We start from the raw sequence: 55,419 nt of genomic DNA, 5'->3' as shown, positions 1-55,419 counted from the left end.
TTGCTATGGAAGCTCTGGTGGCGATGCGGTGCACGGCCGCGGTGATGCGGACGCGTCGCAGGACGGCGCCTTCGGACGCGGCTACGTCGCCGTCGACCGCCGTGACGTATCGGAGCAGCACGCAGATACCGGCGATCGTGATGACGTGCTTGAGCAGGGTCGCGAGGTCGACGACACCGAGACGGTCGATGACGGCCCTGCCCAGGCCGGTGCGCAGCAGCCACGCGACGGCGAGCGCCGCGAACGCGCCCCACAGCGACCGTTCCCGGGACTGCCCGCGCAGTGCGGCCGGTACCCGCCACACCGCCTGGAAGAGCAGCAGAGCGATGATTACGTAAGCGATGACGTCAGTCATGAGGCAGCACCTTCTTGCGGCGCGGGCCCGCGATGGGCCGCGACAGGCTTTCGTCGAGATTTCGCAGGGTCACGTCACCGGTGATCCGGGCGTGCCGGGTCTCGTGATGCAGCAGATCGGCCAGCGTTTCGGCCCGGGCCTCGGCGTGCGTGGCATAGCCGCTGCGGGCCATGACCTGACCGGTGGACAGCAGCCTGTCGATCATTTCCGGGGGCATGCCGGGGAAGAGCAGCGTGAGCTGTTCCCGCTCCGCGCCGGAGCCGTCCTCGCACCACAGATGGCACAGCTCATGGAAGATGATCTTTTTTCGGTGGAACTTCGTCGTCCCCTGCACGTGCAGAATCAGGTCCAGCGGACGCTGACGGTGCTTCACCCACAGGCCGCAGGCTCCGGTCTGGCCCGGCACATCGGCGGGCAACTCGACCAGGCGGATCTCACGGCCGCGCTCCGCCTCGATGTTCTTGATGAACCCGGCCACGGTGAAGGGGTCCGGCACCGGCATCTCCCGCAGGATGCGACGGCACTCCCGGCGCAGCGCGCCCGGCGCCATGGGATCGCGGCGATGCCACCGCATGGCTGCTCCTCCTCGCATGTGCCGTGGGCAGGAGTGGTCGGATCCTGTCGGCGGGCACGCTCAGGTCGCAGCGGCCGTTCGGTTCGCCTGTTCGAGCAGTAACGGTACGCCACCCCACGGACACCCCACGCACCGGCCGCCCTTGCGGCGGCTCGGGGATGCGACCCGTCGCGTTCAGATCTTCGGGAAGGCCGGTGCGATCCCCAGCGCGGCGGCGATCGCCCGCCAGACGGCGTCCAGCGCGCTGTCGGAGGTGACCTTCGGATCGCTGAGCATGAGGCGGATGCCGTAGCCGTCGCACAGGGCGAGGATGTGGGTGCTGAGCGCGGCGACGTCGGTGTCGGTGAATTCGCCCGCCTGGATTCCCCGGTTCAACGCGCCGGAGACCCACTCCTGGAGCTGGTCGTACAGGTCGACGGCGAACCGCTGCGTCTCCTCGTCGCGCAGCGCCCGCACCCACAGTTCCTGCCACAGGCGCCAGTCCTGGCGCAGCTCGGGGTCCATGGGGAGCAGACTCCGTACGATGCGGGCCAGGATGACCGACGGTGCCACCGAGTCCGCGTCACGCTCGAGGTCCACGGTGGTGTTGGCGAACGAATGGGTCATCGCCTCGGTGAAGAGCTTGTCGCGGGTCTTGTAGTGGTAGTGCAACAGCGCGGTCGACACACCCGCCCGTTCCGCCACCATCCACATCCGGATCTTTTCGAACCCGGTCTCGGCGATCACTTCGCAGGCGGCGGACAGAATCCGCTCGCGGGTCTCCGTCGTGCGCCCGTTCGTGGCCACGGTTGTGCTCCCCAGTTGTCGTCGGCGCGGTGACCCGACCATCCTCTCCCATGATCCGGACCACCGGGACCGGGGGCGCGCCTCACGGCCGCGGTGCGGCGGCCCCGATGCCCGGGAACCGGGCCAGGTCAGACGTAGGTGTGGAACCCGCGTCCCGTCTTGCGCCCGAGCAGGCCCGCCTCGACCATCCGGGACAGCAGCGGCGGCGGTGAGTACAGGGGCTCCTTGAACTCCGCGTACATCGATTCGGCGATGGCGCGGGTGGTGTCCAGGCCGATCAGGTCGGTCAGTGCGAGCGGGCCGAGCGGGTGGGCGCAGCCCAGGACCATCCCCCGGTCGATGTCCTCGATCGAGGCGGTACCGGACTCGACCATGCGCACGGCGGCCAGCAGGTAGGGAACGAGGAGCGCGTTGACCACGAAGCCCGCCCGGTCCTGGGCACGCACGATCTCCTTGCCGAGGGTGTCGCGGGCGAACGCCTCCGCCCGCTGGATCGTCGTTGCGGAGGTGAGGAGCGAGGGCACGAGCTCCACCAGTCGCAGCACGGGGACCGGATTGAAGAAGTGCACGCCGATCACCTGCCCCGGCCGGGAGGTGGCAGCAGCCAGCCGGATCACCGGGATGGAGGAGGTGTTGGTGGCCAGGATCGCGTCCGGCCGGGTGACCACGGCGTCGAGCCGGGTGAACACCGCGACCTTCGTCCGCTCGTCCTCGGCGACCGCCTCGACGACCAGGTCCCGGTCGTGCAGGACGTCGAGATCCGCGACGACGGTGATACGTGCCAGTGCCGCGTCGCGGTCCGCGGCGTCGAGCTTGCCGTGGGCCGTGGCGCGCTCCAGGGACCGCGCGATCCGGTCCCGGCCGGCCCGGGCCGCCGCCGCGCCCGTCTCCGCGACCACCACATCGATTCCGGCTCGCGCGCAGACCTCGGCGATGCCGGAGCCCATGAGTCCGCACCCTACGATGCCCACCCGTGCGATGTCGGCCATCGGTTCTCCTTCATGGTGTGTCGGGGTGTGGTGTGCCGAGGGGCCGGGAGCGGTCCCGTACGGGACCGCTCCCGGGCGTTGCGCGGCGTTACGCCGAACCGGGTCGGCTCCCGGCGGACGTCACCGCGTCGCGGGAAGGTCCAGGACTCCGGTGCCGCGCTTGATGAGCTCGTTGGCGATGATGAGCCGCTGGATCTCGGAGGTGCCCTCCCAGATCCGGTCCACCCGCACCTCGCGGTACATGCGCTCCACCGGGTACGAGCGGTCGTAACCACGGCCGCCGAAGATCTGCAGGCACCGGTCGATCACCCGGCCCGACGCCTCGCTCGCCGACAGCTTGGCGGTAGCCGCCTTGGCGTGCAGGATCTTGCGGTCGGTGTGCGGCTGGTCGGCCTCCCACGCGACCTGGTGGGTGTAGGCGCGGTTGACCGCGATGTCCACGGCGCAGTCGGCCAGCATCCCCTGGATCAGCTGGAAATCGGCGATACGGGACCCGAACTGCTCACGGCCCAGCGCCCATTCCCTGGCCAGCTCCAGCCCGCGCTCGGCGGCGCCGATGGTGCGGGCGGCGATCATCAGCCGCTCCTCGGTGAACCAGGAGCGGGTGATGTCGTAGCCCTCGCCGATGCCACCGAGGATGGCGTCGTCGTCCAGCTGGACATCGGTGAAGGTGAACTCGGGGTGCTCGTACACGAAGGTGTGCATGAAGCGGGGCACCCGGGTCATCTCGATGCCGGGCGTGTCCTTGTCGACGAGGAAGAGGGTGGGCGCGCGGTCGGGCCCCGCCGCCGCCAGCACGATCATGAAGTCGGCGTGGTCCCCGACGGTGACGAACCACTTCTCACCGTTGAGCACCCAACCGGACGCGGTCCTGGTGGCCGTGGTGGCCAGATTCTGCGGATCGGACCCGGCGTTGGGCTCGGTGACCGCGTAGCAATCCCGGCGCTGCCCCTTGATGACCGGGATGAGGTACCGCTCGCGCTGCTCCGGTGTGCAGAAGCGCAGCGCGTTGGCCGGGCGCCAGACCATGTCCCACAGCGCTCCGGTGAGCCGGCCCAGCTCCTCCTGGACGGTGGCCTGCTCGGCGATGGTGAGTCCGGCACCGCCCCACTCGATGGGCATGTTGATCGCCTGGAGGCCGGAGTCGAGAACGGCGTCGCGCACGGCGGCATGAGCCTCGGGTGAAAGGCCGTTGTCCGTCTCGCAGTCGGTCTCGTACTGCGTGATGAACTCCGTGAGGGAGCGCGCGGCGGTCTTGAGCTGTATCTGACGTTCGGTGAGCCGGAAGTCCATGGGGTTCCTCGCGAGGGTGATGAGCCGGGGTGATGAGCCGGGATGATGACCCGGTGGTGTGCGGTGGACGGTGACGGCGGGGTCAGGGCGTGGGAACGGCCAGGAATCCGGTGCCGCGCTTGATGAGTTCGTTGGCGATGATGAGCCGCTGGATCTCGGAGGTGCCCTCCCAGATGCGGTCCACCCGGACCTCGCGGTACATGCGCTCCACCGGGTACGAGCGGTCGTAACCACGGCCGCCGAAGATCTGCAGGCACCGGTCGATGACCCGGCCCGCGGCCTCGCTCGCCGAGAGTTTGGCGGTGGCCGCCTTGGCGTGCAGGATCTTGCGGTCGGTGTGCGGCTGGTCGGCCTCCCACGCGACCTGGTGGGTGTAGGCGCGGTTGACCGCGATGTCCACGGCGCAGTCGGCCAGCATCCCCTGGATCAGCTGGAAGTCGGCGATGCGGGACCCGAACTGCTCGCGGCCCAGCGCCCATTCCCTGGCCAGCTCCAGAGCGCGCTGTGCGGCGCCGACCGTCCGGGCCGCGATCATCAGCCGCTCGTCGGTGAACCACTCCTTGGTGAGCTCATAGCCCCCGCCGACGCCGCCGAGCACGTCCTCGTCGCCGACGTGGACATCGGTGAACGTGAACTCGGGGTGCCCGTTCACCGCGCTGTGCATGAACTGCGGGACCCGCGTCATCGTCACTCCCGCCGCGGCCTTGTCGACGAAGAACAACGTCGGCGCGCGCTCGGGTCCGGCGTCCGCCTGGACCAGCAGGAAGTCGGCGATGTCGCCGCAGGTGACGAACCACTTCTCGCCGTTGAGCAGCCAGCCGCCCTCGGTACGGGTGGCGGTGCTGGTCCCCGAGGACGGGTCGGATCCGGCACCGGGCTCGGTCACCGCGAAGGCGTCGAACCGCTCCGCGCGGATGACCGGCAGCAGGTACTTCTCCCGCTGGCGCTCGTCACCGTGGGCCAGGACGTTCGCGGGGCGCCAGGGGATGTCCCACAGGCAGTTGGTCACCTTGCCGAACTCCTCCTCGACGATGACCTGGTCGAGCAGGCTCAGCCCGGCTCCGCCCCACTCGGCGGGCATGTTGATGGCGTAGACCCCGGCGTCCATGGCCGCGCGGGTCAACTCGACGATCGTCTCCTTCGGCAGCGGGCCGCCGGCCTTCTCCGACTGATCCTCGTAGCCCATCAGGAGCCGGGCGTATGCGGCGGCGCGCTCTTTGAGGTCGGCCTGTTCGGTGGTGTAGCGCATATCCATGAGGGCCTCTTCGGGGGCTCGAGGGATGGCTTGGGCGGGGCTGCGGATCAGGCGGACCCGAGGTGTCCGGCTGGGTCCGGCTGATTCCTGTGAGGTGGTCCGGGGGTCCGCTACGGGTGCGCCGGGCCACGGGCCACGGACTGCGGGCGCCCGTCAGGCGAGTACGGCTCGTGAGTCCAGGGCGAGCACGCCGTCGGGGCGTACCAGCAGCGGATTGATCTCCAGTTCGGCGATCTCGGGGTGGGCGGCCGCGAAAGCCGTGATCCGTTCGATGGCCTCGGCCGCGGCGGACACGTCCACAGCGGGCCTGCCGCGTACGCCGTCGAGCAGGGAGGCCGTGCGGAGACTTCGCAGGAGCGTCCGGGCACGCTCGGCGGAGACGGGGGCGAGGGCGAACGCGACGTCCCGCAGCGCTTCGGCGAGGACGCCGCCGAGGCCCACCATGGCGACCGGCCCGAATCGGGGATCGTGGTTGACGCCGACGATGAGTTCGATCCCGTCCGAGAGATCAGCCATGGCCTCCACCGAGTACGCGGGTGCACCGAGCCGGGTGTGCATGTCGCCGAAGGCGGCGAGCAGGGCGTCACGATCGGACAGGTTCAGTGCCACGCCGCCGGAATCCGATTTGTGCAGCAGGTGCAGGGCCTTGAGGACGTAGGGGCCGGTGATCTCGTCGGCGGCGGCGAGCAACTCCTCCTCGTCACGCATCTCGCGCACCGCCGGGAAGGGAATTCCTGCGGCCTCCAGCGCGCGGCGGGTCGCCAGGTAGCCGGTCTCGCGCAGTGGCTCGGCGGCCGGTGGCAGCGGGAGGATGCCCGACGACGCGGGGTGCGGCGGCGCGGTGAGGGCGGCCAGCGCACGGGCGGCGTCCTCGGTCGCGCCGAAGACGGCGATTCCCGCCGATGCCAGGGTCCGGCAGCTGGACGACCGGGGGTACATCGACTGCACGACCAGCGGTGTGGCGACCGTGCGCTGATGGGCGACGATCGCCCGCGCCGCCGCCGTCTCACCGGCCGCCAGTGCCGTCCCGCCTGCGCCGAGACCGTTGGCGCCGGCCGCGTAGCCGCCGAAGTACCCGGTCATCAGTACGGCGTCGGTCTCCTCGGCGTCCAGCAGCGCGGCCACCGCGGCGGCGTACGACGCGGGGTTCTGCTCGCCCATACCGGCCAGGTCGACCGGGTTCACGACCGATGACTGCTCCCACAGCGCGGCCCGCAGGCTCTCCTGGGTGGCCGGGCCGAGTTCGGGCACCGTCAGCCCGGACGCTTCCACGGCGTCGGCGGCGATGACTCCGTGGCCGCCGCCGTCGGTGACGATCGCTACCCGGTGGCACCGGGATCGCCGGCCGCTGTTCAGGGCGGCCAGGACGACGGTCAGTTCGCGCGGTGTGGCGACCAGTTCGATGCCGGCGTCACGGCAGGCCGCGGTGACGACATCCGCGGATGTCGTCAGTGCTCCGGTGTGCGACTGGGCGCTGCGGGCCGAGGCGTCGCCGCGGCCACCGGTCATCAGGACGACCGGTTTCCCGGCCGCGGCGGCCGCTTCGGCGAAGGCGCGGCCGTCCGCGAAGTCCTCCGCGTAGACCGCGATCGCCCGGGTGCCTTCGTGCAGGGCGCAGTCGGCGAGGAGGTCGACGAGGGTGACGTCGGCCTGGTTGCCCAGTGACACGAACCTGGAGAAGCCCAGATCGTGCGCCCCGAAACGGAGCTGGAGCTCCAGGGCGAGGTTGCCGCTCTGGCTCAGCAGCGCCACACCGCCGGGGGTGAAGTGGTCGGAGGCGAGATGGAGGTCCGTGGTGTTGTCCGCGATGCCGAGGCAGTTGGGTCCGACCATGACCGCACCGGCCGCGCGCACCTGTTCGGCGATGGCCCGCTGACGCTCGCGTCCGGCTGGTCCGGTCTCGGCGAAGCCCGCGGTGATGGCCACGATCGAGCGGGCGCCGCAGGCCAGCGCCTCGTCCACGGCCGCTTCGAAGCCCGCGGCCGGGACCGAGATCACCACCAGGTCGACGGGTTCGCCGATCGCGGTGAGGCTGGTGGCCGCGGTCCGGCCCAGGACCGTTCCACCGCGGCGATTGACCAGGTGGACGGGGCGGCGGTGCGGGGCGCGCACTGCTTGGGCCGCTATGGCGTGGCCGTACTTGGCCGGGTCGTCACTGGCTCCGACAATGGCCACCGACATGGGGTCGAACAGGGCCGACAGGTCACGTCCCATGGTCACTTCACCAGTCGCAGCGCGGCGTTGGGGCAGGAGGTGACCGCTTCGGCGGCCTCTTCGGCGGCAGCTCCGGGGACGGCTGCGGCGATCAGGTGCGCGTAGCCCCACTCGTCGATCCCGACCAGTTCCGGGGCCCGTTCGTGGCACAGGCCGTAGCCCTGGCAGAGCGTGGAGTCCAGCTGGAGTTTCATGGGTGCTCCTCAAGAAATCGGGACGGTCCGGGTGGGGTCGGGCGGTTTCGGGCGGCGTTGAGGCGGCGGGGTCCGCTCAGGGGACGGCGACCGTCAAGCGGTTCCCGCCGTCGGGCGGAGCGGCGGCACAGTCCGGGCAGGGCACCCCCAGATGCGCCCGGACCAGGTCCGGGAAGTGGCGCAGCAGGGTTCCGGCGGTGCGTGCTGCGGCGTCGAGCAGGCCGCACGCGCCGCGGCCGGGCAGGCCGGCGGACCAACGCAGCAGGTTCTCGGTGTCCTGGGCGGACGCCTTTCCGAGCGCGAGTGCGGCCAGGGCGCCGGCGAGCGCCTGCGTACCGGAGACGCAGACGCCGCACTGGCGCGTGCTCTGCGCGGCGAGGAAACCGGCGGCGTCCGCCGCCGCTCCAACCGGGCAGTCCTCCGGGAACAGGAACCGGATCGCCCCGCAGCCGAGCGCCGTGCCCGCTGCCGCGAGTTCGTCGTGGTCCAGCCGCAGGTCCTGCCAGCCGTCGCCGTACAGCCCGCCGAACAGGCCGCCCATGAGCACCGCCGTGGCCCCGTCGGAGGTGTGGGTGTCGGCCAGTGACCGCAAGCTGGTGCCTCTCGGCACCTCGACCAGTACGGGTTCGGTCCGGCCGCCGGAGAGGGTCACCAGGTAGGAGTCGGCCGCGGCAGCGGTGCCCGGTCCGGCGGCCAGCAGAGCGAGCCGGGCCAGGGTCTCCACGTTGGCCACCAGCGTCGGCGCACCACCGACGCCTCGTTCGAACGGGCGCGGGGGCTTGGCGGTGGGCAGTGCGGGGCCGCCGTCGATGCGGCGCACCACGGCGGTCTCCTCACCCGCGACGTAGGTGTGCTCGGTCAGGACGACCTCGACGGGGGTGTCCGGCGGCCGCTCGGCCAGGGCCCGTCGGATGCTGTCGGCCGAAGCGGCGTCGGAGAGGTAGACGTAGCCGCGCTCGGCTCCGGTCACGGATGCGGCGTGGCGGAGTCCGTCGAGGACGAGGTGGGGGCGTGAGCGCAGCAGCCAGCGGTCCTTCGCCGAGCCGGGCTCGCCTTCTTCGCCGTTGGCCACCACGACCGCCTGGCCTGGCGCGTCACGGACCGCCCGGAGTTTGTCGGCGGTGGGGAATCCCGCCCCGCCCCGTCCGCGCAGGCCGCGGGAGGCGACGCGGTCGAGCAGCCGCCGGGGGTCGGGCGCGGGCGGGTAGCCGCCGGTCGCCAGGTAGGCGCTGAGGTCCTCTCCCCCGGGCGGTTGTGCGGTGAGCAGGCGGCGCCGGCCCGGGGGCATCAGGGAACGGATCTCGGTCATGCGGCGCCTTCGTTCCGGGTGCGGTTCCTGAGGCGCCGCAACGCCTCTTCGAGTGCCTGCCGCTGTGCGGCGGTGCGTTCGTACCCGGGCCCGGGCAGGCCGATGAGCATCCGGTGGTGGTCGAGGACGACGTCGCCGGCGGTCAGCGCGGCCTCCGGGTCGCCGTGGGCCGGCGTGTCGGCGGCGTCGACCACCAGGGCGGTGACCTCGCCGAGGTAGCGGAGCCAGCTGTGCCGGGTGCCGTGCAGGATCAGCTCCTGTACCCGCAGCCGTTCGGCTTCGGCCAGGCCGGACGGTGTGCCGGTGGGTGTGCGGGAGCCGTGTGGACGGGAGCCGTGTGTGCCGGACCCGTGGGTGCGGAAGCGCAGGGCTGCCACCACGGTAGGCAGTTCCCGCTCGGGCTCGGGGGTGAGGCCGAGCCAGACCAGATTCCGACGACAGCTCATGCGTGCCTCCGGGTACGAAGGGCCGGTCTCGGTGGGACCGAGGCGGGCGGATGGTTCGCGGTGGGTGGTTCGCGGTGGGTGGTTCGGGGTGGATGCGACAGGGTGCGTGCCGGTGGCGGCGGGCCCGGTGCGGGCTGCTGCTCGCCGAGACCCTGCGGCCTTGGATGGCTGTAGCCCTGAGTGGCTGTGGCCTTGGGTGGCTGTTGCCTGGGCCGGCTGTGGCCTGGGTTTGCTCCGGTCCGGGATGCCGGCATCTCCCGGGGCACCCGGCCGGTGTATTCGCGGGGGCACCGGCCGGATGCCGGTCCGGGGGCCGGTAACGGCCCCGTACACACCGGACGGTCGCAACGGGGCCGGTACGGGCTACGGGGTCGTCGGCGGTCCGACAGCGCAGAGACTAACTAACTAGTTAGCCAGTCCGCAATGCTTGACATCGCCGGGGAATGGATTCAATCTGACTGACCAGTTAGTCAGTGTGGTTACGGCCCGGCCGATCCCATGCCGGCAGTCACCCCTGCGCAGCCTCACCACCCATCGCCGCCGCTGCGGCGTGGAGGAGGATCCGATGCAGCCCCCGACCACCCAGGTGCCCGTCGCCGACGGCGCTCCGCGCACCGCCGAGAACTCACCCGGGGAAGCGCTCCCCGCGCGTTATTACACCGACCCGGCCATCGCCACGGCCGAGACCGAACTCGTCTTCGCCAAGTCCTGGCAGCTGGTCTGCCACGAGACCGACCTTCCCGGGCCGGGCGCCCGCCTGGCCGCCACGGTGGCCGGCCGGAGCGTACTGGTGGTCCGCACCGAGGACGGCGGCCTGGCCGCACACCTCAATGTCTGCCGGCACCGCGGCACCCAGCTGGTCGGCTCACCGGAACCGTCCGGGAAGGCCATCCGCTGCCCGTACCACGGCTGGACCTACCGGCTGGACGGATCCCTGGTCGGCGCCCCCGAGGCCCGGCAGATCCCGTGCCTGGACAAGCCGCGCCTGGGCCTGCATTCTGTCCGCGTCGAGTCCTTCCTCGGCTTCGTGTTCGCCAACCTCGACCCCGGCGCGGTGCCGCTCGCGGAACAGTGCGCCGGCCTGGCCGAGGCCATCGGGCACTACGCCGGCCCGGATCTCGTACCGGTGGGCCGCGGCCGCATCCACGACGTCGCCGGAGCCGAGGTGCAGAAAGCCAACTGGAAGGTGGTCGTCGACAACTATCTGGAGGGCTACCACGTGCCCGTCGCCCATCCGGGACTGATGCGACTGCTCGACTATCAGGGGTACACCGTCGACATCACGGAGTCGTACGCATTGTTCGAGTCCCCACTCCGCGACAAGCCCTCATCGAACTGGGCCGAGCGCCTCTACCAGCGGGTCGCCGCCCCCATGCCCGGCCTGGCCGAGGCGGACCGGCGGGTATGGCGCTACGCGGTGATCTATCCGAACACCCTGATCGACCTCTACCCCGATCACGTGATCGCCTGGACCGCCCTGCCCACCGCGCACGACCGGACGGCGCTGCCGGGAGCCTTCTACACCCGGCGCGGCACGAGTGCCCGCACCCGGCTCGCCAGGCGGCTGAACATCCACATCGGCTGGATCACCAACGACGAGGACGCCGAACTGGTCGCCCGCGTCCAGGCAGGACTCAGCACACCGGGATACGAACCCGGGCCGCTGTCGCGCCGCGAGGCCGCCGTCGGCTGGTTCGCCCGCCGGTTCCGCGACGACATCGAGGGGACCCGGCCGTGAGCGGGGCCCCGGCCCGGCGCCGGAAGTCAGCTCCCCTCGACGGCGCGCCTCCGTCCCGCGCCGCGTTACCGGGCACCCGCTGACATCGCCGGGCCCCCGGCGCTGCACGCACTTCCCCAGACCGGCTTTCCTTACCGCGGAGACAGGGCCTCCGTGACCCTCATGCCGGTCCAGCCCTGGAGCTGTGCCGTTCCACTACGGAGAGGACGATCCGTGTCCCCCGAGGTACCTCCACCATCACGACGCTCCCTGCTCCGCGCGGCCGCCTTCGGCGCCCTCGGCGCCGCAGGTGCCGCCGCACTGGGCGGCTGCGGGTTCGCACCCGCGAAGATCTCCGACGACCAGGCCGGTGCCCCGATCGATGTGCGCGTCGACGGCGACCTCGTCTACTTCAACTGGGCCGACTACGTGGACCCGGCCGTCTTCGACGGGTTCCGCAAGGAGTACGGCGTCAAGATCATCCAGTCGAACTTCGACTCGATGGAAGGCATGGTCGCCAAACTCAACGCCGGCAACCACTACGACGTCATCTTCCCCACGGCCAAGTGGGCCCAACGGCTGGCCAGAGGCGGCAAACTGCGCCGGATCGACCACGCCAAACTCGCCCACAGCGAGTCCGTCCTCGGCAGGCACGCCTACTTCGCCGACCCCTGGTACGACCCGGGATCCGCGCACACGGTGCCGTTCACCGTCTACAAGACCGGCATCGGCTGGCGACGCGACCAGATCGGGGACCTCACCGGTTCCTGGGACGACCTGTGGAACAGGAAAGCCAAGGGCAGGACGTTCCTGCTCGACGACCGTGACGAGGTCCTCGGCATGGCGGCCCTCAAACTCGGCCTCGGCATCACCACCGGCGACACCGGCGACCTGGACCGCATCACGTCGCTGCTCAAGACACTGCGCCCCAGCCTGCGCGGCTTCTCCAGCGACAGCTACAACAACCTGCTCAACGGCAACGCGGCGATATCGCAGGCCTGGAGCGGGGACATGGCCGCGATGCTCAACCAGGCCAAGGACCCCACCGTGTTCGGCTTCCAGGCCCCGAGGGAGGGCACGCCGATCAACTCCGACTGCTACGCCATCCCCTCCAACGCCCGCCACCCCGGTACCGCGATGCTCTTCATCGACTACATGCTCCGACCGGAGAACGTGAAGAAGAACATCGAGTACATCGGCTACCCCATGCCGGTGGCCGGCACCGAGGACGTCTACGCCGCGCTCGTCAAACCCTTCCCCGAGTGCATCGTCACCGACGACGACCTCAAGGCGGACCTGTTCTTCCGGAACGGCACCCGCGCACAGGAAGACGCGCGGGACACCGCCTGGACCCATGTGAAGGCCGGCTGAGATGCTGCGACTCAAGCGCGCACGGCGCCCGCTTCCCGGCCCCTCCGCCTCCGGCGCCCGGCTGTGGACCTGGCTCATGGTCCCCGGCACCCTGTGGATGACCGGCTTCCTGATCGCCTCCCTGCTCCTGGTGGCCACTCTCGCCGTGGGCACCACCGATGACCTCGGCAACCCCCGGTTCGGTTTCGACCTCAGCAGCATCCGGGCCCTGGCCGACCCCGCCTACGCGGACGTCATGCTGCGCTCCCTCGGCTACGCCCTGCTGACCTGCGTCATCTGTCTGCTGGTGGCCTACCCGGTCGCGTACACGATCGCCCTGCACGGCAAACGGTTCAAGAACGCGCTCATCTCGGCGATCGTCGTGCCGTTCTTCGCCAACTACCTGGTGCGCATGTACGGCTGGTCGGTGGTGCTCTCCGACGACGGGCCCGTCCTGACCACCCTGCGCAAGCTCGGTCTGGCCGACTCCGGGACGAAAATCCTCAACACCGGCTTCGGCGTCGTGGCCGGACTGGTCTACGGATTCATCGTTTTCATGATCATTCCGCTGTACGCGGCACTGGAACGCATGGACGTCTCACTCATCGAGGCGGGCCGCGATCTGTACGGCGGCCCGGTCCGCACGTTCTTCCACGTCACGCTCCCGGCGACCCGCCAGGGCGCGGCGGCCGGCCTGGTCCTGGTCTTCCTTCCGGCCATGGGCGACTTCGTCAGCGCCCAACTCCTGGGAGGACCGGACCAGATCATGATCGGCAATCTCATCCAGGACAAGTTCTTCCAGGGCCAGAACTGGCCGCTGGGCTCGGCTCTCACCATGATGCTGATGCTGGTGCTGCTGATCGGCATGCTCGGCTACCTGCGGCGCACCCGCAAGGACGAGGCGGAGGCCCGCCAATGACCGTAGACAGTCCCTCCACCGCCACCCGGCCGTCCCCGGCCCTGCCTCCACCGGCCCGGCGCCCGCGCGCCCGGCGGCACGGCGCCGAGCGCAAACCCCGCTTCGCCATCGCGGTCACGGCGCTGTTCTTCGCGCTGCTCTACCTGCCCATCGTCGTCGTGGTGCTGTACTCGTTCAACTCCAAGAAATCGCTGACCGTCTTCGGCGGCTTCAGCCTGCGCTGGTACCGCGCCTTTCTCCACGACGACGTGCTGCTCGGCTCGCTCGGCGCCAGCCTGCAGATCTCGCTGGTGGCCATGGCCGGATCCATCGTGCTCGGTGGGGCGCTGGCCCTGGGGCTGGTCCGCTGCCGCAGCCGACTGGGCTCCTTGGCGGGCCTGGTCCTGCTGGTCCCGCTGATCACACCGGAGATCGTCACCGGGGTGGCGTCGATGCTGCTGTTCAAGGGGCTGGGCATCACCCTGTCCACCGGCACGGTGATGATCTCCGAGATCACCTTCTCCATCTCCTACGTGACCGTGATCCTGCGCTCACGCGTCGCCGCCCTCAACGGGGAGGTGGAGGAAGCCGCGATGGACCTGGGCGCCACCCGGTGGCAGGCGCTGCGGCTGGTGACCCTGCCGGCTCTGCTGCCCGCGGTCCTGGCCTGCGCGGTGCTCATCTTCGCGCTGGTCTTCGACGACTTCGTCCTCGCCTACTTCACCACCGGCGTCGATCCCCAGCCGGTGTCCGTGCGGATCTACTCGGCCATCCGCTTCGGGGTACAGCCCACCATCAACGCCCTGGGCACGCTGATGCTCGCCGGATCCATCGGGCTGATCGCGCTGGCCCTGGCCATACCCCGCCTGTTCGGCCGTCGCGGCGGCCTCGATCTCCTCTCAGGGAAGTGACAGCCATGGACACGACTCCCGCAGTCCGGCTCGACGGCGTCTCCAAGCAGTTCGCGGACTCCTACGCCGTCCGTGACGTCACCCTCGACATCGCGGCAGGCCAGTTCTTCTCCCTGCTCGGCCCCTCGGGCTGCGGCAAGACCACCTCCCTGCGCATGATCGGCGGATTCGCCGACCCCACCGAGGGCGCCGTGCTGCTCGCAGGGGAGGACGTGACCGCGCTGCCGCCGAACAAGCGCAACGTCAACACCGTCTTCCAGAGTTACGCGCTGTTCGACCATCTCAGCCTCACCGACAACATCGCCTTCGGCCTCAAGCGCAAGCGCGTGCCCAAGGCGGAGATCAAGCAACGGGTCGGCGACATGCTGGACCTGGTCCAGCTCGGCGGGCTCGCCAAACGCAAGCCCGCGACCCTGTCCGGAGGCCAGCGGCAGCGGGTGGCCCTGGCCCGGGCACTCGTCAACCGGCCGGCGGTACTGCTGCTCGACGAACCGCTGGCCGCTCTGGACCTGAAACTGCGCCGGCAGATGCAGGTGGAGCTCAAGCAGATCCAGCGCGAGGTGGGCATCACCTTCGTCTTCGTCACCCACGACCAGGACGAGGCGCTGACCATGTCCGACCGGGTGGCCGTGATGAACGCGGGCCACGTCGAACAGTGCGGCACACCCGAGGACGTCTACGAGCACCCCGCCAGCCGCTTCGTCGCCGCCTTCATGGGCACCTCCAACCTGATGACCGGGACCTATCGCGGCGGCGAGATCATGCTCGAACAGGGGCTTTCGCTACCGGTGGGCCGCCGCGACGGCGTTGCCGAGGGCAGTGCGGTGAGCGTGTCCATCCGGCCGGAGAAGATCTGGCTGTCCGACTTCGAGCCCGGCATGTCGGTGATGCGCGGAGCGATCAGGGAAACGGTGTACTCCGGTCCGACGACGACCTATCTGATCGAACTCGCGCCGGGGGTCACGCTGTCGGCGCTCGAACAGAACACCGCGCGGTCCCGTATGGAGGACCGGTGGAGCGGTGGCGAGAGCGTGGAACTCGGCTGGAAACCCGAGCACTGCCTCGTCCTGAGCTGAGCCCCCCGCTCCGGGCACCATCGCCCCACCCCCGGCGAACCGCCCCGCCACACGCACACCGCTCCGCCACTCCCGTGCACCCGGCCCCAGGTCCCCCTGGGCTCCGAGCCATGGGCTCCGCCGGGCCGGCGGAGCGGTGTGCCCCGGCGCGGTCGACGGCGCCGGACACCAAGACAAAGGACTGAACGAGATGAACCATGACGTCATCGTGCTCGGCGCCGGCCTGGCCGGACTCGCCGCGGCCCGGGACCTGGCGGCAGGCGGCGCCGACGTGCTGATCCTGGAAGCCCGGGACCGGGTGGGCGGAAGGGTCGAGCAGGCGGCGCTGCCGGACGGACGCCGGGTCCAGCTCGGCGGGGAGGTCGTGGGCCGCGCACACACCTCGTACCTGGGCCTGGCCGCGGATCTCGGCCTGGAGCTGGTGCCCAGTTACGTGGCGGAGCCGGGACTCATCACCCGATCCACGCCGGAGGCCGACTCCGCCGGCGACCCGCCCCACTGGTTCGGGCCCGGGGACCAGGCGCAGCACGAGCGGCTCACCGCCGAATTCGTGGCCATGGCCGCGACCGTCGACCCCGACGACCCGTGGTCCCATCAGGAGGCGGCCGTCCTGGACCGGCTCTCGGTGGGCGGCTGGCTGCGCTCGCGCCATGCCTCACCCGCGGTGGTAAGGCTGTGGGAGATCGGCCAGCTCAGCCTGGCCAGCGGATCCTACGAGCGGACCTCACTGCTCGCCGCGCTGCGCAAGAACGCGGCGGTGCCCAGCGCCGGGCACTACGACTACGAGGACTGGGAGGGCCTGCGGCTGGCCGCGGGATCGGCGACGATGGCCGAGGTGATGGGGCGCGAACTGCGCTCCCGCGTCCGCCTGGGGTCGCCGGTGGCGGCCGTGGACATCCGGCCCGGCCGATGCGCGGTCCGCCTCACCACCGGCGAGATCCTGACCGCGGGCGCGGTGGTCAGCGCCCTGCCGGTCGGTCCGCTGCGCTCGGTCGCCGTCACCGGTGTCAGTGACGAGCGGCTCGCCTCGCTGCACCGTCAGCGCAACGCCGTGGCGGCGAAGTTCGCGGCCGTGTACAGCGAGCCGTTCTGGCAGGCCGGCGGACGCAACGGCCTGTCCGAATGCGAGGGAACGCTCGGCTCCACCTGGCCGCAGGAGGACGGAATCCTGTCGGCTCTCGTCCCGCCCGAGCGGTACGGCGTCCTGCTCGGCACCCCCGCCCATCTGCGCACCCCGGAACTGCTCGGCGAGATCGCGGGACTGTTCGGGGACCGGGCCTTGCACCCCCAGTCCTGCTACCTGCGGCTGTGGGGCACCGATCCCTGGACCCAGGGGTACGTCACCCAGTGGACGCCGGGCGAGGTGATGGCGGTGGGCCCGCTGCACGGCACGCACGAGCCGCCGTTCTACGTGTGCGGCTCCGACCAGTGGGTCGCCGGATACATGGAAGGTGCGGTCCGTACCGGCCGCGCCACCGCACAGGAGGCGCTGACCCGTGGCTGACATCCCCGCGCTCACCAGCGTGACCAACCACATCGGCGGAGCCGACGTGCCGGCCGCGTCCGGAGCCACCACCCGGATCGTCGATCCCGCCACCGGGCAGGTCAACGCCCGCGCTCCGCTCTCGGACACCGTCGACGTCGATGCGGCGTGCACAGCGGCCCAGGCCGCCTTCGGGCACTGGTCGCTGACCACACCCGCCGAGCGCCAGCGGGCGCTGCTGCGGATCGCTGATGCCATGGAACGGCACGCGGAGGACTTCGAGGCCGCGGAGGTGGCCGACACCGGCAAGCCGCCGGAGCTGTTCCGTACGGACGAACTGCCCGCGATCATCGACACCGTACGGTTCTTCGCCGGCGCGGCGCGCGGCCTTCCCGGCAGCGCCGCCGCCGAGTACACACCGGGCCGCACATCGGTCCTGCGCCGGGAACCGGTCGGCGTGTGCGCGCAGATCACCCCGTGGAACTACCCGCTGATGATGGCGGTCTGGAAGCTCGCCCCGGCCCTGGCCGCGGGCAACACCACCGTCCTCAAGCCCGCCGACACCACACCGTCCTCCACCGCGCTGCTCGCGCGGATCGCGGCCGAGTTCCTGCCCCCTGGCGTACTCAACGTCGTCTGCGGCGACCGCGACACCGGGCGCGCGCTGGTCGGCCACCCGGCGATCCGGCTCATCGCCGTCACCGGCAGCGTACGGGCGGGCCAGGAGATCGCCGCGGCGGCCGCCGCGGACCTCAAGCGGGTCCATCTGGAACTCGGCGGCAACGCACCGGTCCTGGTGTACGACGACGCCGACATCGACGACGCCGTCAGCCAACTGGCCTCCCTCGCCTTCTACAACGCCGGCCAGGACTGCACGGCCGCCACCCGGATCCTGGTCCACCACCGGGTGTACGACGCGTTCCTGGCCGCCTTCGCCGAACAGGCCGGGCGACAGCTTCCCGGTGCCCCCGGGGACCCGGACGCCGCCTTCGGCCCGCTCAACAGCGCCGCGCAGCTCAGCTCCGTACGCGATCTGCTGAACCGGCTGCCGGACCACGCCCGGATCGTCGCGGGTGGTTCCGCCCTGTCCCGGCCCGGCTTCTTCCATCAGGCCACGGTCGTCGCGGGGGTACGCCAGGACGACGAGATCGTGCAGCGGGAAGTCTTCGGCCCGGTCGTCACAGTGCAGTCCTTCGCCGACGAGACCGAAGCGATACGACTCGCCAACGGCGTGCCGCAGGGCCTGGCGGCCAGCGTATGGACTGGTGACCACCAGCGGGCGATGCGCGCCACCCGGGCGCTGGACACCGGCATCGTGTGGATCAACACCCACGGCACGACGGTGTCCGAGATGCCGCACGGCGGCGTCAAGCACTCGGGGTACGGAAGCGACCTGTCCCTCGCCGGACTGCTCGACTACACCCGGGTCAAGCACGTGATGCTGTAAGGACCCGGCCCGGGCCGCCAGGTCACCGCCCCTCCGGCCCGGGGAGCGCGCGGGCCGCTGAGCCCTGACTCGCCTTCTGAGCGCCGGGTGAACGGGAAACGAACGTTCGTCGCTCAAGGGCGGGTATCCCGCGCGGATGTCGTTCCCGGGCCGTCATCGGCTCCTAAGCTCACGCATGGCCGGCGCCGAAAGCCGCCCTCCACCCACGCCAGGAAAAGGTCACTCCCCATGCAACTGCGAAGCGCCGTCGCCACTTCGCCCGTGGGGCTGCAGCCGGAATCGCAGAGAGCGCCGTCGGCCAGCGGGACCGCCGACCGGCTCGCGCGACTGGTGCGGGCGAGCTGGTTCTGGCCGGTCGCCGTCGCGGCCGGCTACGTCGGGCAGGTGGTCTTCCGGCTGGCACTCGTCACCGGCCAGAACTATCCGACGGTGGGCCCCGACGAGCACATGTACCTCGTTCTGGCGCGGCTCCTGGCGGGCGGCTCCGCGACCGAGATCCCCAGCGACATGGTGATCCCCGGCGGCTACCCGCTGTTGATCTCGCCGGCCCTGCGGATCACCCACGATCCCGTCCACGCGTACCACCTCGTCCTGGGGATCAACGCGCTGCTGAGCTGCCTGGTACTGCCGCTTGCCTACGTCGCGCTGCGAAAGCTGGACGTACCGAGTCCGGTGTCGTACGTGCTGGCGACCGTGGTGGTGATGCTGCCTCCGGTGGTCTTCTACTCGCAGTTCGCACTGGCCGACACACCGCTCCCGGCGCTGGTCCTGGCCTGGCTGATCGGTGTTCACGGGCTGCTCTCGGAGGGTCCGTTCCGCCGCAGGTGCGGCTCGGGGATCCTCGCCGGAAGCGCGGCCGGATTCAGCATGATGGTCCACGACCGTGGTGGTGTGGTCGTCGCGCTGACGTGCCTGGTGCTGCTGGTGGCCTTCGTGCGGAACTGGGCGCCGCGCCCGGCGACCGCCGCGGCGCTGTCGGCCCTCGCGCTCATGTACGCCACACAGCGGGAGTTGGACCGGTGGCTGCTGTCCCGCCTCGACGGCACCCACCCCAGCCAGGTGGGAAACGCCGTATGGCAGACGCTGCGCACCCCGGAGCTGTACCAGCGCACCGTCATGCGGTGGATCGGTCACACCTGGTACTTCGTCACCTCGACCTGGGGCATGGGCGCCCTGGGCCTGGTGGCCTGCTGCGCCTGCCTGGCCGGCACCAAGGCACCGCGCGCGGACCGCGTGGTCGCCTTCCTGACCGTGGCACTGCTGCTCGGTGTATCGCTGGCCGCCGCGGCCGCCCTGCCCACGGACCGCCGTATCGACACGATCGTCAACGCCCGCTATCTGTCACCCCTGGTTCCGGCACTGTTCCTGGCCGGCACCGTTGCTCTCCACCGGATCAAGGGCCGCAGAGCGCTCGTTCGGGCCACGGTGGCGGCGATCGCGCTGACCGTGGCGCTCACCGCGGCGCTGACCGTCCTCGCGGGAGATCGCTTCCACAAGCTGAACTTCATTCTGTGGGCCCTTCCGGACACCACGTTCCTGTCCAGTCGCTGGTCCGGCGACTGGGGTGTCTTCTCGGTGCCGCTGACCACCGCGACAGCCCTGGCGGTCTTCACCGCCACCGCCCTGCTGAGAGGGTTGCTGAGCACTCGGCGTCCCGCTGTGGCGATGATCGCGGTCGGCATGGCGCTGACGCTGTTCGCCGGATGGGCGACGGTGACGATCGCCCAGCAGGTCTCCCGGCCGACTGCCGCACACGGGTACCCGGACGCCACCGGCTTCATGGAACAGGCACGGATCCGGCCGGGCGACCGGCTGGTGATGGATCTGGGCCTGGGATGGCGCACCCGGTTCACGATGGCGTACATGGTTCTCGACGGCCGGGTCTGGACGCGCGACCTGACCGGCCCCGACACCCCGCCGGACGGCGCGAACGTCGCCGTGACGACCGTTCGCACGGCGTCCGCCCCCGCTACGGACAGCTGGCCGAAGGCTCCATCGGGCTGGCATGTCGCGGTGGTGATCCCTCAGCGCGACCTGGTCATCTGGCGCCGCGACGGCTGACCCTCCACTCGTCCGCTCCCCGATGGCCGTTCAGCTCCGGGGGTAACCGGGTAGTCAGCCGTCCATGAGACGTTTCGAGGGATACGGAGCACTGATCACGGGTGCGGGCCGCGGCATCGGCGCGGCCACCGCCCGCCGGCTGGCCGATGAGGGCGCACAGGTGCTGGTCACCGATCTGGAGGGGGACCGTGCCGAGAAGGTGGCGGCCGGGATCCGGGAGTCCGCAGGCGCGGCCGAGGCGCTGCCCTGCGACGTGGCCGACCGCGCCTCGGTCGAGGCGGCCGTCGCCTACGCGGTCCGGCGCTTCGGCACGCTGGACGTGCTGGTCAACAACGCCTGCGCCTGCCATCCGGATGCCCCGTTCTTCGAGGACGAGACGGACGAGGCCTGGCACCAGGACCTCGACATCACCCTCACCGGCGCCTATCGCTGCGCCCGCGCGGCCCTCCCCCACCTCGCGGCCGCCCCCGACCGCCGGGGCGCGATCGTCAGCATCGGATCGGTCAACGGCGAGCAGGATTTCGGCAACCACGCCTACAGCGCGGCCAAGGCGGGCCTGGCCAGCCTGACCCGCACCCTCGCCGGTCACGCGGCACCCCGTGGCGTCCGTGTGAACCTGGTCGTCCCCGGCACGGTCCACACCGAGGCCTGGGCGGGGCGCGAGTCCGCCTTGCAGGCCGTCGCCCCCCACTACCCGCTCGGCAGGGTCGGTCTGCCCGATGACATCGCGGCCGCTGTAGCGTTCCTGGCGTCCTCGGACGCCGCCTGGATCACGGGCGTGACGCTCCCGGTCGACGGGGGCATCCTCATCGGCCAAGTGGGCCTGCGCCGCGCGCTGAGCGGGGAATGACAGATCCGCGAGATGGACGTGGCCGGCCGAAATCCAGTTTCGTTGAACGGGTGTGGTGATGATTGACGTGATCGTGGTCGGTGCCGGGCCGACCGGTTTGATGCTGGCCTGCGAGTTGCGGCTGCACGGCGTGCATGTGGTCGTGCTGGAGAAGTTGACCGAGCCGACCAAGGAGTCCCGCGGACAGGGCCTGCACACGCGCAGCGTCGAGATCATGGACCAGCGCGGCCTTCTGGACCGGTTTCGCGCCGTCAGTGAGACGTTCCAGGCCGGTGGTCTCTTCGGCGGCATCATGAAGCCGTGGCCGCACGGGCTGGACACGGCACACCCGTACGGCCTGGCTACTCCGCAGCCGGTCAGCGAGCGGCTGCTCAGCGAGCGTGCCGTCGAACTCGGCACCGACATCCGACGCGGTTGCGAAGTGGTCGGGCTGAGCCAGGACGAGGACGGCGTGACCGTCGAGATGGCCGGTCGGGGCGCGCACCTTCGCTCGCGCTACGTCGTCGGGTGCGACGGCGGCCGCAGCGCGGTGCGCAAGCTGCTCGGCGTCGGTTTCCCCGGCGAGCCCGCCACGATCGAGACGCTGATCGGTCAAATGGAGGTGACCGAGGATCCGGCCACGATCGCCGCCGCCGTCGAGGAGGTCCGCAGGACCCAACTGCGATTCGGTGTCAGCGCCCCCGACGAGGACGGAGTGTGCCGCATTGTCGTGCCCGCCGACGGAGTGTCCGAGGACCGTGCGACCGGTCCGACCCTCGACGAGTTCCAGCAGCAGCTGCGGGCCATCGCCGGCACCGACTTCGGCGTGCACTCGCCGCGTTGGCTCTCCCGGTTCGGCAACGCCACCCGGCAGGCCGAGCGCTACCGGGTCGGCCGGGTGCTGCTGGCCGGCGACGCGGCGCACATCCACCCGCCGGCCGGCGGGCAGGGGATGAATCTCGGCGTGCAGGACGCGTTCAACCTGGGCTGGAAACTGGCTGCCGCGGCCAACGGCTGGGCTCCGGAGGATCTGTTGGACAGCTATCACACCGAACGGCACCCGGTGGGCGCCCGCGTGCTGAACAACACCCGCGCGGGGATCACGCTCCTGGGGACCGATCCGGGTACGACCGCGTTGCGGGAGCTGTTCGGGAAGCTGATGGACTTCGAGGAGGTGAACCGGTACGTGACCGGGCTCATCACCGCCGTCGACATCCGCTACGACTTCGGCGAGGGCCACGAACTGCTCGGCCGCCGGATGCGGGACGTCGAGCTGAAGCAGGGGCGCCTGTACGAGCTGATGCACGACGGCCGCGGGCTGCTGCTCGACCGGACCGGCCGGCTCTCGGTGGCGGGCTGGGCGGATCGGGTCGACCACGTGGTCGACGTCAGCGAGGAACTGGACGTGCCTGCGGTGCTGTTGCGACCCGATGGCCATGTGGCGTGGGTCGGAGACGATCAGCAGGCTCTGCTCGGTCCGCTGGCCGAATGGTTCGGCGCCGCCGCCGACTGAGTGACCGGTTGCGGCTCGATGGAAAGTGGGCCGGCCGCTCGACGAGCGGCCGCTGAACGCCGTCGGCCGGAGGCGCGTGGGGCATCCTCCGCCCGAAGTCCAGCGCGGCCCTGGCCAACACCCGGTGGGCGAAACGGTAGTGGTGCGCCCGTCACCCGATGCGCAGCGTCGCGGCGGCCTTGTAGGTGCGCAGGACCGGCGCGGTCTCGATCCGTGCGATCGCCCGTTGTCGGCGATGCCCTGGGCTCAGGACACGTCGATGTCGGTGGCGACGACCGTTCCGCCGGGCCCGGCCCGCCCGGCAAGCCCGGCGGCAACGGAGGGGCCACCGGCACCGATTCCTCATCGCCTTTTCGCTGGTGCCGGCGCGTGCCGCCTGGTCGTCAGCATGCCGACCGCACCACGGTCAGCGGTTGTCGCCGCCCTCGGCCACCCAGCGTCCCAAGGAGACCAGCGTGGTCTCCACGCTGTCCGCCATACGCGCGAGCAGCGTCTCGAGGTCTGCGCGATTGCTGCCCAGCACCGGGTCCAGGCCCAGCAATTGCCAGGTCTGCTCCGCCACGGTGCCGGTGCCGAGCGGACGGAACGTCCAGCACCACCGAACGAGCCCGTCCACGACGAAGGCGAACGTGTCGCCGGGCTCGGCCCGCACCACCTGCGAGCGGCTGGTCCACTCCCGATCGCCGCGCCGGTTGCGTCCCGTGAACCAGGCGCCGGCCTGTGGGCCGGCGCCGTCGTCATAGCGCACGTCGCTCACGTTCGGACTCCAGGCGCTGATCATCGACACGTCGCTCACCAGGTCGTAGACCTCCGGTGCGGTGGCCGCGATCCAGGCCTTCCTGCTGAAGTGGAAGTCCTCGGGGTTGAGGTGTTCGAGGGTGTTCTGGTTCGGGGTGGTCATGGAATCTCCCTTGGCGCTGGGGGCCCGGCGACTGCCGGACCCCCAGCTGTGACGGATCGTCAGCAGTGCGGCTGAATGCGCGCGGTGAGCAGGTTGGGGTCCTGCTGAGTGAGGTAAGCGGCCGAGGTCACGTACACGGTGTCACCGCGTACGGCGACGGCCGTGGGGTTCTGCAGGCCGTCCTGAGCACTGAGCACGATGGTGTGAGCACCGTCGGGCTCCACCAGGGCGACCTGGTCGGACTGGTCGAGGGCGGCGAGAATCCGGTCGCTGCGCCCGATGAAGGCGAAGTCGTCGATTCCGGGCAGCTGATCGGCCATGATCTCGGCAGGACCCGCCGTGCCGTTCTTCTTCAGCGGGAAGCGGAGCACGGTGCCCTTGTCCATGTTGGACGCCCAGACGGCGCCGTTGTGCACCTTCAGGCCGTTGGCGCCGAGGAAGCCGGTCGAGGCCAGCTCATTGCCGCTCGCCCAGACCGTCGCGTCACCACCGCTGGTCGGTACGCGCCAGATGACGCCACGGACCGAGTCGGTGACGTAGAGCCTGCGGTCGTCCAGAGCCAGCCCGTTGGGCAGGCCGTCGGCCGGCAACACGGCGATCCGCTCAGGGGTGCCGCCCGGGGTGAGCCGCCAGACACCGGTGAGATCGCTGGTGCCGGTGGCGTACAGGAAGTACAGCGTGCCGTGTGCGTCCCTGACCAGGCCGGTGACCAGCGGAAAGCCAAGAACCGGAGTGTGCACGCCGCCGTCGGCCGGTGCGGGCAGGGTTGCCAGCACGCGGACCGCGCCGTGGCGGGTGACCTGGGCTATCTGACGAGCGGCGGAGAACGACACGTCGACGCTGCCGTTCGGTTCCCAGGCGATGTTCTCCGGCATCTGGCCGCCGGCCAGATCGAAGTGCTGAGCGATCCGGGCGTGGGACAACGGCGCTGTGGCCGCTGTCGCCGAGCCGGGCCAGCCGACGGAGAGGGAGGCCACCGCGATGGCGGCGACCAGGATGTTCCTTGCGAACTTCTTCGACACGTTCTTCCCTGCGTCGTGGGTGGTGTTGCAGGTCTGCCCTGCACGAGGCCCCACTGTGGGTGCGGTCGGCAGTGGGTAACCAGCCCCGGCTCTGCCTATCCCTGGCTGGGGCAGGCTGCTTGTGGCGTAGGCGCCGCATACTCGGGGCCATGGACGCACACGGACAGCTCGGCACCTTCCTGCAGGCGCGTCGGGCCCAGCTGCAACCGCAGGACGTCGGCCTGCCGACCTACGGCGACCGCCGCCGGGTTCCGGGCCTGCGACGTGAGGAACTGGCGCTTCTGGCGGGCGTGAGCTCCTCCTACTACACGCGTCTGGAGCAAGGGGCCTCCTGCCACGCCTCCGTGGAGGTGCTGGACGCCATCGCCCGCGCGCTGCGCCTGGAGGAGACGGAGCGGCTTCACCTGCGTGACCTGGCCACTGCCTGCCGACACCGGCGCACGGTCCGCCGCCCTCCCGCCGAGCGGCTCGCCCCGGCCGTCCGCGACCTGGTGAGTGCCCTGGACGAAGTACCCGTCGTCGTCACCGGGCGCCGCAGTGACGTGCTGGCCTGGAACACGCTGGGACACGCACTGCTGGCCGGGCATGTGGACCCGACCGGCCCCGAGCGCCCGGCGGACCGTCCGAACATGGCGCGGCTGGTCTTCCTGGACGCTCACATCCGCGAGCTGTACGTCGACTGGCCGGCGAAGGCCCGAGCCGTGGTCGGCAATCTCCGGCTGGTGGCGGGACGGCATCCGCAGGACACCCGGCTCACCTCGCTCATCGGTGAGCTGACCACGCGGAGCACCGATTTCGCGGGCATGTGGGCCGACCACCGGGTGCGCGCCTGCGACACCGCCGAGTACGAGCTACGGCATCCGCTGGTCGGCACCCTGACGGTCAGACAGCAGACCCTGACCGGGGCATCCGAACCCGAGCAGTCCGTGGTCATGGTCACCACCGCCCCCGGCTCGGCCTCCCAGGCCGCCCTGAAGCTCCTCGCCCAGGCCACCGCGGCCCAAGCCAGGGAACTACCCTCACGGCGAAGCGCCCTCGCGAGCTACCGGCCGGATCCGGACGCCAACAGGTTGGACCCGTAGCCGATTCCGAACTCCCGAAACCAGGCCCACCACCTGGGTCCGGCTCAGCCGTCCGAGGCCAGGCGGTCCAGCCACTCGCTCAGCAGATGCTGCTCCCCGCTGCTGAGGATCGTCTGTTCGGGGAGCGCGGCGCGCAGGGCGCGGGCGGCGCCGGCTGGGCCGGCGTCCTGCACGGCCGGCTCCTGGTTGGTCACGGCGGCGACCATGGACTCCCGCAGGGTGGTCAACAGAGCGGGATTGCGCCGGTCTTCGGACAGGGAGAGCCACGTCAGAACAGCTCCGCGTGCCGTGGCGTGGATGAGTGTGGCCGCGAGTTCCTCGTCGACGCGCAGCCAGCCGCCGGCGGCGAGCCGGCGGATCCGGCCCATGAGGATCTCCATACCGGCCTTGAAGGCGGCCGACGTGGCTCTGGTGGGCTCGCTGTACATCAGCGTGTACAGCGCGGGATTGTCCAGACCGAACTCCACCGCCAGGTCCCAGCCGGACCGCAGGTCCTCGATGAGGTCCGGCGGATCGGGGTCGACGTGCTTGGTCGCGAGGAACGCGGCGAAGCCGTGCTCGGCCACCGCCTCGAGCAGCCCGTCCTTGTCGCCGAACAGCCGATAGATGGCCGGTGGCTGCAGGCCTGCCGCGACCGCGACCGCGCGGGTGGTGACCGCGTCGCGGCCCTCGCGCGCCAGCAGGTCGGCGGCGGCCTCGATGACCCGCTGCCGGGGCTCCGCTGCGGCTGCGGTGTCGGGTTCGACGGCGGGAGCGCTGTTCCGGGCGCGTGGAGGCGGTGGCATATATCAACGATACAACACTGATGGTTCCGTCGTTATTATCAGTGATACGCTCAGTGTGATTCCACTGGAAACACATCACACTGGGAGTGCATCATGATCATCGTGACCGGAGCCACCGGACAGCTCGGCCGTCAGATCGTCGAGAGGCTGTTGACGCGCGTGCCGGCGGCCCGGATCGGCGTCAGCGTCCGCGATCCGCAGAAGGCACAGACGTTCGCCGACCAAGGGGTACGGGTACGGCACGGCAGCTTCACCGACGCCGACAGCCTCGCCCACGCCTTCGAGGGCGCCACCCAGGTACTGATCGTCTCCGTCGACAAGATGGGCGAGGAGGCCGTGCGGCAGCACCGCGCCGCGATAGACGGGGCCGTCGCGGCCGGTGCCCGCCGCATCCTCTACACCAGCCACATGGGCGCCGGCGCCGGATCGCAGTTCCAGCCCTGCCGCGACCACGCCGCCACCGAGGAAGCACTGCGCGCCTCCGGCGTGCCGTTCACCTCGCTGCGCAACGGCTTCTACACCGCCAGTGCGTTGCAGTTCCTCGGCCATGCGCTGGAATCCGGCCGCGTCGAACTCCCGGCGGACGGGCCGGTCAGCTGGACCGCGCACGCCGACCTCGCCGACGCGGCCGCCGCGATCCTGGCTGACGAAGGCTGCTTCGACGGCCCGACGCCGCCGCTCACCGCGGCCCAGGCGCTCACCTTCGACGACATCGCCGGCATCGCCACCGATGACACGGGCCGCACCTTCACCAGGATCACCGCGACCGATGACCAGTTCCGGGAGCAGTTGTCGGGGCACGGCGTCCCCGCCGAGGCGGCAGACCAACTCCTGGGCGTCTTCACCGCCAGCCGCGCCGGCGAATTCGCCGCCGTCGACCCCACACTGGCCACCTTGCTCGGCCGCGAACCCGTCGCCCTGAGCACGGTCCTGCACGAGCAACTGGCCGCCGCCGCGCGCTGAGCGCTTCGACGGGCAACGCGAGCCCCTCCGGGTCAGCTCGTGGCCGGGATGGATCCGTCCAGGCCGCCAACGTTGATCGTTCAACCTCGACCGGAAATCTTGTGGCTCATCGCGAGCACCGGGGCATGTCGGTCGGTGACCCCGCCACCGCGCTCTCGCCGCCCGAGCCCTCCTCGGGGCCCGACGTCGTACTCTGCGCTATGAACCCGACTCCCCAGGTTCGCTCTTGGTCCGATCGTCTGAGGGGACACCATGGGACCGCTCCTCCCCCGGCTTCCGGCCCACTTCTGGACGGTTCCGTACGTGGGCTCCCGCTTCCCGGGATCGACGGCCGTCGCCCGCGAGCCCGGCCTCGCGGCGGGCGCCAACTGCCAGTTGTTCGCCTACGAGGTACTCCGGCACTTCGGCCTGACCCCGCCTGCGCTGCGCTCCAGCGACCTCTGGGACGACACGGAATCCACCGTGCGCGCCCCGGTCGTCAAACCGCTCGACCTGCTCCTCTTCAACGGGACCGACGATCCCTACGGCGCCCACGTCGGCGTCTGGATGGACGAGGACGCGGTCCTGCACCTCTGCGCGGAGGTCGGCCGTCCGGCCGTTTGGAGCCTGGCCGACTTCGCGGCACGGGAGCGCTACCGAATCCTCATCGGGGCCAAGTCGGTGACCACCCCGCACCGCGCTTGAGACCGCTGCACGGCGTTCTTGATGCGACGCGCCGGCAATCGTCGTCGAGTCGGCAAGACACCGTCACCAAGCTGTGAAGGTTCTGCGGGAGGGTTGTTCTCAGCCAAGCGCACACTCGCGCTTCTCATCGGGGGGAACACCACATGAGCACCGTTCGCAGAGTCGCCGTCGTCCTCGTCGCCGTATCCGCGCTGGCTCTGACCGCCTGTGGGCCCAGCGACGACGACGCGGCGGGTGGAGCCGACGGGCCCAGCGCGAGCCCGACGAAGCCCGCGACGCCGTCCAAGCCGGCGAAGCCCGTTGCGTCCCCGAGCAAGGGCTCGACCGGCGGCGGCTCGTCGTCCGACCCCGACTACGACGTCTTCCCGTGCAGCACGCACGACCTCAAGTTCACCGCGACCCTGGCGGAGCCCACGACCAGCAGCTACCTGCTGAAGATCACCAACAAGGGCACCAAGGCCTGCAAGGCACTCGGTCATCCCAGCGTGACCTTCGGCGAGCTGGACGGGCAGGCCAACCAGCGCGGCACGGCCCCCGCCATCGAGAAGGCGATCCGGCTCGAGCCGGGCAAGTCCGCCTACGCCGGGCTCATGGGCGGCGCGAACGACGGCAAGGGCAAGACCGTCAACTCGATCGCGATGACCATGGACACCGAGTCGGATGTGGCACAGACGCCGCTCAAGGCAGCGACTCCCAAGCTGTACGTCTCACCCAAGAACTCCGTGACCGCGTGGATGGACAACGCGGAGGACGCGCTCAGTCTGTAAGCACGCCGCGCTCAGGGAAACTCTGTGCGGCGGTGGATTCCACGAGCGGCCGCACCCAACAGCACACGGCCGGAGCCCCCCGTTGGGGCTCCGGCCGTCGGCCTTCGCGCTGACCGGTCCCGGCCGGGCAGTCCCGACTATCCGAACTGGCCGGGCAGGTCGTCGCGGGCGGGCTGCTGGACGAGCACGTTCACGCGGTTGTAGGCGTTGATGAGGGCGATGAGGCACACCAGTGCGGCGAGCTGGTCCTCGTCGAAGTGCTTGGCGGCATTCGCCCACGCGTCGTCCGGCACGCCTCCGGCCGCGTCGGCGATGCGGGTGCCCTGCTCCGTCAGCTCCAGGGCGGCGCGCTCGGCATCAGTGAACACCTTCGCCTCCCTCCAGGCCGCGACCAGGTTGAGACGGGTCGAGGTCTCCCCGGCGTGCGTGGCGTCCTTGGTGTGCATGTCGGTGCAGAAACCGCAGCCATTGATCTGACTGGCACGGATCTTCACCAGTTCCTGCGTCGCGCCCGGCAGCTTCGAGTCCGAGATCGCCTTGCCGGCCGAGTTGATGTACTTGAAGAACTTGGCCGCGCCCGGGTTGCCGTAAAGGTTCAAGCGAGCATCCATGATGCACTCCTATGCCGTTCCTGCTGGTGACAACTACTTGACGGATCAGCTCGGCCGGATGTGACAGGACCGAACGTGACGTGCGTCACTTACCTTGTGCGCGGCGAGGGGGCGGCGATGACAGGGGGCCGGCGTGCGGTTCAGAGCGCCTGGAGCTGAGTGAGCCAGAGCAGGGTGTCGGTGTTGACCCAGTACTCCACGAACTTGCCGTCCTGCATGCGGAGCGTGTCGGTGCCGGTGAAGGTCACCACCGTTCCGGGTTTGGCCTTGGCCCCGGGGAAGCCGCCGGCATAGGTGCCCGTGGCCTTCCAACGCACGGAGCCGTAACGGCCGTCGACCAGCGGGCTGACCTCCGTGGTGAAGCGCAGATCCGGGAACGCCGCGCGCGTCTGCGTGATCCAGTTCACCAGGCCGTCGACGCCTCTGATGGAACTGCCGTCACCGCCGTCGAGCAGGGCGGCGTGCACCCGGAGGCGAGGGGAGATGATGCGCGGCGCCTGTGCGAGATCGCCGTTCCAGAGGCGCAGCCATGCGTCGAGCATCACCTGTGGCTTGTTCGCGGCCCCCCGGTGGTCCTGGGCGGAGACGGTCCGCTCGGCCGCGGTTGTCGGCGAGCTGTCCGCGGCGGCGGCCGTGGCAGTGAAGGCCAGTGCGGCGACCGCCGCGGGTATGAGCAGCCGCGCCCGGCGGAGCCTGGCGGTGGAAGTGTGCGTGCGGGTCGGGGTGGTGGTCATGGCGGTTCCTCGCGTTCTCTCTTGGGTCTGCAGGGACGGCGGCGTGCGATCAGTGGCGGCGGACCGGATGCGTCAGGGGTTCAGCACGATCTTTCCGGCGACGGTGCCGGATTCGGCCAGCCGCATCGCGTCGCCGGCCCGGGAGAGGGGCAGTTGGGCGGCGATCTGAGCGGTGATGTCGCCGCGCTGCAGGGCGGCGAAGACCTGAGTGAGGTCGGTGTGCAACCGGGCCCGGAACCGGTTCTTGGACAGGGCCCGGCCGGCCCAGACGTTGAAGAAGTAGGCGCGGCGGCGGTTCGGCAGCGCGTTCCACAGCCACACCCGGCCGAGCAGCTTGAGCACGGGCCACTGCTTGGATCCCTCGTCGTCCCGGGTGGAGGCACTGCCGTAGGCGACCAGCGTGCCGCCGGGTGCGAGGAGGCTCCAGGAGTCGACAACGCTGCGGCCGCCGATGTGGTCGAAGACGGCGTCGACCCCGCCGGGGGCGAGTGCGCGGACCCGCGTGGCGACGTCCTGGTCGCGGTAGTCGATGGGGGTGACGCCGCGTTCCCGCAGGGCGTCGTGGTGGCGCGCGGAGGCCGTACCGATCACCTTCACGCCTGCGGCGAGGGCGAGTTGGACCAGGACCGAGCCGACGCCGCCGTTGGCGCCGTGCACCAGGACGGTCTGTCCTGAGCGGATGCGTGCCGTGCGGTGCAGCATCTGCCATGCGGTGATGCCGTTGACCACCACGGTCTCCGCCTCCGCCGCGTCGATCCCGTCGGGCACCGGCACCGCGTCCGCCGCGTCGACGAGCACGTGGCTGGCCCAGCCGCCGACCTTGACCAGTGCGGCCACCCGGGTGCCGGCCAGGCCCGGCTCGACGCCTTCGCCGGTCGCGAGGACGGTGCCGACCAGGTCGTAACCGGGCACGAACGGGAAGGGAGGCTGGTCGTAGTACCGGCCGCGGCGCATCTGCTGCTCGGCGAAGGAGATCCCGGTGGCCTCCATCCGGATCAGGACCTGGCCCGGACCCACGGTGGGGACGGCTCCGTGCCGGATCTGCAGCCCTTCCGGCTCGACCTTGCCCGGCAGCACTACTTCGACGAGTCCCTGAGCGTTCATGACGACCTCCACTGCGCTTCGCGTTGGTTACGTTGTTTCGCGTTCGTTAGAAGTTGTAACGCAGATCGAGAGGGAACGTCAAGAGCTTTCGTGATAGGTTCTAACTAAACATTGAACATATAACCTCGGCAGACAGTGCGGACGGTGGCAGGCATGACGGAAACGAGCACGACGACCCCGCGCGAGCGCTACCGCGCCCAAGTGCGTGCGGACATCAAGAAGCACGCGTGGGAACAGATCGCCACGTCAGGCGCGACCGCGCTCTCGCTCAACGCGATCTCCAAACAGATGGGCATGAGCGGACCCGCGCTCTACCGGTACTTCGCCAGCCGCGACGAGCTGATCACCGAGCTCATCCGGGACGCGTACCAAAGCCTCGCGGACACCCTCCGCACGGCCTCCCGCCCCGGCCCCGACGCGGCCACGCTGGCCCAGGCCCTCCGCGGATGGGCGCTCGACGACCCCCACCGGTACTTCCTCATCTACGGCACACCCGTGCCGGGCTACCACGCGCCCGACGACATCACCGCGATCGCGGCTCTCACGATGACGATGGTGCTCGACGCCGTCAGCGCGCTGCCCGCGAACGGCCCCGCGACCTCGTTCGACACGCACCTCGAAGAGCACCGGCGGTGGGCCGACGGCCACCCCGCCCCCGCCGCCGCCCTCCACCGCGGCCTGAGGTTCTGGACGCGGCTGCACGGCGTCCTGTCCCTCGAACTCGCCGGCCACTTCACCGGAATGGGATTCGACCCCGCGCTGCTCTACGCCGCTGAGCTGGACGACCTGCTGAACCGCTGAGCACGCCTCCTACCGGCGCGGTCCCGAGCAGAGCGATCCGGTGCGCTGCTCAGTGGGACGACGCGGCGATCCGTACCCGGTCGCTGTCGTCGTCGGAGAGGAACGACGCCAGCGCCTGCCCCTGTTCGGCGACGGCGGTGCGGTCCGCTCGGGCGAAGCGGCCCAGCGGGGTGACGACCACGGTGCCGGCCTCGACGCTCCAGGTCGCGGCGGCCCGGCCGTCGACCAGGACGACGCGAGCGCCGGTGACCGACAAGCCGCGATGGACGTCATCGATGATCCGGCTGCGGTCGTGGTAGCCGAGGATCACGTTGTCGAACGCCGGCAGGAACCGTACCGGGGCCGGTGTGCCGGGATCGGGGAAACGGCACCGACGCGGCGCCCCCGTGGTCAAATGAGTGATCATTTCACTCAGGGGGCAGCTCGATGACCTCGTTGCGGACGGATACCACCGCATCCGCACCCGGCCTGCTCCTGCGCCCCTGGAACGACGGTGACGTCACCTCCCGCGACGCGAACCGAGCACGAGACCGCCCGCAAGAGCGGACCAACTCACAACGAACGGACACCCCGTGCCCCAGTACCGGCGCCGACGTACCCCCGCCACAGTGGCGCTGCTCCTGAGCGTGCTTGCCCTGGCCTCCTGCTCCGCCGGCCGTGACAAGCCCGCAACTCCCATACCAGCGGCCACCAGCACCGCTGCGGGGACAACCTCGACTCCCCCGGATTCACCGGCCCAGCAGCCGGCCGATCCGGGCACCGCCTCATCGGAACCACAGGCCGAGAAGGTTCGCGACGCTTTCGCGGGACTCCAAGCCACCTTCCAGGACGGCTGCACGCCAGGGAACTGCGCCTACTTCCTGGGCCGCGTGAACGACGAACTCACCCGCATGGAAAAGGCCATGAAGGCGGACCCCCAGGGCCCCGGCCATTTCACCGCACCGCTCGCCCGGACCAAGGAACTCTGGGACACGCTGGGCACGGACCGCTCCTACGCCAACCTCAAGAAGCACCAGGCCCTCCTGCTGGCCACCCGCGACAAGATCAACACCTGGATGCAGGGCCACCCCGAGGACTACCGATAACCCCACTTCCCCACCATCCGGCGGCCCTTCTCAGCGCGGCGCTCCGACCAGTAGGTTCGTTCCCAAGTGTGAGTCGGCAGGTCCTGGACCGGGCGCGACTCCCAACGTCGACTCCAGGGGAATCCCATGCAGCAGCACCATCTCCGACCGGACGGTCTGCCACCGGTCAACGGGTACAGCCACGCCGTCTCTTTCAGCGGGCGCATGGTCGTCATCTCCGGTCAGGTGCCGCTGGACGGGAAGGGGCAACTGGTCGGGGACGGCGACCCGGAGGCCCAGGTACGGCAGGTTTTCGAGAACCTCAGGACGGCTCTCGCTGCGGCCGGCGCCGATATGGAGCAGCTCGTCAAGCTGACGTACTTCTTGACCGATCTCGCGGACCTGGACGTTGTGAGGCGGGTGCGTGACGAGTACATCTCGCTGGAGAATCCGCCGGCCAGCTCGCTGGTACAGGTCAGCGGTCTGGTGAATCCGGCATTCCGGGTCGAGATCGAGGCACTGGCGGCGGCCTGATCAGGCGGGGCCGCCGAGGTTGAGGCCCAGCGCCTGCGACCCTTCCTCGCCACAAGGGCACGCACAACGGGACAGGCCGGCCCGACGCCCTTGGCGCCTGGCCGGCCTGTCCGGTGGTGCATGCCCCTCACGTGCCGAGCCTTCGGCTCGACGGCCCTCCGCTCGACCGGACCGGTTAGTCCGTGCCGAACTCCATCGCGGCGCGGTCCAGCATCTCGTCGTCGTCGGAGACCTCGCCGCGGGAGGCGATGGCCTCGGCGCCGCCCTCCGGCATGCTGCCGATCAGCCCGGTCGCGGCCGCCTGGGCGGCACCGATGGCGGGATTCGCCGTACCGATCAGACCGAGCGCGGCGTACTGCTCCAGCTTGGCGCGCGAGTCGGCGATGTCGAGGTTGCGCATGGTGAGCTGGCCGATCCGGTCCACCGGGCCGAACGCGGAGTCCTCGGTGCGCTCCATGGACAGCTTGTCCGGGTGGTAACTGAACGCCGGTCCCGTGGTGTTGAGGATCGAGTAGTCCTCACCGCGCCGCAGTCGCAGCGTCACCTCACCGGTGACGGCCGTGCCGACCCAGCGTTGCAGGGACTCACGCACCATCAGCGCCTGCGGGTCCAGCCAGCGGCCCTCGTACATCAGCCGGCCGAGGCGCCGTCCCTCGTTGTGGTACTGGGCGACGGTGTCCTCGTTGTGGATCGCGTTCACGAGGCGCTCGTACGCCGCGTGCAGCAGCGACATGCCGGGCGCCTCGTAGATACCGCGGCTCTTGGCCTCGATGATCCGGTTCTCGATCTGGTCCGACATACCCATGCCGTGCCGGCCGCCGATGGCGTTCGCCTCCATGACCAGGTCGACAGCGGAGGTGAACTCCTTGCCGTTGACCGTCACCGGGCGGCCCTGGTCGAAGCCGATCGTCACGTCCTCGGTGGCGATCTCGACCGTCGGGTCCCAGAACCGCACGCCCATGATGGGCTCCACGGTCTCCACACCGGTGTCCAGGTGCTCCAGCGTCTTGGCCTCGTGGGTGGCACCCCAGATGTTGGCGTCGGTGGAGTACGCCTTCTCCGTGCTGTCGCGGTAGGGCAGGTCGTGGGCGACGAGCCACTCCGACATTTCCTTACGACCGCCGAGCTCGGTCACGAAGTCCGCGTCCAGCCAGGGCTTGTAGATCCGCAGGTGCGGGTTGGCGAGCAGGCCGTAGCGGTAGAACCGCTCGATGTCATTGCCCTTGAAGGTCGAGCCGTCGCCCCAGATCTGCACGTTGTCGTCGAGCATCGCCCGGACCAGGAGCGTGCCCGTGACGGCGCGGCCCAGCGGCGTGGTGTTGAAGTAGGCACGCCCGCCCGAGCGGATGTGGAACGCCCCGCAGGTGAGCGCGGCCAGGCCCTCCTCGACCAGCGCGGCGCGGCAGTCGACCAGGCGCGCGATCTCGGCACCGTAGGTCTTCGCACGACCGGGCACCGAGGCGATGTCCGGCTCGTCGTACTGACCGATGTCGGCGGTATAGGTGCAGGGGACGGCGCCCCTGTCGCGCATCCACGCGACCGCGACCGAGGTATCGAGGCCGCCCGAGAAGGCGATGCCGACGCGCTCGCCGGCGGGGAGAGAGGTGAGGACCTTAGACATAGGAAGATTATGCATGATCCCGCATGGTCATGCAAGAACGTCCAGGATCCCGTCGTCCCGACCGGTGTGGCGGCGGGGCGGCGGGCCGGCCATGGGGGTCGGACGAAGATCACCTTCGCAACATTCCCCGCGGGGCGCACGCCCGACCCGAGGGCCGGCGCTCGCCAGGCGCGACCTGGGAGGCAACCGCACAATGGGAAACTGAGCCGAGGAGTGATCATGGTTGTTTCCGGTGCCACGAACGGCGGCAGAAGCAAGAATCTCGTTCTCACAGCGATGATTTTCGCTGTGGCGATGACGTTCATCGACCAGACCATCGTGTCCATCGCGGTGCCCGAGATCCAGAGCGAACTGGGGCTGACCAGCACCGGGGTGCAATGGGCCGTCAACGCCTATCTGCTCTCCCTCGCGGCGCTGTTCGCCTTCGGCGGCCGGCTGGCGGACACTCTGGGCCACCGCAAGATGGTCGTGCTCGGCGTGATCATCTTCGCCGGTGCGTCGGCCATGTGCGGGCTCACGCCGAAGGGCGGGGCGGCCCAGACATGGATCGTCGTCTTCCGGGCCCTGCAGGGCGCGGGCGGAGCGATCATGTTCCCTGCCGCGCTCGCGATCGTCGTCCAGACGTTCCCGCTGCGCGAGCGCGGGCGCGCGCTCGCGTTGTTCTTCGGCATCGCCGGCGGGCTGACGGCCATCGGGCCGATCCTGGGCGGATACCTCACCGAATGGACCTGGCGGGCGATCTTCTGGGTCAACATTCCGGTGGCGCTGATCGCCCTCCTGCTGATCCTGTGGTCCCGCCCGCAGACCGATCACCGCCCGGCGCCGATGGACTACCGCGGCCTGGTGCTGATCGCGAGCGGTGTGGCCCTGAGCGTGTTCGGCTTCCAGCAGGCGCCTATCTGGGGTTGGGGCAATCCCGGCATCTGGCTGTGCATCGTCGGTGGCGCCGCACTGCTGGTGATCTTCGTCCAGGTGGAGCGTCGGACCGAGTCGCCGCTGATGCAGGTGCGGATCTTCCGCATCCGGGCGTTCCTGGTGGAGAACCTCGTTCTGGGCATCTCGATGCTGGTGTTCGTCCCGGTGTTCTTCTTCGCCAGTGAGTACGCCCAGATCTCGCTGGGAGAGTCGTCGCAGCAGACGGGTCTGTACCTGCTCTACTTCTTCCTCGGCTTCGCGGTCGCCGCACAGCTCGGCGGGCGGATGCTGGACCGGGGCGGCGCCAAGCGCCCGGTGGTCCTGGGGTGCGTGCTGGCCGCTGTCGGCTTCTACTGGTGGGCCGGAAAGGTCGTCGACCTGCACTTCGGCTCGCAGGTGTGGAGCGTGGTCCTGGCGGGCGCCGGCATGGGATTCATGCTCGGCCCGGCCAGTACGGACGCGGTGAACCGCGCATCACGCCTTTCGTACGGCGAGGCGACCGGCATCACGCAGACCGTGCGGAACTACGCCGCCAGCCTGGGCCTCGCCATCCTCGGCACGACCCAGGTCTCCCAGTTCCGCTCGCACATCACGTCCTCCCTCGTCGCGCAGGGGACGCCGCACGATCAGGCGACGGCGCTCGCAACGAAGTACTCGCAGTCCCAGGGCCCGGGCACCGGAACCATCCCGGCCTTCATCCGTCTGGACTTCGCCTACTCCATTCGCACGGTCCTCTACTCCATGTCCGGGATCATGGCCGTCGCGGCAGTCGTCGCCATCCTGGGTCTGCAGCGCGGCCTGCAGCACGACCCGGACGAGGACGTGGCGGCCACGGAGACCTCGAAGACGCCACTGTCCTGACGAACCGCACGGGCGCGGTTCCGGGATGTCCCGTATCGGCGGTGCTAGCAATTCAGTGACATAGCTTGCTAGCATGCTCATGTGGGAGACGAGGATGTGAAGCAGTTCAACGTGTACCTGCCCATCGGGTTGATCAAGCAGGTCAAGCACCGCGCCATCGAGTCGGAGCTGTCGCTGTCGGCGCTGGTGGCCGAGGCGCTGCGCGCCTACCTCGATGGCTCCGATCCACGGCAAGAGCGACCGTCCGACAAGGAGAGCTGACATGACGACCGAAGGCATCGAAGCCGTGTTCATCGAGACCCACAACTGGGGCAGGTCGGCGAAGTTCTTCCAGGGACTGGGCTACGAGTTGGACTTCGAGACGGATCACAACTCCGGCCAGCTGCGCAACGGCGACGGTCCCTACCTGTTCATCGCCGAGGTCCCCCAGGACAAGGAGCCCGAGACGCGGCTCGTGCTGAAGGTGCCCGACGCGGAGGCGTTCCAGCCCGCCCCCGGTGTCGAGGTGGTCACCCCGTTCGAGGACACCCACTTCGGGACCAGGGAGATGACCGTCCGCGACCCCGACGGGCGCCTGTGGAGCCTCCAGGCCCCGGCCCAGCAGTGATCATGGGACACGGAGCGGGAGTGCGTCATGGCTGACGAACAGACGGCGGCGCCGGACAGCACGGCAGTGCGGGTGGCGTTGTGGCGGGCCCTGCACGTCCAGGTCGATCCGCCGCCTCATGTCCTGGAGGACGAGATCGGCCTGCAGTTGGCCGACCCCGGAGACGGGTGGCGCCACCGCGGGGACATGGACGCCGACGCGACCAGCTGGTTCCGGGCGTCGATCGTGGCCCGGGCCCGCTTCATCGAGGATCTGGTCGCCGAGCAGGCCGGCAAGGGCGTCGGCCAGTACATCGTCCTGGGTGCCGGCCTGGACACCTTCGCCCAGCGCCGGCCGGAGATCGCCTCCCGCTTGCGGGTGTTCGAGGTCGACCGGCCCGAGCCCCAGGCCTGGAAGCGCCGACGTCTGACCGAGCTCGGCTTCGGCGTCCCGGACTGGCTGCGACTCGTGCCGTTCGACTTCGAGGCGGGCGGGTCATGGTGGGACCGGCTGACAGCCGCCGGATTCGACCCGGACCAACCCGCGGTGGTCGCCTCCACCGGAGTCGCCCTGTACCTGACGAAGGAGGCGAACGCGGCCACGCTGCGCCGGCTCGCGTCGCTCGCCCCGGGCTCCACGCTGGCCATGACGTTCCAGCTGCCCCTGGAGCTCCTCGAAGAGGAGAACCGCCCAGGACTCCAGGTTGCGGTGAACGGGGCCAGAGCTGCCGGGACGCCGTTCCTCAGCTTCTACGCGCCGCAGGAAATGCTGGCGCTGGCCCATGACTCCGGATTCACCGAAGCCCGGCACGTGTCGGCCTCCCAGCTCAACCAGCGGTACTTCGCCGGCCGGGAAGACGGCCTTCACACGTCGAGCGGGGAGGAGCTGCTGGTGGCGACCACCTGACCCGGCCCCTGACCCTTACCCTTCTCAGCCGGGGCCGGGGCCGGAGCCGGGGCCGGAGCCCGGTCCCAGGTGCCTCAGGCGGTCCGGTCCCGGATGGCCGAGGCAGTCCCCATGCGCCGATCCGAGGGCCACCGATAATGGATGCATGGGTGTCCGGCACTGGTCGGGGAACCGCCTGCTGGTGGAGCCATGGAGCCGCTGGCTGGTGGCGATTCCACTCGCGCTGATCGTCGTGATCACCGTGGTGGACCTCCAGGCTCCGACGGAAGTCCATCTGGGCCCGCTGCTGGTGATCGCCCCCGCCCTCACCGCCTCCCTGGCCGGGGCCCGGCTCACCGCGGTGGCCGGGGTCCTCGCGGTGGCCGCTCAGATCGTCATCGCCGTGTTCCACGGCGGACTGACCACGACGAACCACATCGCCCAGCTCATCGCCCTGACGGCCCTGTCCACCCTGGTGGTCTTCCTCCGCCACATTCGCGAGCGGCAGGAACGTGCGCTGGTCCAGGCGCGCTCGGTGGCGGAGACAGCGCAGCGGGTTCTCCTGCGGCCCCCGCCACGCCGGGTCGGGCCCTTGCGGATCGCGTGGCTGTATCTGTCCGCCGAGGAGGAGACGGAGATCGGGGGCGACCTGTTCGCGGTCGCCCGCGCCGGACATGCCGCGACCCGGGTGGTGATCGGCGATGTCCGAGGCAGCGGTCTGGCCGCCATCGGTGAGGCGTCACTGGTGCTCGGTGCCTTCCGTGAGGGAGCCCACCGCTACGGCACCCTGCCCGAGCTGGTGGCCGTCCTCGAGGACAGCGTGTACCGCAACGTGGACGACGTCGCGGACACCGAGCACGATCCCGGCGAGCACTTCATCACCTGCCTGGTCCTGGAGATCCCCGACGAAGGACCGCAGGGCGAGATGATCAACTGCGGGCATCCCCCGCCGCTGCTGCTGCACGACGGGCAGGTCACAGCGATGTACGCCCGCCACTCAGCACCCCCGCTGGGCATGTGCGAACCGCCGGTCCCGGTCCACCCCACCGACCCCTTGACCTTCGAGGCCGGCGACATCCTCGTCCTGTACACCGACGGGGTGATCGAGGCCCGCTCACCGGCCGGAGCGTTCTATCCGCTCGCCGAACGCGTCGCCTCCTTCCCCGCCGGCAGCCCCGACGCACTGTTGGACCGCATCCATCGCGATCTGCTCAGCCACGTCGGCGGTAACCCCCTCGACGACGCGGCCATCCTGGTCATCGAACACACCGCGTCCCACCACCCCCACTTCGCCCCCGGAAGCATCAACGGCTTCTCCAGGCTGCATCCCGGCTAGACACCTCGGCCCCAGCCCCAGCCCCAGTCCCAGCCTCCGGTGAGCTAGGCCGAGTTCGTCCGTTCCACCGGCGCAGCGGGGACGCGGGGACGCGGCCGGAACCCGTAACAGGGCGCCAAGAAGACGGCCGAGACGCGTCGGGAGCACCAACACTTTACCTACGCCTGATGGCATGCTCCGGTCACATCTGCCAAGATTCCCGCAGTTGTCGTCCTGACCCCAGAGGTGACAGCCGCAATCCCATCTCAGCGATGGTGCAAGCTCTGCGCACAGCCCGCGGCTTCCCTCCGGCGCACCCAAGCCGGCCGGGCGGCCACCGAGCAGGCCGGAATCCCGGCCGCCTCAAAGGAGTTTCGTGTGAGACCCTCCCCCCACAAGGCCCTCACCGCGACCGCATTCGCCGTCGCCGCGTTGGCCGCCGCTTCGTTCCCCGCCACGCCGGCGGCCGCCGCGCCGCCCACGGCTCAGCCGGCCGCCGCCTGCACTCCGGCCCAGGTGGTCACCAACGGCGGTTTCGAAAGCGGTACTTCGCCCTGGACCCAGTCGCAGACCAGCGTGATCACCAACCGCGCCGGCGAGACCGCCCACGGCGGCACCCACTTCGCCTGGCTGAACGGTGTCGGCAGTACACACACCGACACCCTCTCCCAGAGCGTCACGATCCCTGCCGGATGCAGCACCGCCACCCTCACCTTCTGGCTGCACATCGACACCGCCGAGACGACCTCGTCCACCAAGTACGACAAGTTGACGGCGAAGATCGGCACCACGACGCTGGCGACGTACTCGAACCTCGACAAGAACACCGGCTACGCGCAGAAGTCCTTCGACGTGTCGGCGTTCGCGGGCCAGACCGTGAGCGTCGCCTTCACCGGCACGGAGGACTCCAGCCTCCAGACGAGCTTCGTCGTCGACGACGTCGCCCTCGACACCTCCGGCGGCACCACCCCGCCCCCGGACTCCACCCGCACCCCGGCCTCGCCCTCGTACACCGTCAGCCTGAGCAGCAACACGAGCGGCACCGTCTGGACCGGTCACGAGAGCGCGACCTTCACCAACGCCTCCTCCACTGCGTTGAGCGAGGTGTACCTGAGGCTGTGGGACAACTACCACGGCACCTGCTCCGCCATGCCGATCACGGTCAGCAACGTCACCGGTGGCACCGCCGGCGCGCTCTCGGTGGCCTGCACGGCCCTCAAGATCGACCTGCCGGCGCCCCTGACCCAGGGTCAGACCGCCACGATCGGCTTCGACCTGGGCATCACCGTGCCCAGCGGCGCCGACCGTTTCGGGCACGACGGTGCCTTCAACATGATCGGCAACGCCCTGCCCGTACTCGCGGTCAAGGACGGAGCCGGCTGGCACCTGGACCCGTACACCAACAACGGGGAGTCGTTCTACTCGCTGGCCGCGGACTTCAAGGTGACCCTGGACCACCCGAGCACCCTGCTGGCACCGGCCACCGGCGCCTCGGTCGACACCCCCGGTTCGAGCGGGCGCACTATCACCACGGCGACCGCGTCCAAGGTCCGTGACTTCGCCTGGGCGGCGGGCCCGTTCAGCAAGATCTCCGGCACCTCCGCCGCCGGCACCCCGATCAACATCTACTCCGTCTCCGGCATCAGCTCGGCCAACTCGCAGTCGATGCTCACCACCGCGAAGAACGCCGTGGACGCCCACGCGGGCCGGTTCGGCGCCTACCCGTACGGCGAGCTGGACGCGGTGATCGACAACAACTTCTGGTTCGGCGGCATGGAGTACCCCGGGTTCGTCCTCGACCTGGTCAGCACCACCGCGCTCACCCACGAGATCGGCCACCAGTGGTTCTACGGCATCGTCGGCGACGACGAGTACAACAGCCCCTGGCTGGATGAGGCGTTCACCGACTACGCCACCGACCTGGCACAGAACCTGACCGGCACGAACTGCTGGAACAGCGTCTCCTGGGCCTCGACGGCGGAGAAGATCACCAACTCGATGGCCTACTGGGACGCCCATTCGTCCCGGTACTCCACCGTCGTCTACGGCTACGGCAAGTGCGCCCTGCACGACCTGCGGCGCACCCTCGGCGACAGCGTCATGACCAAGCTCCTCAAGGACTACGCCACGTCGCACTGGTACGGCGTCTCGACCACTGCCGAGTTCAAGGCTGCCGCCCAGGCGGCCACCGCCACGGACCTGACCTCGTTCTGGACCCAGCACCGCATCGACGGCTGACCTGACATCGGTTCGCCGCGGCGGGCGCCACCCAGGCGTCCCCGCGGCGACCCGGCCACCTCGACACCCACCCCACCGCACCGTGACAGCGGGTTCAGCGCCGTCCCGGGGCCGCCCCGGCCGCCTCGACGATCACCTCGGCAATGCGCGCGGGCTGTTCCACCAGCGCCATGTGCCCCGCGTCCGGCACCGTGACCATCGTGATCCGGGGGCAGGCTCGCAGCCCCCGGAGCTCCTCGTCCGTGAGCCCGATGTCGTCGCGGTCACCTCGTACGACCCACGCCGACGCCCCTGAGTCGCACAGACGGGCCACCAGGGACCCGTGCCGGTCCAGGTACGCGAAATAGCTCCGCACGATCCGACGGCAGAAGCCCGGATCGTTCCTGCCCATGGCGGCCGCCAATGCCTCCGCACGGTCCGGGGCGAACTCGCTCTTCATCGCCCTCGGCAGCAGCTTCACCATCGCGGCCCACAGCAGCGTCCGCGCCCCCGGCACCCGGCCCAGCCGATCCATCATCCGGATGAACGTCGCCTCGTCGCCGCTGGAGAACGTCGGTGACAGCAGCACCACCGGCCCGGCGAACACCCCGGCCGCCACCATCTCGATGGCCACGTTCGCCCCCAGGCTGTGTCCGACCAGCACATCACAGCCGGCCTCGGCGGCGAACTCCCCCATCAGCCGCGCGTAGTTCTCCATCGTGAGGTCCTTCGGCGGCGGGGTGCGCCCGAACCCCGGCAGCGTCACCGCGACCATGCCGAGGCCGGCCTCCGCCATCCCGGGGTCCGCCATCACATCCGCGTAGAACTCCGTGGTGCACAACCCACCTGGGAGCAGGAGCAGCCGGTGCTCGGCCTCATCCGGGCCGGCCCTCCTGATGTCCCAACCCGCGTGCCCACTCTGCGTGCTCATGTGGCACAGCCTGAGGCCCCCGCCAGGGCCGGGCCATCATCTGCCCCGGACACGGCGTGTCGCCGGGACTCCGTTGAGGTCATCAGTTCGCGAGGCGAGGAACTGATCAACTGACCAGCGGCTGACGCGCCCGGAGGCACACACCCGAACGTCGATTTGCCGAAGTGGCAACAACCCTCGCTTCGGCCGCGCCGTTCTCGGCATGCTGGTGACGCGATCTTGGCGTATGGCAGACCGAGAGCCTTGGAGGGTTCATGTCGCAGCAGACCGCGGACGTCGTTCACCGGACGGTCCCCTCGCCCGCAGGCCGGATCCATCTGGTGGAACAGGGCACGGGACCACTGGTGTTGCTCGTGCACGGCTTCCCGGAGTGCTGGTACTCCTGGCGTCACCAGCTGCCGGCACTGGCCGCGGCCGGATACCGGGCAGTGGCCGTCGACGTCCGCGGTTACGGCCGTAGCTCCCGGCCCGATGACCCGGACGCCTACCGGATGCTCGATCTGGTCGAGGACAACGCGGCGGTGGTGCACGCCCTGGGCGAACGGACCGCGGTGATCGTCGGCCACGACTGGGGCGCGACCGTCGCGGCCAATTCCGCCCTCGTCAGGCCGGACGTCTTCCGCGCGGTGGGACTGCTCAGCGTCCCCTACGCCCCGCGCGGCGGACCGATGCCCAGTGAGATCTTCGCGCAGATGGGTGGGAGCGAGGAGTTCTACGTCTCCTACTTCCAGCAGGCCGGGCGCGCCGAAGCCGAGATCGAGCCCGACGTGCGCGGCTGGCTCACCGGCTTCTACGCCGCCATGTCCGCCGACACCATGCCCGCGCCCGACGCGCCGGACCCGCACTTCGTCCACCCCGGCGGGACGCTCCGAGACCGGTTTCCGGCCGGATCGCGGCCCGGCTGGCTCAGCGAGCGGGACCTCGACGTGTACGCGGGGGAATTCGAGCGGACCGGCATGACGGGAGCGCTCAACCGCTACCGGAACATGGACCGGGACTGGAAGGACCTCGCCTCCTTCGACGGCGCGCCCATCCCCCAGCCGTCGCTGTTCGCCGGAGGCGGCCTGGACGCCTCCACCACCTGGATGAGCGAGGCGATCAAGGCGTATCCCACCACGCTGCCCGGCCTGCTCTCCTCGCACATCCTCGACGACTGCGGCCACTGGATCCAGCAGGAGCGCCCCGCCGAGATCAACCGGCTCCTGACCGACTGGCTCGCCGCCCTCCCCGTCTGAAGCCCCCGGGGCGTGACGAAACAGGCTGACCGGACCGATCAGGAATCGAGAAGCGCCGGTCAACGAGGCCACCTAGGGTGACGGTCAAGGGCGATGCCGGGGCTTCCCGTCCGTCCCCCTTGCCCGACACATCCCGGGTCACTGTGACCCACGGCTTCAGGAGCGACGATGACCGACTCTTCCACTCAGGGAATCAAGACCGTGCTGCACCCCGTGTCCGACCTGGCGAAGGCCAAGGCGGTCTACGCCGCGCTGCTCGGTGTGGAGCCGACCTCCGACGCGCCCTACTACGTCGGCTTCGAGGCGGCGGGCCAGCACATCGGTCTCGTGCCGGGCGGCGGGCCGCAGGCCGCGACCGCACCGGTGTCCTACTGGCACGTGCAGGACATCGAGGCGAAGCTGGCCGAGGTGACCGCCGCGGGTGCCACCGTGAAGGAGGCCGCGCACGACGTCGGTGGCGGCCGCCTCGTGGCCACCTTCACCGACCCCGACGGCAACGTCCTCGGGCTGCTCCAGGACAGCTGAGTTCCGGCTCCACGAGCCACGGGGGCGTGGATACTTGGGTACTTGCGCCCCCGGCCGGGCTGGTCGGATCGAGCCAGGCGACGCCGACGGAGACCGCGGGAGCGGCCCGCCTCACAGATGGAGACACGAACAGCATGGCCAAGAGGACGGACAAGCAGTCGCCTGCGCCGCACGTCGCCGACAGCCACGACCTGATCCGCGTGCACGGTGCGCGCGTGAACAACCTCAAGGACGTCAGCATCGAGATCCCGAAGCGCCGGCTGACGGTGTTCACCGGTGTCTCCGGCTCGGGCAAGAGCTCGCTGGTGTTCAACACGATCGCCGCGGAGTCGCAGCGGCTGATCAACGAGACCTACAGCGCCTTCGTACAGGGCTTCATGCCGACGCTGGCACGGCCGGAGGTCGACGTCCTCGACGGGCTGACCACCGCGATCATCGTCGACCAGCAGCGGATGGGGGCCGACCCCCGTTCCACCGTCGGCACCGCCACCGACGCCAACGCGATGCTGCGCATCCTCTTCAGCCGGCTCGGGAAGCCGCACATCGGCCCGCCCAGCGCGTACGCCTTCAACGTCCCCTCGGTCCGGGCCAGCGGTGCCATCACCGTCGAGCGCGGTGCCAAGAAGGCCGTGAAGGCAACCTTCAACCGCACCGGCGGCATGTGTACCCGCTGCGAGGGCCGGGGCAGCGTCTCCGACATCGACCTGACCCAGCTCTACGACGACTCCAAGTCGATCGCCGAGGGCGCGTTCACCATCCCCGGCTGGAAGTCCGACAGCTTCTGGACCGTGCGGGTCTATGCCGAGTCGGGCCTCCTCGACCCGAACAAGCCGATCCGCAAGTTCACCAAGAAGGAGATGCAGGACTTCCTCTACCGGGAGCCGACCAAGGTGAAGGTCGAGGGCGTCAACCTCACCTACGAGGGGCTGATCCCCAAGATCCAGAAGTCGTTCCTGTCCAAGGACAAGGAAGCGCTGCAACCGCACATCCGGGCGTTCGTGGACCGGGCGGTCACGTTCACCGTCTGCCCCGAGTGCGACGGCACCCGGCTGAGCGAAGGGGCCCGGTCGTCGAAGATCAAGCGGATCAGCATCGCCGACGCCTGCGCGATGCAGATCAGCGACCTGGCCGAATGGGTCCGCGGCCTCAAGGAGCCGTCGGTGGCGCCGCTGCTCACCGCGCTGGGGCAGACCCTCGACTCGTTCGTGGAGATCGGCCTCGGCTATCTCGCGCTCGACCGGCCGGCGGGCACCCTGTCGGGCGGCGAGGCGCAGCGCGTCAAGATGATCCGCCACCTCGGCTCCTCGCTCACCGACACCACGTACGTCTTCGACGAGCCCACCGCGGGCCTGCACCCCCATGACATCCAGCGGATGAACGACCTGCTGCTGCGGCTGCGGGACAAGGGCAACACGGTGCTCGTCGTGGAGCACAAGCCGGAGACGATCGTGGTCGCCGACCACGTCGTCGACCTCGGCCCCGGCGCCGGTACGGCGGGCGGCACCGTCTGCTTCGAGGGCACCGTCGAGGGGCTGCGCACCAGCGGCACCATCACCGGCCGGCATTTCGACGACCGGGCCGCCCTCCGGGAGTCGGTGCGGAAGCCCTCCGGCACGCTGGAGATCCGCGGCGCGACGGCGAACAACCTGCGGAAGGTCGACGTCGACATCCCGCTCGGGGTGCTGGTCGTCGTCACCGGCGTCGCCGGCTCCGGCAAGAGCTCGCTCGTGCACGGGTCGATCCCGGCCGGTGAGGGTGTGGTGGCGATCGGCCAGGGCGCGATCCGCGGCTCGCGACGCAGCAATCCGGCGACGTACACCGGGCTGCTCGACCCGATCCGCTCGGCGTTCGCCAAGGCCAACGGCGTGAAGCCGGCCCTGTTCAGCGCCAACTCCGAGGGCGCCTGCCCCGGCTGCAACGGTGCCGGTGTCATCTACACCGACCTGGCGATGATGGCCGGTGTCGCCACCACCTGTGAGGAGTGCGAGGGCAAGCGGTACCAGGCGTCGGTGCTCGAGTACCACCTCGGCGGCCGCGACATCAGCGAGGTGCTGGCGATGCCGGTGACCGAGGCCGAGGAGTTCTTCGGCTCCGGCGAGGCGCACACCCCCGCCGCGCACCGGATCCTCGGCCGGCTCTCCGATGTCGGGCTGGGCTATCTCAGCCTGGGGCAGCCGCTCACCACGCTGTCCGGCGGCGAGCGGCAGCGGCTCAAGCTGGCCACCCACATGGCGGAGAAGGGTGGTGTCTACGTCCTCGACGAGCCGACCACCGGCCTGCACCTCGCCGACGTGGAGCAGCTGCTCGGCCTGCTCGACCGTCTCGTCGACTCCGGTAAGTCGGTCATCGTCGTCGAGCACCACCAGGCGGTCATGGCGCACGCCGACTGGATCGTCGACCTCGGCCCCGGCGCCGGGCACGACGGCGGCCGGATCGTCTTCGAGGGCACACCGGCCGACCTCGTGGCCGCCCGCTCCACCCTCACCGGCGAGCACCTCGCGGCGTACATCGGGGCCTGACCGGGGCCCTCGCGGACACGTGGTCTGTGGCACGATCGTTCATGTGACCAGCAGACCCACCGCGGCGCAGCGGCTGCGCGACCTCGCGCTGCTGCGCCGCGTCCGTGACCGGATCGACCGCGAGTACGCGCAGCCGCTGGACGTCCTGGCGCTCGCCCGCGGCGTGAACCTGTCGGCCGGGCACCTCAGCCGCGAGTTCCGGCTCGCCTACGGCGAGTCTCCCTACTCCTATCTGATGACGCGGCGTATCGAGCGGGCGATGGCGCTGCTGCGGCGGGGCGACCTCAGTGTCACCGAGGTCTGTTTCGCGGTCGGCTGCTCGTCGCTGGGCACCTTCAGCACGCGGTTCACCGAGTTGGTCGGTGTGCCGCCCAGCACCTACCGGCGCGATGCGGCGCGCGCGACGGCGGGGATGCCGTCGTGCGTGGTGAAGCAGGTGACCCGGCCCATCCGGAATCGGGAAGCGGGCTCCCCGGACCGCAGCTAGCGTGACTGCCATGGACATCACGATTCACTCGAGCTTCCTCCCGCACGACGACCCGGACGCGTCCCTGGCGTTCTATCGCGACCTCCTCGGCTTCGAGGTCCGCAACGATGTCGGATACTCCGGGATGCGCTGGATCACGGTCGGCCCGGTCGGCCAGCCCGGTACGTCCATCGTGCTGCACCCACCGGCCGCCGACCCGGGCATCACCGACGACGAGCGCCGCACCATCACCGAGATGATGGCCAAGGGCACCTACGCCATCATCACGCTAGCCACCCCCGACCTCGACGCCACCTTCGAGCGGCTGCAGGCCGGCGCCGAGATCATCCAGGAGCCCACCGAGCAGCCGTACGGCGTGCGCGACTGCGCGATCCGCGATCCTGCGGGCAACCTGATCCGCATCAACGAGATCCGCTGAGCCGTCCGGCCATCTCCGCCATGACACGGGCCGCAGAGGAAGCGGACAGGTCCTAGTCGAGCCGGGAGACCTGGTAGTGGCTGATGAGCCAGCCCTCCTCCGAGCGCTTCACCAGGACACCGAGGTTGACGCTGATGGTGGCCCGGTCGGTGAACGCGAAGTCGACACTCAGGTAACCGAGGACGAGGTCGTCGGCGGGGTGTCTGCTCTCAAGAATCCGGTAGGCGGCCGTCATCCCGATGGGCTGGGACTCGTAGTAGTCGGCGATGCCCGGCCTTCCGACGCTGTAGGGGTGCAGCCCCTGGAAGATCGCGTCGTCGGTGAACTGGGCGGCGACCTGCTGCGGTTCGTGCCGGTCGACGGCGTCCTTCCACCGGTCGAGGACGCCGCGCAGGATCGCTTCACTCTCTGTCGTACTGTTCATCAGGGCTCTCCTGTCGAGGGAAGCGAGTCAGTGGCCGGCGCTGACGCCGCCGTCGACGTGGAGGATCTCGCCGGTGACGAACGGGGCGTTCTCCAAGTAGATCACCGCGTCGACGATGTCGCCCGGCTCGCCCAGCCGGCCGACCGGCTGCAGCGCGGCGAGGCCCGCATAGGACTCCTCCGGGTGCATGGAGGTCCTGATGGTGCCCGGTGAGACGGCGTTGGCACGGATGTTGCGCGTCGCGTACTCGATGGCGAGGGACTTGGTGGCGGACTGCAGGCCGCCCTTGGTCAGCGAGGCGAGCACGGAAGGCACGTTGGCGTCGGCGTTGTCGACCAGGCTGGTGGTGATGTTGACGATGTGGCCGCTTCCCTGGACGAGCATGTGCTCGACGGCCAGCTGGGTGATGCGGAAGAAGCCGACGAGGTTCACACCGGTCACGGCGGCGTAGTCCTCCTGGGTGTATTCGGTGAAGGGCTTGGCCGTGAACAGCCCGGCGTTGTTGACGAGGGTGTCGATGCGGCCGAACCGCTCGACACCGGCGGCGATGACGCGTTCTGCGGTGGCGGTGTCGGCGATGTCGCCCTGGACGCTCAAAATGCCAGCGTCGGTGGAGGGAGCGATCGTGCGCGAGGTGGCGACGACGGCGTAGCCGAGCTTGCGGTAGGCGTCGACGAGTCCGGCACCGATGCCCTGCGAGGCGCCGGTGATGACTGCGACCTTCTGGTCGTGCGTGCTCATGATGACCTTCTCCGCGATGAGGTGGGATTCCTCGACCCGATCGTACTAGCCGACCGGTCGACTATTTGGAGCGTAGGTGGGTCGGCGAGAAGGAGTCAAAGGTCCACGCGGCCCAGGCCAGGACCGGTTTTCTCCCTCCTGATAGGCGCAGCCTTCCAGCGCATGTCAGGAGGGACAGCTCCCGCGAAGCCGAGGCGCTGAGAGGCGCGACTAGGGCGTGTTGCGAAGGTCCCGCCTGGCCCACGGGGCGAACGGCGCTACTTTCGCAACACGCCCTGATGCCGGTGCGGGTCTCCCTCGGGCAGCCAGGCGTCCTCGGTGCGGATGCCGAGGTCGCCCACGCCGTCGCAGAGGGCGTCGATGAGGGCGAGAACCGCGGGGCGGTCCTCGCGCTCGCGCCGGACCAGGGACCAGGTCCAGTAGATCTCCGGGGTGACGACCGGGCGTTGGACCAGGTCGGGCGGCAGCGCGGTGGTCTGGCCCTTGGGACAGTTGATGACCGGACGGCCGCTGCGGCGGACGTGGTCGAAGAACGCGGGCCCGGTGATGCCGCCGTCGGAGATGCGCACCGCACGGGCCCCGGTGTCCCGGGCCAGTAGCTCGGCATAGATGTTCCAGGACGACCAGGCGGTCATGTCGTCGTCGAGGAGGACGACGGTGTCACGGGCGTCCACGGTGCTCGTGTCGTCACCGGTTGCGACGGCGTAGAGCCGGTCGGCGCCGATGAGCCGGGCGCTCAGACCACGTTGTTCCAGGTCATCGGCTCGCACCCAGCACACCGCGAGATCCAGACTGCCGTCGGCGACCCGGGCGGCCTGGGTGTGCGACGGCGCGATCCACGCGTCGATGTGGAGCTGGGCCACCGCGGCGGCACGGCCGGTCAGATCGGGCGGGAGCCAGTTGACGTAGCCGAGCCGTACCGGTTCGGAGCCGGACAGCTGACCTGCGCGCCGCTGGAGGTCCGTGGCGCGTTCCAGCAGGGCGCGGGTGTGTGGGAGCAGGGCCGAACCGGCCGGGGTGAGGGACACCGAGCGGCGGTCGCGGTCGAACAGCCGCACCCCCAGGTCCCGTTCGAGGGTCTTGATCTGCTGCGACAGGGAGGGGCCGGCGATCAGCAGACGCTCGGCGGCCCGGCCGAAGTTCAGCTCCTCGGCGACCGCTACGAAGTACCGCAATTGGCGCAGCTCCATGCCCGTCATGCTACGCCGGTGGGAGTCCAGGCCTCCCAGCAGGGAGGCCGCCGGTTATGGCGGTGCCCTGGTGGCTGACGGAGGATGAGGACATGGACATGCGAGAGTTCCTCGTCGAGATCACCACCACCATCCCCGAGGGCACCGGTCAGGACGAGGTCGACCGGCGGCGCGCCGCCGAGGCCGTTCGCGCCCGGGAACTGGCCGCCACCGGCAACCTGGCGCGGCTGTGGCGCCCGGTCGGCGAGCTGCGCAGCGTCGGGATCTGGCGGGCCGCCGACGAGGACGAGCTCCACGAGAAGGTGCTCGGCACTCTGCCCCTGCGCCCGTGGATGACTCTCACCGTCACCGCGCTCGAGCCCCACCCCAACGACCCGGGCCGGACCGACGCCACACGGTGACGGGCCTGGCTCGGGCGCCGCCGCATTGCGCAGCGGTTTCCCCGCACGACCCGGTGCTGGTACGACATGCCGCCCCCGTAAGACTTTCGCAACGGTGAAACCGGCGCGGACCCGGGCAGACTCGGTGGGTGAGGGAGCGCAGCAGCGGCCGGCGGGCCGTTCTCGCCCCTGATGCCAGGCCGGCCCTCCGGCGACGTACCGCCAGCGAAGCCACCGATGCTTCTGATGTGGAGCCCGTCATGACCACTCCGCGGGACCTGTTGATCATCACCATGGACGTCACGTCCAGCCGTCCCGTCGAGCAGGGCGAACTTTCGCTGGCGCTCGCGGGGGCCGAGCTGATCGACCTTGTCGACGCCGAGGTCATCGCCTTGGACGGGGAGCGCATCCTGCCCGGCCCGCAGCGGACCTTGGACGATCGCCTGTTGGACGATGCGGCCTCGTCGCTCACCCTTCAGGAGCCGTACGAGACCGTCGAGGACTGGCTGTGGCGCCGGGGCCGTGGCCTCGCCACGACCTACCGCGCTGTCCTGGAGGCCGAAGGCGATGTCGCCCGGCCGCGCCACCACTGGATTCCCCTCAGAACCGGCCCGGCGGCACTGACCGACTCACCCGCCCGTCGCCACGCGGCCGAGCGCTGGACGTCGGGCGAGCCCGTCCTCGCCGGCCTCGCGGCGGCCGTGGGCATCCAGGACAAGCCGACCGAGGAGATCGCCGACCTCACCGACGACGCGGTCGTGACGGTGCTGGCCGCCGTCCACGGCGCGGCGACGGAGCTGGAAGGCGTACGGCAACGGCGGCGCGTCGAAGAGGCGGCCTTCGACAACATCTGGCGCGGCCAGTGACGGCGTCACGGGCGGACAGCGAGCCACGCCCCGACCCCCGCCCCGGCACCTCCGGCCGCGGGCATCAGATGCCGGCCATGGACTCCTGCGGCGCACGGGCGCCGAGCAGGGCCAGGCAGTTCGCCCACAGGGGGCCGAGCCGGTGGGTGTTGTTGTAGAGCTTGGCGAACAGCACCTGCCCCTCGAGCTGGGCGACCACCGACCGTGCGGCTTCCCGGGTGTCGATCACGGTGACCTCCTTGCGCTCGAGAGCCTCGGCGACCACCGAGGCGACCATCCCGACCTGAGCGTCGAAGATCTCCTGCAGTCGCGCGCGGATGGCCTCGGTCTGGTTGCTCATCTCCAGCGTGAGATTGCCGAACAGGCAGCCTGAGACGGTGCCGCAGCTCTGCTGCCCGGCGAGCTGGCCGGCCTCCGTCTCCTCGAAGAGCCGGCGCAGCCGTTGCAGTGGTTCTGCGGCGCTGTTCAGGATGCGCGTCCAGGTCGCCTGCTGGCTCGCCCAGTGCTCGTCGAGCACGGCCAGGGCGAGCGCTTCCTTGGATTCGAAGAAGTAGTAGAAACTGCCCTTGGGCACGCCGGCCGTCTTGCAGATCTCGGCCACGCCCAAGGCCGAGTAGCCGCGCAGCTCGATGAGCGATTGCGCGGCACCGAGGATCTTCTCCCTGGCGTCGCTGGTCCGTCCCATACAGCGAGTGTACGACCGGTCGACTATCTCTTACTAGACCGGTCGGCTATGCCGGGCTCGTCCGCGCGCAGCGCTCTGACAGCCGCCTCCACCTGCCGCAAAGGCTCGGGGCCGACCGCCCGCAGCACCACCGTGTCGGCCCCCGCCGCCCACAGCTCACGCACCCGGGCGGCGGCCCCGGCGGCAGGGCCGGTCGCGGCGAACACCTGCTCGACCGGACGGCCCAGCCACTCGGCGTGACCCGCCAGTGCCGGGCCGACCGTGGCCTGAAGCAGTGCCGGATCGTCCTCGACGCAGAGGAACGCGAACACGGTCAGACTCTGCTGGGCATCGGTCTGCCTCCCTTTCTCCATGTGCCCGAGTGCGGCCACCAGGTCGGCGGGACCATGCCCTTCCGCGATGATCGCGCCGTCCGCGACCCGCCCCGCGAGCTCCAGCGAACGTGGCCGGACCACCCCTGCCACCACCGGCGGCACCGCCGCGGGCGGATGCACCAGCCGCGCCGCGTCCCGCCGGACCTCCCGGCCCTCGACGTTCACCTCCTCGCCGCGCAGCAGTCCGCGCACGGCCGCCGCCGTCTCCTCCAGCAGCGCCAGCGGGCTGCGCGGTGCGACCCCGACCTTCACCATCCACTCGCGCACCCCATGGCCGACCCCCGCCGTGAAATGATCGGAGAGAGCTAGTCTCCGATGAACCACAGATAGCTGCCCGGCGTTGCCGCACACACCGCGAGCAGCTCCGCGAGGTCCTGCAGGGCAGCCCTCTGAGGCCCGTCTGCGCACTCCTGCAACAGGACGGCGACTTCCCGGAGCGCGACCTCCGCCTCCTGCTCGTTGAACAGCGTGTCGCCGTAGGGGTCCACCCAGGCCAGCTTGCCCGGACCAGTCGGGTCGTACGGGCCCAGCGCCCGCGCCAACGCTTCGCCGTGCTCGTGGGACCGTCGAAGAACAGTGGTCCTGGACGACTTGCCCCCCGGAGGCCGCCCGGAGTGCAGTTGCAACTCGATCCCCATGATCGCCCCCTGAAGGTCGTACAACGGCGCCTGTCGAGCAACCTCTGGTCCACCGCCGGAGTCCGGACGACGGCCAGGGTACCGCTGACACCGTCGCCAACTGCCCGTTGTCACGCAGGTGACGACAGGCGGTTCCGGCGAATCCCAGCTCCATCAGCTCTCCGCGAGCAGGATCACCCAGTCGTCCGGCGTGAGGCGCACGCGTTGTCGCTTGTCGGGGTTGATCCGGACCCCGTACGTGTGACCCGTCGCGGCCTGCGCGCGCAACCGGTCGTGGACCGCGGCGACCACGATGGCGTCGCCGGTTCCGGGTGTGAGCGCGTTGAGGGCGAGAAGGGTGGGTGCTGCGGGACACGAGGTTGTCGAACCGGTACTGCAGGCGCCGCCACGGCGACGCTGTGTACTGCACCACGCACCCCCTGCAGGAGACAGCGCCGCTGTCCGCCGACGACCCGCCGTCGTGCAGGTCACGTTGGAGAAGTCCGGCCGTTGGACTGCCCGAAGGTCGTCCCCCTCACCCGAAGGTATGAATCGGGTGCCCAAGGGGTGTGAACGGGCATCCCGCGTACCGCCGGCCGGCTCGTCGACCGATGGCTCCGGATCCGCCGGGAACGACAGCCCAACGTTTAAGCGGGGAATGCGGGGTACCCGGTCAACAGGGGCAACGCGGCGGCCGGCAAGGGCGGCTGCGGCCCATCGTTCGTCACAGGGAAGAGGAATCTCGCATGTACATAGGTCTCGGTACCGTCGTGCTCATCGTGATCGTCGTCGCTGTCGTGATGTTCCTGCGGCGCGGCTGATCCCACCACACCGGGCGTGTACGTGCGCGCCCGCGGAGGACGCTCCGCGGGCCGTCCGGCCGTCCGACTCACCCCGGATCCGGCAGGCCGGCCGGTGCCGGCTGCTAGAATGACCGTGTTGGCCTTCGGCGGCGCCCAGTGCGCGCGCCCGGAGGCTTTTTTCATGCCTTCTGACACCTCCGCACCCACGGCGCCTGCCACCACCAGCTATCGCGCACTGCTCCGCAACGGCGAGTTCGCCGGCCTCTACGTCAGCTTCACCTTGTCGGTCGCCGCGAGCACCGTGTCGGGCTTCGCGCTCGGCACCCTGGTCGACCAGCAGACCCGCTCCCCGTTCCTGACCGCCGTCAGCATGTACGGCGCCACCTTCGCGACCGTGTTCGGTGCGCTGACGCTGATGTCGGTCGCGGACGGCCGCCGACCCCGCCGGACCCTCGTCGCGCTCCAGGGCCTCTCCCTCCTGGGTGTTGCCTCGCAGGCCCTACCGGGGCTGCCACTGGCCGCCCGGTTCGCCCTGCTCCTGGTGCTCGGGTTCTTCCAGTCCCTCGGGACCGGCACACGGATGGGGCTGCTCGCCGAGGTCGTGCCGACCTCCGCCTACGCGCCGGCCCGTTCCCTGATGAACATCACCTCGGGTGGCATGGCCGTCCTCGGCTACGCCCTGGGCGCCGTCCTGCTGCGGTACCTGAGCCCGCAAGGGGTCTTCGCGGTCGCCGCGGTCCTGACCGGACTCGGTCTGGCCGTGGTGGCGACGACCGTCCGGGAACACTCGATCCGGCTGACCCGCCGCCCCGGACTGCGCCAGACCTGGACGACCAACGCCGCGCTCTTCTCCCGCCCCGGGCGGCGGGCGCTGCTGGTGAACCTGTGGGTTCCCAACGGCCTGATCGTCGGCTGCGAGGCCCTATTCATCTCCTACGACCCGGACCACGCCGGCACCCTCCTGGCCGCCGGATCGGCCGGCATGCTCCTCGGGGACCTGACCGTCGGACGCCTCCTCACCGCCGGGCAGCGACGCCGATACGCCTTCCCCCTGCGACTGCTGCTCGCCGTC

The 55,419-nt window shown here is 70.2% G+C and carries 56 protein-coding genes and 2 pseudogenes (2 of these 58 cut by a window edge); 31 read left to right on the top strand and 27 right to left on the bottom strand.

Going from position 1 to position 55,419, the window contains the following annotated elements; translation table 11 throughout:
• The 10 genes from G3I60_RS02195 to G3I60_RS02150 all read right to left on the bottom strand — a co-directional run.
• A protein-coding gene (locus G3I60_RS02195) for an MAB_1171c family putative transporter (RefSeq protein WP_164292453.1) crosses the window boundary here: on the bottom strand, positions 1–355 show its beginning. It extends 917 nt beyond the left edge of the window; only the first 355 of its 1,272 coding nucleotides appear in the window; it begins with the start codon at positions 353–355; its stop codon lies beyond the left edge, outside the window.
• On the bottom strand, positions 348–929 hold the full coding sequence (locus tag G3I60_RS02190) for a hypothetical protein (protein ID WP_164292454.1): 582 nt from the start codon (positions 927–929) through the stop codon (positions 348–350). The genes G3I60_RS02195 and G3I60_RS02190 overlap by 8 nt, the downstream gene beginning before the upstream one ends.
• A gap of 174 nt (positions 930–1,103) precedes the next feature.
• The gene (locus G3I60_RS02185) at positions 1,104–1,715 is read right to left on the bottom strand and encodes a TetR/AcrR family transcriptional regulator (RefSeq protein WP_343240770.1); all 612 of its coding nucleotides are present in this window, start codon (positions 1,713–1,715) and stop codon (positions 1,104–1,106) included.
• Positions 1,716–1,843: 128 nt separating this feature from the next.
• Positions 1,844–2,704 carry a 3-hydroxybutyryl-CoA dehydrogenase gene (locus G3I60_RS02180; RefSeq protein WP_164292456.1) on the bottom strand — a complete coding sequence of 287 codons (861 nt, stop codon included), beginning with the start codon at positions 2,702–2,704 and terminating at the stop codon, positions 1,844–1,846.
• A gap of 120 nt (positions 2,705–2,824) precedes the next feature.
• Positions 2,825–3,997: an acyl-CoA dehydrogenase family protein gene (locus G3I60_RS02175; protein ID WP_164292457.1), complete on the bottom strand. Its 1,173-nt coding sequence runs from the start codon at positions 3,995–3,997 to the stop codon at positions 2,825–2,827.
• A gap of 82 nt (positions 3,998–4,079) precedes the next feature.
• On the bottom strand, positions 4,080–5,252 hold the full coding sequence (locus G3I60_RS02170; RefSeq protein ID WP_164292458.1) for an acyl-CoA dehydrogenase family protein: 1,173 nt from the start codon (positions 5,250–5,252) through the stop codon (positions 4,080–4,082).
• Positions 5,253–5,405: 153 nt separating this feature from the next.
• Positions 5,406–7,466, bottom strand: coding sequence for an acetate--CoA ligase family protein (locus G3I60_RS02165; protein WP_164292459.1), 2,061 nt, complete (start codon positions 7,464–7,466; stop codon positions 5,406–5,408).
• A 2-nt stretch (positions 7,467–7,468) separates the two neighbouring features.
• Complete coding sequence (locus G3I60_RS02160) at positions 7,469–7,660, bottom strand: ferredoxin (RefSeq protein ID WP_164292460.1); 192 nt, start codon at positions 7,658–7,660, stop codon at positions 7,469–7,471.
• Between the two features lie 76 nt (positions 7,661–7,736).
• The gene (locus G3I60_RS02155) at positions 7,737–8,969 is read right to left on the bottom strand and encodes an NADH-ubiquinone oxidoreductase-F iron-sulfur binding region domain-containing protein (protein WP_164606446.1); all 1,233 of its coding nucleotides are present in this window, start codon (positions 8,967–8,969) and stop codon (positions 7,737–7,739) included.
• Positions 8,966–9,415, bottom strand: coding sequence for a hypothetical protein (locus G3I60_RS02150; protein WP_164292462.1), 450 nt, complete (start codon positions 9,413–9,415; stop codon positions 8,966–8,968). Before G3I60_RS02150 ends, G3I60_RS02155 begins: the two co-directional genes overlap by 4 nt.
• 565 nt (positions 9,416–9,980) lie before the next feature.
• Here G3I60_RS02150 and G3I60_RS02145 point away from each other — a divergent pair.
• The 10 genes from G3I60_RS02145 (at position 9,981) to rox (ending at position 22,700) form a co-directional block, all read left to right on the top strand.
• Positions 9,981–11,153, top strand: coding sequence for an aromatic ring-hydroxylating dioxygenase subunit alpha (locus tag G3I60_RS02145; RefSeq protein WP_164292463.1), 1,173 nt, complete (start codon positions 9,981–9,983; stop codon positions 11,151–11,153).
• 213 nt (positions 11,154–11,366) lie between these two features.
• Entirely contained in the window at positions 11,367–12,503 is a 1,137-nt protein-coding gene (locus tag G3I60_RS02140) for a spermidine/putrescine ABC transporter substrate-binding protein (protein WP_343240771.1), read from the top strand.
• A gap of 1 nt (position 12,504) precedes the next feature.
• Complete coding sequence (locus G3I60_RS02135) at positions 12,505–13,401, top strand: ABC transporter permease (RefSeq protein WP_164292464.1); 897 nt, start codon at positions 12,505–12,507, stop codon at positions 13,399–13,401.
• Complete coding sequence (locus G3I60_RS02130) at positions 13,398–14,291, top strand: ABC transporter permease (RefSeq protein ID WP_164292465.1); 894 nt, start codon at positions 13,398–13,400, stop codon at positions 14,289–14,291. Before G3I60_RS02135 ends, G3I60_RS02130 begins: the two co-directional genes overlap by 4 nt.
• A 5-nt stretch (positions 14,292–14,296) precedes the next feature.
• A complete protein-coding gene (locus G3I60_RS02125) occupies positions 14,297–15,367 on the top strand; it encodes an ABC transporter ATP-binding protein (protein ID WP_164292466.1) in 1,071 nt (356 codons plus the stop codon).
• A 190-nt stretch (positions 15,368–15,557) separates the two neighbouring features.
• The gene (locus tag G3I60_RS02120; RefSeq protein ID WP_164292467.1) at positions 15,558–16,871 is read left to right on the top strand and encodes an NAD(P)/FAD-dependent oxidoreductase; all 1,314 of its coding nucleotides are present in this window, start codon (positions 15,558–15,560) and stop codon (positions 16,869–16,871) included.
• Between the two features lies 1 nt (position 16,872).
• The gene (locus tag G3I60_RS02115; RefSeq protein ID WP_164292862.1) at positions 16,873–18,297 is read left to right on the top strand and encodes an aminobutyraldehyde dehydrogenase; all 1,425 of its coding nucleotides are present in this window, start codon (positions 16,873–16,875) and stop codon (positions 18,295–18,297) included.
• 228 nt (positions 18,298–18,525) lie between these two features.
• A complete protein-coding gene (locus G3I60_RS02110) occupies positions 18,526–20,358 on the top strand; it encodes a phospholipid carrier-dependent glycosyltransferase (RefSeq protein WP_164292468.1) in 1,833 nt (610 codons plus the stop codon).
• Positions 20,359–20,422: 64 nt separating this feature from the next.
• A complete protein-coding gene (locus G3I60_RS02105) occupies positions 20,423–21,208 on the top strand; it encodes an SDR family NAD(P)-dependent oxidoreductase (RefSeq protein WP_164292469.1) in 786 nt (261 codons plus the stop codon).
• A gap of 58 nt (positions 21,209–21,266) precedes the next feature.
• Positions 21,267–22,700 (top strand): rifampin monooxygenase, encoded by a 1,434-nt coding sequence (rox, locus tag G3I60_RS02100; RefSeq protein WP_164292470.1) that lies wholly within the window; start codon positions 21,267–21,269, stop codon positions 22,698–22,700.
• Positions 22,701–22,949: 249 nt separating this feature from the next.
• Here the strand turns inward: rox and G3I60_RS45000 are convergent.
• The 3 genes and pseudogenes from G3I60_RS45000 to G3I60_RS02085 form a co-directional block, all read right to left on the bottom strand.
• Positions 22,950–23,039: pseudogene (locus G3I60_RS45000) on the bottom strand (SAM-dependent methyltransferase); the annotation flags it as partial.
• 67 nt (positions 23,040–23,106) lie between these two features.
• Positions 23,107–23,601 (bottom strand): SRPBCC family protein, encoded by a 495-nt coding sequence (locus tag G3I60_RS02090; RefSeq protein ID WP_164292471.1) that lies wholly within the window; start codon positions 23,599–23,601, stop codon positions 23,107–23,109.
• 59 nt (positions 23,602–23,660) lie between these two features.
• Positions 23,661–24,623 (bottom strand): hypothetical protein, encoded by a 963-nt coding sequence (locus G3I60_RS02085; protein WP_164292472.1) that lies wholly within the window; start codon positions 24,621–24,623, stop codon positions 23,661–23,663.
• 149 nt (positions 24,624–24,772) lie between these two features.
• Between G3I60_RS02085 and G3I60_RS02080 the strand changes: the two genes are divergently transcribed.
• Entirely contained in the window at positions 24,773–25,705 is a 933-nt protein-coding gene (locus tag G3I60_RS02080) for a helix-turn-helix domain-containing protein (RefSeq protein WP_164292473.1), read from the top strand.
• A 44-nt stretch (positions 25,706–25,749) separates the two neighbouring features.
• Here the strand turns inward: G3I60_RS02080 and G3I60_RS02075 are convergent, their stop codons facing one another.
• The gene (locus tag G3I60_RS02075; RefSeq protein WP_164292474.1) at positions 25,750–26,490 is read right to left on the bottom strand and encodes a TetR/AcrR family transcriptional regulator; all 741 of its coding nucleotides are present in this window, start codon (positions 26,488–26,490) and stop codon (positions 25,750–25,752) included.
• Between the two features lie 93 nt (positions 26,491–26,583).
• Between G3I60_RS02075 and G3I60_RS02070 the strand changes: the two genes are divergently transcribed.
• The 3 genes from G3I60_RS02070 to G3I60_RS02060 all read left to right on the top strand — a co-directional run bounded on the left by G3I60_RS02070 (position 26,584) and on the right by G3I60_RS02060 (position 28,904).
• Entirely contained in the window at positions 26,584–27,453 is an 870-nt protein-coding gene (locus G3I60_RS02070) for an NAD(P)H-binding protein (RefSeq protein ID WP_164292475.1), read from the top strand.
• Between the two features lie 252 nt (positions 27,454–27,705).
• The gene (locus G3I60_RS02065) at positions 27,706–28,137 is read left to right on the top strand and encodes a hydrolase (protein ID WP_164292476.1); all 432 of its coding nucleotides are present in this window, start codon (positions 27,706–27,708) and stop codon (positions 28,135–28,137) included.
• A gap of 143 nt (positions 28,138–28,280) precedes the next feature.
• Complete coding sequence (locus tag G3I60_RS02060; protein ID WP_164606443.1) at positions 28,281–28,904, top strand: DUF4232 domain-containing protein; 624 nt, start codon at positions 28,281–28,283, stop codon at positions 28,902–28,904.
• A 137-nt stretch (positions 28,905–29,041) separates the two neighbouring features.
• On the opposite strand, the gene G3I60_RS02055 is transcribed toward G3I60_RS02060, so the two are convergent.
• The 3 genes from G3I60_RS02055 to G3I60_RS02045 form a co-directional block, all read right to left on the bottom strand.
• Positions 29,042–29,515 carry a carboxymuconolactone decarboxylase family protein gene (locus G3I60_RS02055; protein WP_164606440.1) on the bottom strand — a complete coding sequence of 158 codons (474 nt, stop codon included), beginning with the start codon at positions 29,513–29,515 and terminating at the stop codon, positions 29,042–29,044.
• Positions 29,516–29,655: 140 nt separating this feature from the next.
• Positions 29,656–30,249, bottom strand: coding sequence for an ester cyclase (locus G3I60_RS02050; RefSeq protein WP_203671869.1), 594 nt, complete (start codon positions 30,247–30,249; stop codon positions 29,656–29,658).
• A 72-nt stretch (positions 30,250–30,321) separates the two neighbouring features.
• On the bottom strand, positions 30,322–31,353 hold the full coding sequence (locus G3I60_RS02045; RefSeq protein WP_164292479.1) for a medium chain dehydrogenase/reductase family protein: 1,032 nt from the start codon (positions 31,351–31,353) through the stop codon (positions 30,322–30,324).
• A 153-nt stretch (positions 31,354–31,506) separates the two neighbouring features.
• Here G3I60_RS02045 and G3I60_RS02040 point away from each other — a divergent pair, with 153 nt between their 5' ends.
• Positions 31,507–32,154 carry a TetR/AcrR family transcriptional regulator gene (locus G3I60_RS02040; RefSeq protein ID WP_164292480.1) on the top strand — a complete coding sequence of 216 codons (648 nt, stop codon included), beginning with the start codon at positions 31,507–31,509 and terminating at the stop codon, positions 32,152–32,154.
• A gap of 49 nt (positions 32,155–32,203) precedes the next feature.
• Here G3I60_RS02040 and G3I60_RS02035 read toward each other — a convergent pair.
• Positions 32,204–32,515, bottom strand: a pseudogene (locus G3I60_RS02035) (crosslink repair DNA glycosylase YcaQ family protein); the annotation flags it as partial.
• A 508-nt stretch (positions 32,516–33,023) separates the two neighbouring features.
• Here G3I60_RS02035 and G3I60_RS44995 point away from each other — a divergent pair.
• Complete coding sequence (locus tag G3I60_RS44995; protein ID WP_239069452.1) at positions 33,024–33,239, top strand: hypothetical protein; 216 nt, start codon at positions 33,024–33,026, stop codon at positions 33,237–33,239.
• 126 nt (positions 33,240–33,365) lie between these two features.
• Entirely contained in the window at positions 33,366–33,752 is a 387-nt protein-coding gene (locus G3I60_RS02025; protein ID WP_138354632.1) for a RidA family protein, read from the top strand.
• Between the two features lie 175 nt (positions 33,753–33,927).
• Here G3I60_RS02025 and argG read toward each other — a convergent pair whose 3' ends face one another.
• Complete coding sequence (argG, locus tag G3I60_RS02020; RefSeq protein WP_164292482.1) at positions 33,928–35,373, bottom strand: argininosuccinate synthase; 1,446 nt, start codon at positions 35,371–35,373, stop codon at positions 33,928–33,930.
• A 276-nt stretch (positions 35,374–35,649) separates the two neighbouring features.
• Between argG and G3I60_RS02015 the strand changes: the two genes are divergently transcribed.
• The 6 genes from G3I60_RS02015 to G3I60_RS01990 all read left to right on the top strand — a co-directional run bounded on the left by G3I60_RS02015 (position 35,650) and on the right by G3I60_RS01990 (position 42,173).
• Positions 35,650–37,149, top strand: a complete 1,500-nt coding sequence (locus G3I60_RS02015) for an MFS transporter (RefSeq protein ID WP_239069451.1) — start codon at positions 35,650–35,652, stop codon at positions 37,147–37,149.
• Positions 37,150–37,230: 81 nt separating this feature from the next.
• A complete protein-coding gene (locus G3I60_RS02010) occupies positions 37,231–37,410 on the top strand; it encodes a CopG family transcriptional regulator (RefSeq protein ID WP_164292484.1) in 180 nt (59 codons plus the stop codon).
• A 1-nt stretch (position 37,411) separates the two neighbouring features.
• On the top strand, positions 37,412–37,756 hold the full coding sequence (locus tag G3I60_RS02005) for a VOC family protein (protein ID WP_138354628.1): 345 nt from the start codon (positions 37,412–37,414) through the stop codon (positions 37,754–37,756).
• A 27-nt stretch (positions 37,757–37,783) separates the two neighbouring features.
• Positions 37,784–38,641 (top strand): class I SAM-dependent methyltransferase, encoded by an 858-nt coding sequence (locus tag G3I60_RS02000; RefSeq protein WP_164292485.1) that lies wholly within the window; start codon positions 37,784–37,786, stop codon positions 38,639–38,641.
• 145 nt (positions 38,642–38,786) lie between these two features.
• Positions 38,787–39,956 carry a PP2C family protein-serine/threonine phosphatase gene (locus G3I60_RS01995; protein ID WP_164292486.1) on the top strand — a complete coding sequence of 390 codons (1,170 nt, stop codon included), beginning with the start codon at positions 38,787–38,789 and terminating at the stop codon, positions 39,954–39,956.
• A 357-nt stretch (positions 39,957–40,313) separates the two neighbouring features.
• Positions 40,314–42,173: a M1 family aminopeptidase gene (locus G3I60_RS01990; protein WP_164292487.1), complete on the top strand. Its 1,860-nt coding sequence runs from the start codon at positions 40,314–40,316 to the stop codon at positions 42,171–42,173.
• Between the two features lie 94 nt (positions 42,174–42,267).
• Here the strand turns inward: G3I60_RS01990 and G3I60_RS01985 are convergent, their stop codons facing one another.
• Positions 42,268–43,083 (bottom strand): alpha/beta fold hydrolase, encoded by an 816-nt coding sequence (locus G3I60_RS01985; RefSeq protein ID WP_164292488.1) that lies wholly within the window; start codon positions 43,081–43,083, stop codon positions 42,268–42,270.
• A 254-nt stretch (positions 43,084–43,337) separates the two neighbouring features.
• Here G3I60_RS01985 and G3I60_RS01980 point away from each other — a divergent pair, with 254 nt between their 5' ends.
• From G3I60_RS01980 to G3I60_RS01960, 5 genes are all read left to right on the top strand, one after another.
• Complete coding sequence (locus G3I60_RS01980) at positions 43,338–44,318, top strand: alpha/beta fold hydrolase (protein ID WP_164292489.1); 981 nt, start codon at positions 43,338–43,340, stop codon at positions 44,316–44,318.
• A 168-nt stretch (positions 44,319–44,486) separates the two neighbouring features.
• Positions 44,487–44,843, top strand: a complete 357-nt coding sequence (locus tag G3I60_RS01975; RefSeq protein ID WP_138354623.1) for a VOC family protein — start codon at positions 44,487–44,489, stop codon at positions 44,841–44,843.
• A gap of 134 nt (positions 44,844–44,977) precedes the next feature.
• The gene (locus tag G3I60_RS01970) at positions 44,978–47,362 is read left to right on the top strand and encodes an excinuclease ABC subunit UvrA (protein WP_164292490.1); all 2,385 of its coding nucleotides are present in this window, start codon (positions 44,978–44,980) and stop codon (positions 47,360–47,362) included.
• 43 nt (positions 47,363–47,405) lie between these two features.
• Positions 47,406–47,849 carry a helix-turn-helix transcriptional regulator gene (locus tag G3I60_RS01965; RefSeq protein ID WP_164292491.1) on the top strand — a complete coding sequence of 148 codons (444 nt, stop codon included), beginning with the start codon at positions 47,406–47,408 and terminating at the stop codon, positions 47,847–47,849.
• A 10-nt stretch (positions 47,850–47,859) separates the two neighbouring features.
• On the top strand, positions 47,860–48,267 hold the full coding sequence (locus G3I60_RS01960; RefSeq protein WP_138354620.1) for a VOC family protein: 408 nt from the start codon (positions 47,860–47,862) through the stop codon (positions 48,265–48,267).
• A gap of 52 nt (positions 48,268–48,319) precedes the next feature.
• On the opposite strand, the gene G3I60_RS01955 is transcribed toward G3I60_RS01960, so the two are convergent.
• The 3 genes from G3I60_RS01955 to G3I60_RS01945 form a co-directional block, all read right to left on the bottom strand.
• Positions 48,320–48,691, bottom strand: coding sequence for a nuclear transport factor 2 family protein (locus G3I60_RS01955; RefSeq protein WP_138354619.1), 372 nt, complete (start codon positions 48,689–48,691; stop codon positions 48,320–48,322).
• 27 nt (positions 48,692–48,718) lie between these two features.
• The gene (locus G3I60_RS01950) at positions 48,719–49,432 is read right to left on the bottom strand and encodes an SDR family NAD(P)-dependent oxidoreductase (protein WP_138354618.1); all 714 of its coding nucleotides are present in this window, start codon (positions 49,430–49,432) and stop codon (positions 48,719–48,721) included.
• A 257-nt stretch (positions 49,433–49,689) separates the two neighbouring features.
• Positions 49,690–50,631, bottom strand: a complete 942-nt coding sequence (locus G3I60_RS01945) for a LysR family transcriptional regulator (protein WP_164292492.1) — start codon at positions 50,629–50,631, stop codon at positions 49,690–49,692.
• 89 nt (positions 50,632–50,720) lie between these two features.
• Between G3I60_RS01945 and G3I60_RS01940 the strand changes: the two genes are divergently transcribed.
• Both G3I60_RS01940 and G3I60_RS01935 read left to right on the top strand, forming a co-directional pair.
• A complete protein-coding gene (locus tag G3I60_RS01940; protein ID WP_164292864.1) occupies positions 50,721–51,023 on the top strand; it encodes a muconolactone Delta-isomerase family protein in 303 nt (100 codons plus the stop codon).
• Positions 51,024–51,262: 239 nt separating this feature from the next.
• Entirely contained in the window at positions 51,263–51,868 is a 606-nt protein-coding gene (locus G3I60_RS01935; RefSeq protein ID WP_138354617.1) for a GPP34 family phosphoprotein, read from the top strand.
• A gap of 64 nt (positions 51,869–51,932) precedes the next feature.
• Here G3I60_RS01935 and G3I60_RS01930 read toward each other — a convergent pair whose 3' ends face one another.
• From G3I60_RS01930 to G3I60_RS01915, 4 genes are all read right to left on the bottom strand, one after another.
• Complete coding sequence (locus G3I60_RS01930; protein WP_164606437.1) at positions 51,933–52,553, bottom strand: TetR/AcrR family transcriptional regulator; 621 nt, start codon at positions 52,551–52,553, stop codon at positions 51,933–51,935.
• Positions 52,554–52,576: 23 nt separating this feature from the next.
• Positions 52,577–53,251 (bottom strand): LLM class flavin-dependent oxidoreductase, encoded by a 675-nt coding sequence (locus G3I60_RS01925; RefSeq protein WP_343241908.1) that lies wholly within the window; start codon positions 53,249–53,251, stop codon positions 52,577–52,579.
• Positions 53,233–53,565, bottom strand: coding sequence for a hypothetical protein (locus tag G3I60_RS01920; RefSeq protein ID WP_138354615.1), 333 nt, complete (start codon positions 53,563–53,565; stop codon positions 53,233–53,235). The genes G3I60_RS01925 and G3I60_RS01920 overlap by 19 nt, the downstream gene beginning before the upstream one ends.
• A 153-nt stretch (positions 53,566–53,718) precedes the next feature.
• Positions 53,719–53,856, bottom strand: a complete 138-nt coding sequence (locus G3I60_RS01915; RefSeq protein ID WP_164606434.1) for a hypothetical protein — start codon at positions 53,854–53,856, stop codon at positions 53,719–53,721.
• Positions 53,857–54,528: 672 nt separating this feature from the next.
• Here G3I60_RS01915 and G3I60_RS01910 point away from each other — a divergent pair.
• A protein-coding gene (locus tag G3I60_RS01910) for an MFS transporter (RefSeq protein ID WP_164292496.1) crosses the window boundary here: on the top strand, positions 54,529–55,419 show its 5' portion. The gene runs 360 nt beyond the window's last position; the window shows 891 of its 1,251 coding nt (coding positions 1–891); its start codon is at positions 54,529–54,531; the stop codon falls past the right edge of the window.

The sequence above is a fragment of the Streptomyces sp. SID13666 genome (assembly GCF_010548325.1).
Taxonomy (GTDB): domain Bacteria; phylum Actinomycetota; class Actinomycetes; order Streptomycetales; family Streptomycetaceae; genus Actinacidiphila; species Actinacidiphila fildesensis.
This window is presented reverse-complemented; position numbering and strand designations above follow the sequence as displayed.

Excerpts from the sequence above, each read along its gene's own strand:
- G3I60_RS02025 (WP_138354632.1), top strand. The coding sequence starts at position 33,366 with ATGCAGCAGCACCATCTCCGACCGGACGGTCTGCCACCGGTCAACGGG.
- G3I60_RS01995 (WP_164292486.1), top strand. The coding sequence starts at position 38,787 with ATGGGTGTCCGGCACTGGTCGGGGAACCGCCTGCTGGTGGAGCCATGG.
- G3I60_RS02135 (WP_164292464.1), top strand. The coding sequence starts at position 12,505 with ATGCTGCGACTCAAGCGCGCACGGCGCCCGCTTCCCGGCCCCTCCGCC.
- G3I60_RS02075 (WP_164292474.1), bottom strand. The coding sequence starts at position 26,490 with ATGCCACCGCCTCCACGCGCCCGGAACAGCGCTCCCGCCGTCGAACCC.
- G3I60_RS01955 (WP_138354619.1), bottom strand. The coding sequence starts at position 48,691 with ATGAACAGTACGACAGAGAGTGAAGCGATCCTGCGCGGCGTCCTCGAC.
- G3I60_RS02125 (WP_164292466.1), top strand. The coding sequence starts at position 14,297 with ATGGACACGACTCCCGCAGTCCGGCTCGACGGCGTCTCCAAGCAGTTC.
- argG (WP_164292482.1), bottom strand. The coding sequence starts at position 35,373 with ATGTCTAAGGTCCTCACCTCTCTCCCCGCCGGCGAGCGCGTCGGCATC.
- G3I60_RS01980 (WP_164292489.1), top strand. The coding sequence starts at position 43,338 with ATGTCGCAGCAGACCGCGGACGTCGTTCACCGGACGGTCCCCTCGCCC.
- G3I60_RS02060 (WP_164606443.1), top strand. The coding sequence starts at position 28,281 with ATGAGCACCGTTCGCAGAGTCGCCGTCGTCCTCGTCGCCGTATCCGCG.
- G3I60_RS02070 (WP_164292475.1), top strand. The coding sequence starts at position 26,584 with ATGATCATCGTGACCGGAGCCACCGGACAGCTCGGCCGTCAGATCGTC.
- G3I60_RS02155 (WP_164606446.1), bottom strand. The coding sequence starts at position 8,969 with ATGACCGAGATCCGTTCCCTGATGCCCCCGGGCCGGCGCCGCCTGCTC.
- G3I60_RS02050 (WP_203671869.1), bottom strand. The coding sequence starts at position 30,249 with ATGACCACCACCCCGACCCGCACGCACACTTCCACCGCCAGGCTCCGC.
- G3I60_RS02180 (WP_164292456.1), bottom strand. The coding sequence starts at position 2,704 with ATGGCCGACATCGCACGGGTGGGCATCGTAGGGTGCGGACTCATGGGC.
- G3I60_RS02015 (WP_239069451.1), top strand. The coding sequence starts at position 35,650 with ATGATTTTCGCTGTGGCGATGACGTTCATCGACCAGACCATCGTGTCC.
- G3I60_RS02130 (WP_164292465.1), top strand. The coding sequence starts at position 13,398 with ATGACCGTAGACAGTCCCTCCACCGCCACCCGGCCGTCCCCGGCCCTG.
- G3I60_RS02000 (WP_164292485.1), top strand. The coding sequence starts at position 37,784 with ATGGCTGACGAACAGACGGCGGCGCCGGACAGCACGGCAGTGCGGGTG.
- G3I60_RS02165 (WP_164292459.1), bottom strand. The coding sequence starts at position 7,466 with ATGGGACGTGACCTGTCGGCCCTGTTCGACCCCATGTCGGTGGCCATT.
- G3I60_RS01945 (WP_164292492.1), bottom strand. The coding sequence starts at position 50,631 with ATGACGGGCATGGAGCTGCGCCAATTGCGGTACTTCGTAGCGGTCGCC.
- G3I60_RS01920 (WP_138354615.1), bottom strand. The coding sequence starts at position 53,565 with ATGGGGATCGAGTTGCAACTGCACTCCGGGCGGCCTCCGGGGGGCAAG.
- G3I60_RS02105 (WP_164292469.1), top strand. The coding sequence starts at position 20,423 with ATGAGACGTTTCGAGGGATACGGAGCACTGATCACGGGTGCGGGCCGC.
- G3I60_RS01950 (WP_138354618.1), bottom strand. The coding sequence starts at position 49,432 with ATGAGCACGCACGACCAGAAGGTCGCAGTCATCACCGGCGCCTCGCAG.
- G3I60_RS01975 (WP_138354623.1), top strand. The coding sequence starts at position 44,487 with ATGACCGACTCTTCCACTCAGGGAATCAAGACCGTGCTGCACCCCGTG.
- G3I60_RS02055 (WP_164606440.1), bottom strand. The coding sequence starts at position 29,515 with ATGGATGCTCGCTTGAACCTTTACGGCAACCCGGGCGCGGCCAAGTTC.
- G3I60_RS02160 (WP_164292460.1), bottom strand. The coding sequence starts at position 7,660 with ATGAAACTCCAGCTGGACTCCACGCTCTGCCAGGGCTACGGCCTGTGC.
- G3I60_RS02045 (WP_164292479.1), bottom strand. The coding sequence starts at position 31,353 with ATGAACGCTCAGGGACTCGTCGAAGTAGTGCTGCCGGGCAAGGTCGAG.
- G3I60_RS01960 (WP_138354620.1), top strand. The coding sequence starts at position 47,860 with ATGGACATCACGATTCACTCGAGCTTCCTCCCGCACGACGACCCGGAC.
- G3I60_RS02175 (WP_164292457.1), bottom strand. The coding sequence starts at position 3,997 with ATGGACTTCCGGCTCACCGAACGTCAGATACAGCTCAAGACCGCCGCG.
- G3I60_RS01935 (WP_138354617.1), top strand. The coding sequence starts at position 51,263 with ATGACCACTCCGCGGGACCTGTTGATCATCACCATGGACGTCACGTCC.
- G3I60_RS01940 (WP_164292864.1), top strand. The coding sequence starts at position 50,721 with ATGCGAGAGTTCCTCGTCGAGATCACCACCACCATCCCCGAGGGCACC.
- G3I60_RS02170 (WP_164292458.1), bottom strand. The coding sequence starts at position 5,252 with ATGGATATGCGCTACACCACCGAACAGGCCGACCTCAAAGAGCGCGCC.
- G3I60_RS02040 (WP_164292480.1), top strand. The coding sequence starts at position 31,507 with ATGACGGAAACGAGCACGACGACCCCGCGCGAGCGCTACCGCGCCCAA.
- G3I60_RS01930 (WP_164606437.1), bottom strand. The coding sequence starts at position 52,553 with ATGGGACGGACCAGCGACGCCAGGGAGAAGATCCTCGGTGCCGCGCAA.
- G3I60_RS02005 (WP_138354628.1), top strand. The coding sequence starts at position 37,412 with ATGACGACCGAAGGCATCGAAGCCGTGTTCATCGAGACCCACAACTGG.
- G3I60_RS02190 (WP_164292454.1), bottom strand. The coding sequence starts at position 929 with ATGCGGTGGCATCGCCGCGATCCCATGGCGCCGGGCGCGCTGCGCCGG.
- G3I60_RS02120 (WP_164292467.1), top strand. The coding sequence starts at position 15,558 with ATGAACCATGACGTCATCGTGCTCGGCGCCGGCCTGGCCGGACTCGCC.
- G3I60_RS02065 (WP_164292476.1), top strand. The coding sequence starts at position 27,706 with ATGGGACCGCTCCTCCCCCGGCTTCCGGCCCACTTCTGGACGGTTCCG.
- G3I60_RS01970 (WP_164292490.1), top strand. The coding sequence starts at position 44,978 with ATGGCCAAGAGGACGGACAAGCAGTCGCCTGCGCCGCACGTCGCCGAC.
- G3I60_RS01985 (WP_164292488.1), bottom strand. The coding sequence starts at position 43,083 with ATGAGCACGCAGAGTGGGCACGCGGGTTGGGACATCAGGAGGGCCGGC.
- G3I60_RS02150 (WP_164292462.1), bottom strand. The coding sequence starts at position 9,415 with ATGAGCTGTCGTCGGAATCTGGTCTGGCTCGGCCTCACCCCCGAGCCC.
- rox (WP_164292470.1), top strand. The coding sequence starts at position 21,267 with ATGATTGACGTGATCGTGGTCGGTGCCGGGCCGACCGGTTTGATGCTG.
- G3I60_RS02145 (WP_164292463.1), top strand. The coding sequence starts at position 9,981 with ATGCAGCCCCCGACCACCCAGGTGCCCGTCGCCGACGGCGCTCCGCGC.
- G3I60_RS02080 (WP_164292473.1), top strand. The coding sequence starts at position 24,773 with ATGGACGCACACGGACAGCTCGGCACCTTCCTGCAGGCGCGTCGGGCC.
- G3I60_RS02110 (WP_164292468.1), top strand. The coding sequence starts at position 18,526 with ATGCAACTGCGAAGCGCCGTCGCCACTTCGCCCGTGGGGCTGCAGCCG.
- G3I60_RS02090 (WP_164292471.1), bottom strand. The coding sequence starts at position 23,601 with ATGACCACCCCGAACCAGAACACCCTCGAACACCTCAACCCCGAGGAC.